The organism is Streptomyces sp. WM6386 (genome assembly GCF_000972385.1).
Classification (GTDB): domain Bacteria; phylum Actinomycetota; class Actinomycetes; order Streptomycetales; family Streptomycetaceae; genus Streptomyces.
Map to the genome: position 1 here is coordinate 55,252 of NZ_JXTE01000004.1, position 55,177 is coordinate 110,428.

54 protein-coding genes and 5 pseudogenes (2 of these 59 running past the window's edge) are annotated in these 55,177 nt (G+C 71.0%); 31 read left to right on the forward strand and 28 right to left on the reverse strand.

From position 1 onward, the window contains the following. A protein-coding gene (locus TN53_RS03575; protein ID WP_199924506.1) for a winged helix-turn-helix transcriptional regulator crosses the window boundary here: on the forward strand, positions 1-241 show its 3' portion. 161 nt of this gene lie to the left of the window's left edge; only the last 241 of its 402 coding nucleotides appear in the window; its start codon lies off the left edge, out of view; its stop codon occupies positions 239-241. Positions 242-474: 233 nt separating this feature from the next. Here the strand turns inward: TN53_RS03575 and TN53_RS49455 are convergent. After that, positions 475-591 (reverse strand): annotated as a pseudogene (locus tag TN53_RS49455) (zinc-binding dehydrogenase); the annotation flags it as partial. A 33-nt stretch (positions 592-624) separates the two neighbouring features. Further along, positions 625-966, reverse strand: a complete 342-nt coding sequence (locus tag TN53_RS03580) for an aldehyde dehydrogenase family protein (protein WP_046256835.1) — start codon at positions 964-966, stop codon at positions 625-627. Between the two features lie 121 nt (positions 967-1,087). Here TN53_RS03580 and TN53_RS03585 point away from each other — a divergent pair, with 121 nt between their 5' ends. The 3 genes from TN53_RS03585 to TN53_RS03595 all read left to right on the forward strand — a co-directional run bounded on the left by TN53_RS03585 (position 1,088) and on the right by TN53_RS03595 (position 4,253). Next, positions 1,088-1,660, forward strand: a complete 573-nt coding sequence (locus TN53_RS03585; protein ID WP_159038094.1) for a TetR/AcrR family transcriptional regulator — start codon at positions 1,088-1,090, stop codon at positions 1,658-1,660. A 23-nt stretch (positions 1,661-1,683) separates the two neighbouring features. Then, positions 1,684-2,514: a siderophore-interacting protein gene (locus tag TN53_RS03590; protein WP_046256837.1), complete on the forward strand. Its 831-nt coding sequence runs from the start codon at positions 1,684-1,686 to the stop codon at positions 2,512-2,514. Positions 2,515-2,720: 206 nt separating this feature from the next. Then, entirely contained in the window at positions 2,721-4,253 is a 1,533-nt protein-coding gene (locus tag TN53_RS03595; protein ID WP_095046272.1) for an MFS transporter, read from the forward strand. Positions 4,254-4,259: 6 nt separating this feature from the next. Here TN53_RS03595 and TN53_RS03600 read toward each other — a convergent pair whose 3' ends face one another. From TN53_RS03600 to TN53_RS03615, 4 genes are all read right to left on the reverse strand, one after another. Continuing rightward, positions 4,260-5,156 carry a PEP/pyruvate-binding domain-containing protein gene (locus tag TN53_RS03600; RefSeq protein WP_046256838.1) on the reverse strand — a complete coding sequence of 299 codons (897 nt, stop codon included), beginning with the start codon at positions 5,154-5,156 and terminating at the stop codon, positions 4,260-4,262. 5 nt (positions 5,157-5,161) lie between these two features. After that, positions 5,162-5,860, reverse strand: a complete 699-nt coding sequence (locus tag TN53_RS03605; RefSeq protein WP_046256839.1) for a DedA family protein — start codon at positions 5,858-5,860, stop codon at positions 5,162-5,164. A gap of 5 nt (positions 5,861-5,865) precedes the next feature. Then, positions 5,866-6,600, reverse strand: coding sequence for a hypothetical protein (locus TN53_RS03610; RefSeq protein WP_046256840.1), 735 nt, complete (start codon positions 6,598-6,600; stop codon positions 5,866-5,868). Between the two features lie 418 nt (positions 6,601-7,018). Beyond that, a complete protein-coding gene (locus TN53_RS03615; RefSeq protein WP_046256841.1) occupies positions 7,019-7,714 on the reverse strand; it encodes a TetR/AcrR family transcriptional regulator in 696 nt (231 codons plus the stop codon). A gap of 217 nt (positions 7,715-7,931) precedes the next feature. On the opposite strand from TN53_RS03615, the gene TN53_RS03620 reads away from it, so the two are divergent. Continuing rightward, positions 7,932-8,300: a DUF805 domain-containing protein gene (locus TN53_RS03620; protein WP_046256980.1), complete on the forward strand. Its 369-nt coding sequence runs from the start codon at positions 7,932-7,934 to the stop codon at positions 8,298-8,300. Between the two features lie 196 nt (positions 8,301-8,496). Further along, positions 8,497-8,862, forward strand: coding sequence for a cupin domain-containing protein (locus TN53_RS03625; protein ID WP_046256842.1), 366 nt, complete (start codon positions 8,497-8,499; stop codon positions 8,860-8,862). Between the two features lie 114 nt (positions 8,863-8,976). Here the strand turns inward: TN53_RS03625 and TN53_RS03630 are convergent, their stop codons facing one another. The 4 genes from TN53_RS03630 to TN53_RS03645 form a co-directional block, all read right to left on the reverse strand. Next, entirely contained in the window at positions 8,977-10,329 is a 1,353-nt protein-coding gene (locus tag TN53_RS03630) for a vWA domain-containing protein (protein ID WP_046256843.1), read from the reverse strand. Beyond that, positions 10,326-11,183: an AAA family ATPase gene (locus TN53_RS03635; RefSeq protein WP_046256844.1), complete on the reverse strand. Its 858-nt coding sequence runs from the start codon at positions 11,181-11,183 to the stop codon at positions 10,326-10,328. The genes TN53_RS03630 and TN53_RS03635 overlap by 4 nt, the downstream gene beginning before the upstream one ends. A gap of 130 nt (positions 11,184-11,313) precedes the next feature. After that, complete coding sequence (locus TN53_RS03640) at positions 11,314-12,627, reverse strand: FtsX-like permease family protein (protein WP_046256845.1); 1,314 nt, start codon at positions 12,625-12,627, stop codon at positions 11,314-11,316. A 3-nt stretch (positions 12,628-12,630) separates the two neighbouring features. Then, positions 12,631-13,416, reverse strand: a complete 786-nt coding sequence (locus tag TN53_RS03645) for an ABC transporter ATP-binding protein (protein ID WP_046256981.1) — start codon at positions 13,414-13,416, stop codon at positions 12,631-12,633. Between the two features lie 167 nt (positions 13,417-13,583). On the opposite strand from TN53_RS03645, the pseudogene TN53_RS03650 reads away from it, so the two are divergent. The 3 genes and pseudogenes from TN53_RS03650 (at position 13,584) to TN53_RS03660 (ending at position 16,194) form a co-directional block, all read left to right on the forward strand. Then, positions 13,584-14,284 (forward strand): annotated as a pseudogene (locus tag TN53_RS03650) (ABC transporter permease). Beyond that, positions 14,281-15,183, forward strand: a complete 903-nt coding sequence (locus TN53_RS03655) for an ABC transporter substrate-binding protein (protein ID WP_046256846.1) — start codon at positions 14,281-14,283, stop codon at positions 15,181-15,183. Before TN53_RS03650 ends, TN53_RS03655 begins: the two are co-directional and overlap by 4 nt. A gap of 123 nt (positions 15,184-15,306) precedes the next feature. Beyond that, positions 15,307-16,194: a hypothetical protein gene (locus TN53_RS03660; RefSeq protein ID WP_234441505.1), complete on the forward strand. Its 888-nt coding sequence runs from the start codon at positions 15,307-15,309 to the stop codon at positions 16,192-16,194. 1 nt (position 16,195) lies between these two features. Here the strand turns inward: TN53_RS03660 and TN53_RS03665 are convergent, their stop codons facing one another. The 8 genes and pseudogenes from TN53_RS03665 to rhaI form a co-directional block, all read right to left on the reverse strand. After that, on the reverse strand, positions 16,196-16,603 hold the full coding sequence (locus TN53_RS03665) for a DUF3224 domain-containing protein (RefSeq protein ID WP_046256848.1): 408 nt from the start codon (positions 16,601-16,603) through the stop codon (positions 16,196-16,198). 149 nt (positions 16,604-16,752) lie between these two features. Continuing rightward, positions 16,753-17,903, reverse strand: a pseudogene (locus TN53_RS44650) (ATP-binding cassette domain-containing protein). Between the two features lie 414 nt (positions 17,904-18,317). Next, positions 18,318-18,986: a LutC/YkgG family protein gene (locus tag TN53_RS03675; protein WP_046256849.1), complete on the reverse strand. Its 669-nt coding sequence runs from the start codon at positions 18,984-18,986 to the stop codon at positions 18,318-18,320. Beyond that, positions 18,983-20,461, reverse strand: coding sequence for a LutB/LldF family L-lactate oxidation iron-sulfur protein (locus tag TN53_RS03680; protein ID WP_046256850.1), 1,479 nt, complete (start codon positions 20,459-20,461; stop codon positions 18,983-18,985). The genes TN53_RS03675 and TN53_RS03680 overlap by 4 nt, the downstream gene beginning before the upstream one ends. Then, complete coding sequence (locus TN53_RS03685; RefSeq protein WP_046256851.1) at positions 20,458-21,213, reverse strand: (Fe-S)-binding protein; 756 nt, start codon at positions 21,211-21,213, stop codon at positions 20,458-20,460. The genes TN53_RS03680 and TN53_RS03685 overlap by 4 nt, the downstream gene beginning before the upstream one ends. A 71-nt stretch (positions 21,214-21,284) precedes the next feature. After that, on the reverse strand, positions 21,285-22,721 hold the full coding sequence (locus TN53_RS03690; RefSeq protein ID WP_046256852.1) for a rhamnulokinase: 1,437 nt from the start codon (positions 22,719-22,721) through the stop codon (positions 21,285-21,287). Positions 22,722-22,726: 5 nt separating this feature from the next. Then, entirely contained in the window at positions 22,727-24,766 is a 2,040-nt protein-coding gene (locus TN53_RS03695) for a bifunctional rhamnulose-1-phosphate aldolase/short-chain dehydrogenase (RefSeq protein WP_046256853.1), read from the reverse strand. Between the two features lie 112 nt (positions 24,767-24,878). Then, the gene (gene rhaI, locus TN53_RS03700) at positions 24,879-26,039 is read right to left on the reverse strand and encodes an L-rhamnose isomerase (RefSeq protein ID WP_046256854.1); all 1,161 of its coding nucleotides are present in this window, start codon (positions 26,037-26,039) and stop codon (positions 24,879-24,881) included. A 294-nt stretch (positions 26,040-26,333) separates the two neighbouring features. Between rhaI and TN53_RS03705 the strand changes: the two genes are divergently transcribed. The 9 genes from TN53_RS03705 to TN53_RS03745 all read left to right on the forward strand — a co-directional run bounded on the left by TN53_RS03705 (position 26,334) and on the right by TN53_RS03745 (position 36,068). Continuing rightward, positions 26,334-27,851: a sugar ABC transporter ATP-binding protein gene (locus tag TN53_RS03705; protein ID WP_046256855.1), complete on the forward strand. Its 1,518-nt coding sequence runs from the start codon at positions 26,334-26,336 to the stop codon at positions 27,849-27,851. Then, entirely contained in the window at positions 27,848-28,888 is a 1,041-nt protein-coding gene (locus tag TN53_RS03710; RefSeq protein WP_046256856.1) for an ABC transporter permease, read from the forward strand. Before TN53_RS03705 ends, TN53_RS03710 begins: the two co-directional genes overlap by 4 nt. Continuing rightward, positions 28,881-29,870, forward strand: coding sequence for an ABC transporter permease (locus tag TN53_RS03715; RefSeq protein WP_046256857.1), 990 nt, complete (start codon positions 28,881-28,883; stop codon positions 29,868-29,870). Before TN53_RS03710 ends, TN53_RS03715 begins: the two co-directional genes overlap by 8 nt. Before the next feature lie 30 nt (positions 29,871-29,900). Further along, the gene (rhaS, locus tag TN53_RS03720; protein ID WP_046256858.1) at positions 29,901-30,980 is read left to right on the forward strand and encodes a rhamnose ABC transporter substrate-binding protein; all 1,080 of its coding nucleotides are present in this window, start codon (positions 29,901-29,903) and stop codon (positions 30,978-30,980) included. Positions 30,981-30,997: 17 nt separating this feature from the next. Next, complete coding sequence (locus TN53_RS03725; protein ID WP_046256859.1) at positions 30,998-31,318, forward strand: L-rhamnose mutarotase; 321 nt, start codon at positions 30,998-31,000, stop codon at positions 31,316-31,318. Positions 31,319-31,361: 43 nt separating this feature from the next. Beyond that, positions 31,362-32,786, forward strand: coding sequence for a BNR repeat-containing protein (locus tag TN53_RS03730; RefSeq protein ID WP_046256860.1), 1,425 nt, complete (start codon positions 31,362-31,364; stop codon positions 32,784-32,786). Between the two features lie 79 nt (positions 32,787-32,865). Next, positions 32,866-33,891: a LacI family DNA-binding transcriptional regulator gene (locus tag TN53_RS03735; RefSeq protein WP_046256861.1), complete on the forward strand. Its 1,026-nt coding sequence runs from the start codon at positions 32,866-32,868 to the stop codon at positions 33,889-33,891. 103 nt (positions 33,892-33,994) lie between these two features. Continuing rightward, complete coding sequence (locus TN53_RS03740; RefSeq protein WP_046256862.1) at positions 33,995-35,296, forward strand: alpha/beta fold hydrolase; 1,302 nt, start codon at positions 33,995-33,997, stop codon at positions 35,294-35,296. Between the two features lie 28 nt (positions 35,297-35,324). Then, positions 35,325-36,068 carry a PIG-L deacetylase family protein gene (locus TN53_RS03745; protein ID WP_046256863.1) on the forward strand — a complete coding sequence of 248 codons (744 nt, stop codon included), beginning with the start codon at positions 35,325-35,327 and terminating at the stop codon, positions 36,066-36,068. Positions 36,069-36,077: 9 nt separating this feature from the next. On the opposite strand, the gene TN53_RS03750 is transcribed toward TN53_RS03745, so the two are convergent. Then, positions 36,078-36,278 carry a DUF5999 family protein gene (locus TN53_RS03750; RefSeq protein ID WP_046256864.1) on the reverse strand — a complete coding sequence of 67 codons (201 nt, stop codon included), beginning with the start codon at positions 36,276-36,278 and terminating at the stop codon, positions 36,078-36,080. Between the two features lie 147 nt (positions 36,279-36,425). Between TN53_RS03750 and TN53_RS03755 the strand changes: the two genes are divergently transcribed. Continuing rightward, the gene (locus TN53_RS03755) at positions 36,426-37,253 is read left to right on the forward strand and encodes a pentapeptide repeat-containing protein (protein ID WP_046256865.1); all 828 of its coding nucleotides are present in this window, start codon (positions 36,426-36,428) and stop codon (positions 37,251-37,253) included. A gap of 138 nt (positions 37,254-37,391) precedes the next feature. On the opposite strand, the gene TN53_RS03760 is transcribed toward TN53_RS03755, so the two are convergent. Next, a complete protein-coding gene (locus TN53_RS03760; protein WP_046256866.1) occupies positions 37,392-38,912 on the reverse strand; it encodes a cytochrome P450 in 1,521 nt (506 codons plus the stop codon). A gap of 108 nt (positions 38,913-39,020) precedes the next feature. Between TN53_RS03760 and TN53_RS03765 the strand changes: the two genes are divergently transcribed. Continuing rightward, positions 39,021-39,629: a TetR/AcrR family transcriptional regulator gene (locus TN53_RS03765; protein ID WP_046256867.1), complete on the forward strand. Its 609-nt coding sequence runs from the start codon at positions 39,021-39,023 to the stop codon at positions 39,627-39,629. Between the two features lie 118 nt (positions 39,630-39,747). Further along, positions 39,748-40,470, forward strand: a complete 723-nt coding sequence (locus TN53_RS03770) for a DUF2470 domain-containing protein (protein WP_046256868.1) — start codon at positions 39,748-39,750, stop codon at positions 40,468-40,470. Here the strand turns inward: TN53_RS03770 and TN53_RS03775 are convergent. The 3 genes from TN53_RS03775 to TN53_RS03785 all read right to left on the reverse strand — a co-directional run bounded on the left by TN53_RS03775 (position 40,438) and on the right by TN53_RS03785 (position 44,005). Further along, positions 40,438-41,655: a lactonase family protein gene (locus TN53_RS03775; RefSeq protein ID WP_046256869.1), complete on the reverse strand. Its 1,218-nt coding sequence runs from the start codon at positions 41,653-41,655 to the stop codon at positions 40,438-40,440. The two genes, TN53_RS03770 and TN53_RS03775, sit on opposite strands and share 33 nt — an antisense overlap. A 74-nt stretch (positions 41,656-41,729) precedes the next feature. Then, complete coding sequence (locus tag TN53_RS03780) at positions 41,730-42,734, reverse strand: hypothetical protein (RefSeq protein ID WP_046256870.1); 1,005 nt, start codon at positions 42,732-42,734, stop codon at positions 41,730-41,732. Positions 42,735-42,769: 35 nt separating this feature from the next. Further along, positions 42,770-44,005, reverse strand: a complete 1,236-nt coding sequence (locus TN53_RS03785) for an aromatic acid exporter family protein (protein ID WP_046256871.1) — start codon at positions 44,003-44,005, stop codon at positions 42,770-42,772. A gap of 116 nt (positions 44,006-44,121) precedes the next feature. Between TN53_RS03785 and TN53_RS03790 the strand changes: the two genes are divergently transcribed. Continuing rightward, the gene (locus tag TN53_RS03790; protein ID WP_046256872.1) at positions 44,122-44,724 is read left to right on the forward strand and encodes a TIGR03086 family metal-binding protein; all 603 of its coding nucleotides are present in this window, start codon (positions 44,122-44,124) and stop codon (positions 44,722-44,724) included. A gap of 61 nt (positions 44,725-44,785) precedes the next feature. Here the strand turns inward: TN53_RS03790 and TN53_RS03795 are convergent, their stop codons facing one another. Continuing rightward, the gene (locus TN53_RS03795; protein ID WP_046256873.1) at positions 44,786-45,361 is read right to left on the reverse strand and encodes a CGNR zinc finger domain-containing protein; all 576 of its coding nucleotides are present in this window, start codon (positions 45,359-45,361) and stop codon (positions 44,786-44,788) included. A 104-nt stretch (positions 45,362-45,465) separates the two neighbouring features. Between TN53_RS03795 and TN53_RS03800 the strand changes: the two genes are divergently transcribed. Next, complete coding sequence (locus TN53_RS03800) at positions 45,466-46,458, forward strand: quinone oxidoreductase family protein (protein WP_046256874.1); 993 nt, start codon at positions 45,466-45,468, stop codon at positions 46,456-46,458. A 1-nt stretch (position 46,459) separates the two neighbouring features. Here TN53_RS03800 and TN53_RS03805 read toward each other — a convergent pair whose 3' ends face one another. Continuing rightward, positions 46,460-46,954, reverse strand: a complete 495-nt coding sequence (locus TN53_RS03805) for an FBP domain-containing protein (RefSeq protein WP_046256875.1) — start codon at positions 46,952-46,954, stop codon at positions 46,460-46,462. 104 nt (positions 46,955-47,058) lie between these two features. On the opposite strand from TN53_RS03805, the gene TN53_RS03810 reads away from it, so the two are divergent. Continuing rightward, entirely contained in the window at positions 47,059-47,964 is a 906-nt protein-coding gene (locus tag TN53_RS03810; protein ID WP_234441506.1) for a DUF3626 domain-containing protein, read from the forward strand. On the opposite strand, the pseudogene TN53_RS48115 reads toward TN53_RS03810, so the two are convergent. Then, positions 47,913-48,052: pseudogene (locus TN53_RS48115) on the reverse strand (diguanylate cyclase); the annotation flags it as partial. The gene TN53_RS03810 and the pseudogene TN53_RS48115 sit on opposite strands and share 52 nt — an antisense overlap. Here TN53_RS48115 and TN53_RS48120 point away from each other — a divergent pair. From TN53_RS48120 to TN53_RS03825, 4 genes and pseudogenes are all read left to right on the forward strand, one after another. Further along, positions 48,051-48,267, forward strand: a pseudogene (locus tag TN53_RS48120) (hypothetical protein); the annotation flags it as partial. The pseudogenes TN53_RS48115 and TN53_RS48120 sit on opposite strands and share 2 nt — an antisense overlap. 37 nt (positions 48,268-48,304) lie before the next feature. Beyond that, on the forward strand, positions 48,305-49,267 hold the full coding sequence (locus TN53_RS03815; RefSeq protein ID WP_046256877.1) for a phosphotransferase family protein: 963 nt from the start codon (positions 48,305-48,307) through the stop codon (positions 49,265-49,267). Between the two features lie 83 nt (positions 49,268-49,350). After that, positions 49,351-50,640, forward strand: coding sequence for an ROK family transcriptional regulator (locus tag TN53_RS03820; RefSeq protein WP_046256878.1), 1,290 nt, complete (start codon positions 49,351-49,353; stop codon positions 50,638-50,640). Positions 50,641-50,702: 62 nt separating this feature from the next. Further along, entirely contained in the window at positions 50,703-50,936 is a 234-nt protein-coding gene (locus tag TN53_RS03825) for a hypothetical protein (RefSeq protein WP_046256879.1), read from the forward strand. Positions 50,937-51,012: 76 nt separating this feature from the next. On the opposite strand, the gene TN53_RS03830 is transcribed toward TN53_RS03825, so the two are convergent. Beyond that, positions 51,013-52,029 carry an SDR family oxidoreductase gene (locus tag TN53_RS03830; protein ID WP_046256880.1) on the reverse strand — a complete coding sequence of 339 codons (1,017 nt, stop codon included), beginning with the start codon at positions 52,027-52,029 and terminating at the stop codon, positions 51,013-51,015. 105 nt (positions 52,030-52,134) lie between these two features. Between TN53_RS03830 and TN53_RS03835 the strand changes: the two genes are divergently transcribed. Genes TN53_RS03835 through TN53_RS03845 form a run of 3 tightly spaced genes read left to right on the forward strand, consistent with a single transcriptional unit; the run spans position 52,135 to position 54,466 of the window. Further along, positions 52,135-52,440, forward strand: coding sequence for a helix-turn-helix domain-containing protein (locus TN53_RS03835; RefSeq protein WP_046256881.1), 306 nt, complete (start codon positions 52,135-52,137; stop codon positions 52,438-52,440). Next, a complete protein-coding gene (locus TN53_RS03840) occupies positions 52,437-54,029 on the forward strand; it encodes a helix-turn-helix domain-containing protein (protein WP_046256882.1) in 1,593 nt (530 codons plus the stop codon). The genes TN53_RS03835 and TN53_RS03840 overlap by 4 nt, the downstream gene beginning before the upstream one ends. 2 nt (positions 54,030-54,031) lie before the next feature. After that, positions 54,032-54,466 (forward strand): hypothetical protein, encoded by a 435-nt coding sequence (locus TN53_RS03845; protein WP_046256883.1) that lies wholly within the window; start codon positions 54,032-54,034, stop codon positions 54,464-54,466. 8 nt (positions 54,467-54,474) lie between these two features. On the opposite strand, the gene TN53_RS03850 is transcribed toward TN53_RS03845, so the two are convergent. Continuing rightward, positions 54,475-55,177 carry the 3' portion of an SDR family NAD(P)-dependent oxidoreductase gene (locus TN53_RS03850; RefSeq protein ID WP_046256884.1) on the reverse strand. 263 nt of this gene lie beyond the right edge of the window, so only the last 703 of its 966 coding nucleotides appear in the window; its start codon lies off the right edge, out of view; the stop codon is at positions 54,475-54,477.

The window sequence follows — 55,177 nt, forward strand, 5'->3', positions numbered from 1 at the left end:
CGAGCTGCAGCGCGAAGTCCCCGGCATCTCCCAGCGGATGCTCACCGTCACCGTGCGCCAACTCCAGCAGGACGGCCTGGTGACCCGAACCGCCTACGCGGAGGTGCCGCCGCGCGTGGAGTACGCCCTCACCCCCCTGGGCCGCAGCCTGCACCATGTCGTCACGTCCCTGATCACCTGGGTCGCGGACCACCAGGGCCAGATCCGCGAACACCGGGCTCACAACGCCACCGCACCCTGATGGCTGAGACGGCGCATTTTGCCGTCATGGCGAGCGGGGTTTCTCGTGGCATGACTTGCCGGGACGGATGACTGCCCGGGGGCGTCGGCACAGCGGTCCACGTACTCCGCCACCGGCGGGCGACCACTGACCATCGCGCGGCCTCAGGCGTGCAACTCCGCGACGTCCCTCGCCTCGGCACGACGAGTCCGTGGACGCCGCGGAGTCCCTCCGGGCCGGTGGTACTGCGTCCCTCACCGCACTTTCAGGACGGTCTTGCCCAGGGCGTGGCCGCCTTCGACCGCGGCGAGAGCCGTCGCTGCCTCGACGAAGGGCACGACCTTGCTGACATGGGGGGAGGGACTCCCCGTTCTGCGCCACTTGGTCCACGCGACGCTAGAGCGTCACGACCGGCTCGCGGTCGAGGAAGATCGCGTGCTTGTTGTAGAACGCGTCGAGACCCTCGGGGCCGAGTTCACGCCCGTACCCGACTGCTTGACGCCGCCGAACGGCACCCCGAGATCGATGGTGATGCCGTTGTTGATCGAGACCGTGCCGCTGCGGATCTTGCGTGCGACCTCTCGCGCCGCGCACGACTGCTCGGGCAGTCCGGTGGTGCCGTCCACTGACCGTTGTACGCCTTTGTCGGCGGCCAGTAGAAGACGCACTGGCCGCCGACACACCTTCGAGATGACCCGGACCAGGCCGTCCGCCCAGGTCGACGGATCGACCTCGAGCCGTCCCACTGGCGGGGCTGTACGGCGTGGAAGACGCCGGCTCCACCATGGCCAAGATGTTCTCGTCGGGCATTCCGCAAGTCAAAAATAAGGGTTGCCTTACATCGCTAGTACGCTACAGTTTCGTACTGTGCAATCCCAAGCGAAGATCAGAGAACGCGAACGCCACATCCTCACCGTCGCCGTGGAGCTGCTCAGCGAGGTCGGCTTCGACCGGCTGACGTTCGACACCATGGCGACCAGGGCGGGCGTGTCCAAGACGACCCTCTACCGACGCTGGCCGACCAAGCAGGAACTGGTCATCGACGCCGTACGCCGCCGCGTGGACTTCTCCTTCACCGTGCCGGACCAGGGCAGTTTCCGCGCCGACGTCCTGGAAGCGCTGCGGCGGGTCAGCAACTGGCTCAAGCGGGACGGCGCCATGCTGCGCAACCTCGTGGACGCCATCCGTCGTGACGCGGACCTGCGCGAGGCGACCGAACGTCAGCTCGCCCAGCCCCTCGACGGCATGTGGGAAGAGGTCATCGACCGGGCCCAGGGCCGTGGGGAGCTGCGCTCGGATGCGGACCTGTCCTGGCTCGGCGAGCTGGCGCAGGGCGTGCTGATGAATCGGACTCTCGTGGCGGACGTCCCCGTCACCGACGCGTTCCTGGAACGTCTGACGGACGAAATCCTCCTCCCCGCCTTCACACACCCCACCTGACCCACCCCACCGGGAGAGCCGGCATGCCCCGACACAAGTCACCGACCCGGCGCAGGATGCTCCGCGCCGAGGTCACCCGCACCGTACGCACCAGCCCGAGCTTCGTCACCCTCACCGTCCAGGGCCCCGACCTGGCCGACTTCGACCCCATGGGTGTCGACCAGTCATGCCGGTTCTTCTTCCGCCGCGACGGCCAGCGGGAACTCGCCATGCCGACCGCCTCGCACAACGGCTGGCTGGCCCAGTTCATGCTCATGCGGCCGGCCGTCCGCCCCTGGGTCCGCCTCTACACCGTGCGCGCCTTCCGCCCCGAAGCATGCGAGATGGACATCGAGTTCGTCCTGCACGGCGACCACGAAGATCACGGTGACGCGGGCCCCGCCTCCGCGTTCGCCCTGCACGCCCGCCCCGGCGACCCGGTCGGGCTGTTCCCCGAAGGAATCGGCTACCTCCCCACCCCGGCCGCCCCGCCCCAGCTGCTCGTCGGCGACGAGAGCGCCGTACCGGCTCTGCTGTCCATCCTGGAACAGTCACCGCCCGATCTCACCGCAGACGCCTACCTCGAAGTGCCCACCGGCCGGGACATCCGACCCGTCGCGGCACCCACCGGAGTCACCGTCCACTGGCTGCCCCGCGACGACCACGACCACACTGCTGTCCCGGGACAACTGGCCCTGAAGACGGTCACGTCCTCCTGGAAGCTCCTCCCGGGGCAGCGCGTCTACTGCTGGGTGGCGGGCGAGAGCGGCCTTCCCACAGGTCTGCGGCGCCATCTGGTCAAGGACCAGGGCGTCCCGAAGTCCGACATCTCCTTCCTCGGCTACTGGAAGCACGGCAAGAGCAGCCCCGGCTGAGAGGCATCACCTCCCTCCGAATGGCGCCTCCCGCCTGCCACCGCAAGCGACTCTTCCGCCCCGCACGGCACTCGACGACGTGCCGCCCGCCCTGTGTGCCCATTCCATCCGGGCCGGAAGCGGTTTCGGCATCCGACGTCACCGCTTCTCCCTGTCCGGATGACTTTCCCTTCCCGAGCCCTTCGCCCGCCCTTTGGAGTTCTCCCATGTCTGCCGACAGCACCACCATGCCCCCCGGCCGGCCAGGCACCGACGCGTCCGGGGCTTCCCCGGGCGGCCGGAACCTAGGCCTGGCACTCTTCGTGATCGCCACGGCCCAGCTGATGGTGATCCTCGACGCCACGATCACCAACATCGCCCTGCCCGCCATCCAGACCGACCTGGGTGTCAGCAACGGGAACCTGGCGTGGATCGTCAACTCCTACGCCCTCGCCTTCGGCGGGTTGATGCTCCTCGGCGGCAAGGCGGGCGACCTCTTCGGCCGGCGGCGCATGTTCCAGGCAGGCATCGCTGTCTTCACCATCGCCTCGCTGCTGGGCGGACTCGCCCCGGACGAGAGCCTGTTGATCGGCGCCCGCATCCTCCAGGGCATCGGCGCCGCCCTCGCCGCGCCCAACTCGCTGGCCCTGATCACCACGAGCTTCCCGGCCGGCAAGTCACGCAACACGGCCATGGGCGTGTACGCGGCCATGGCAGGCGTCGGCGCCACCGTCGGCCTGCTGCTGGGCGGTGTACTGACCGACGCGCTCGACTGGCGCTGGGTGTTCTTCATCAACATCCCCATCGGCCTGGCCGTCCTCGCCGGGACGAAGGCCCTCGTCGAGGCCGAGCGGCACCCCGGCCGCCTGGACGTCCCCGGCGCCATCACCGGCACCGGCGGTCTGATAGCCCTCGTCTACGGCATCACGCGCGGCGGCGAACACGGCTGGACGACCGGCCTGACGCTGGCGTCCTTCGCGACGGCCGCCGTACTCCTGGTGGCGTTCCTGGTCATCCAGGCACGCGCCGCGGACCCGATGATGCCGCTGCGGCTGTTCAAGGACCGCAACCGCTCCGGCAGCTTCGGCACGATGCTGTTCATCGGTGCGGGCCTGTTCGCCATGTTCTACTTCCTGACGCTCTACATGCAGCTGATCCTCGGCTACAGCGCCATCAGGACCGGCTTCGCCTTCCTGCCCTTCACGATAGGCATGGGGACCGCCGCCGGTATGAGCTCCAAGCTGGTCACCCGACTGTCTCCCCGGCTGATCGCCGGACCGGGCCTGCTGGTCGGCGCGGGCGGCATGCTCTGGTTCGCCGGCCTGGAGCCCGGCTCCTCCTACGCCGGACATCTGCTGCCGGCGATGTTCGTCACCGCGGTCGGGCTCGGCATGAGCTTCGTCCCGATGACGCTGGGCGCGGTGAGCGGCGTCGACCACCAGGACACCGGTATGGCCTCGGCGCTCCTGAACACCGCCCAGCAGATCGGAGGGGCACTCGGGCTCGCGGTCCTGTCGACCATCTCCACCTCGGCCGCGAACGACAAGCTGCCCGATGCCGCCTCGTCCCTCTTCAGGGGCCAGGCCACCCAGGACCTCCCCTTGGTCGCGAAGGCGGGTGAGGCGCTGACCCACGGCTACACCATGGCCTTCATCGCCTCGGGCGCCATGTTCCTGGGCGGACTGGCGGTCACCGTCCTGGCCATCAACGCGGGCAAGCAGGACCACACCGAGGGCGCGCCGCCCGTCCACATGGGCTGACCGCCCTCAGCGCACCGAGTCCGTGCACCGGTGGTGAGGGCGAGGACGGACTCGGGTGGGCTGCGGGAGTTCGGACGCGTCCGCCTCCCTCGCCACCACGGCGCTGATCCCCGCATCGGCCCCGAGGCGACCGTGCCGCTGGGCATGGGCATCCCCGTCGCCGGCATGGTCCGGCCGACCACCCTCGGCCGCCACAGCAGCTGCCCGACGGACCTCATGCTCCCGCTGGCAGATGTTCAGTTCCGGTGTTGTGTCTGTCCTTCGCCCAGGACGACGGTGACCGCGCGCTTCGGCCGGGTCGGTGCGCACCAGGCGGGCGAGGCGGGTCAGCTGGTAGCGGACATCCTGGGTGCTGCCGTCGACGAGTTGATGCGGTCCGCCGGCCACCGCGCTGACGAGGATCCGGTCGGTGCGGCCCTCGACCGGGTCGGCGCCGAACATCACGCCGCCGACGGTCGATTCGAGCATGGGCTGCACCAGCACCGCCATTCCGTCCCCGTCCGGGATCTCCTGCGGCGGGCGCAGCGGTCGTACCCGCCCGGCGGAGTCGAGGACGATCTGCACCGCTTTGGTGAACTCCTCCCAGCCCCGTACATCGAGCACCGACTCGAACCGCCCGGCCATCGAGGACTCCTCGGTGTCCTCGTGCGCGGAGGAGGAACGCACGACCAACGCCCGCTCCTGAGGGCCGGCCAGCGCCCGCCACGCGGAGCGCACCGCGTCCTCACCGACGGGCGCCCAGGGCGCGCGGCCGGCGGGCATCAGCACGAAGCCCGGCAGCACGGGCAGCCCGGCGACGGCGGCACGGGCCGGATTGGCGGCTTTCGCACCGGTGGCCGCCGTGTTCTTCGCATGTTCGGCGTCCAGCGGCACGACCGCCAGCGCCGCACCATCGAATCCCATGGGCCTTACTCCTTCGAAGAGTTGATGAGGTGGATCGGCTCCTGTTCAGGGCGCCGAAAGGCCGCGCCGGAGGCCACCACGGCAGACGGCGACGGCGCCCGCACGCTGCCGCGGCGACGCCTGAGGAGCCACCCGAGACCGAACAGCGCCACCGCCACGGCGGCGAGCACGGCCGCGCCGATCGGTCCGGCCGAGTGCAGGAAGTCGATGGCGGCGGCGCCGGCGAAGTAGCCCAGGAGCACGTTTCCGATCCCCCAGATCAGCGAGGCGACAGTGCTGAAGAGGAAGAAGCGGCGGTACGGCATGCCGGACGCCCCGGCGGCGAACGGCAGGAAGGTCCGTACGAATCCGATGAACCGGCCCGCGACGAGAGCGGCCCCGCCATGACGCGTCAGGAAGTCATGGGCCTGGCCGGTCCTGCTGCCGGCTCGTGCCCAGCGGGTCAGCCGGGCGTTCGGGCGTCGCCTGTACCAGCGGCCCAGTGCGTAGCCGAGACCGTCGCCGGTCATGCCGCCGGTCACGACGAGGGTGGCGAGGAGCACGGGGTTGAGATCGCCCCGGCCCGCGATCGCGGACGCGAGGAGGATGACGGTCTCGCCGGGCAGCAGCACACCGATGAAGGCGCTGGTCTCGCCCGCCGTCAGGGCGAACACGACGATGTACGACCACCATCCGGCCGTCTCGACCAGAGCACCGACGTCCATGGCCGTCAGCCCGCCTGTCGCAGCGGGGCGGGTTCCGGGGTGTCCGTCGGCTCAGGCGCCCGGGTGCGGGGCCGGAACGGCAACACCCGTCCCCGCGAATCCCTGGCGTGCCAGGCGTTCGTGCCCCCGCGTGCAGGCTTCTCCTTCTCGTTCGGGAGGTGTCCTGCGGCGTACCACGCCAGAAGGGGTACGACCACGGACGGCAGCGCTGCGAGCCACAGGTCGCCCCCGGTCGACGCCCCCGTCACGGCCGCGAGCAGCGCGATCAGCAGTACGGCCGCCCGCGGCCGGGTCTTCGAGGTGGTGGCGAACACCGCCGGCACCATGAGCACGTACCAGCCCGCATGTACGCCGGGCAGCGCCAGGTAGTCACCGAGCAGGGACGCCTCGCCCACCTGCCCTCCCCGCAGCACGGCGAAGACACCGAGCCCGGCCGTTCCGGAGAACAACAACGCGATGCCAAGGCGCATGTAGACCTGCTGATCCCGCCGGGCCAGCCAGAGCAGGCTCAGCACCGCCAGGGGCAACGAGGCGAGGGCAAGGATCCAGGTCAGTGCCTGTGCCGCATCGTGGGCGAACGCCGCTCCTCGCTCCGCCGCGACGGTCCCGTAGGGGCGGAGACGTTCGACGGCGGACGACGTCCAGCCGGCCTCGACCAAGGTCTCCTTACGGACGGACACGGCGAGGAGACCGGAATACGCGGCCAGTGTCAGCGCACCGCCTGCCAGGGCAGGTCGCATGTACGTACCCCGTGGCGCGGTCCGGCTCGGAATCGGCGTGTGCCGGGAACCGCGGGTGCGAAGGCCGCAGGCGGCCATGCAGCTCACCGGGTGCCTGCGGCATCGTGCGCCAAGCTGCTCAGACGCTGCGTCGCGCCATTCCGACGTGGTACGGACTGGGTCACGGGAGCCTCCTGGTCGGTCAGCGGCGCGTCATTCGGGGCGGGCCGGCTGTCCCTTCTCACTGATCGAGATAAGTGGGCCGGGCGGTCCATTTATTTCTTGTAGTGGATGTGACGTGCATCACTACCGCGGCTGCGGTGGCAGGTTCAACTGTGTGCCGGCAGTCCCGCGGCTTCCCGCGTCAGGTGCCGACGCCCCTGTGTGAGGCCGGAGTGGGTGGCGACCCATGGGTTCCCACGACCGCGACGTCCCGAGGTCAGTTGCTCTTGCCCGGTGTCGGCATCGAGGTGGCCTGGCCGGCGCGGAGCATGGCCTTGTAGAGGGGTTCGTGCCCGGGTGAGGCGGGCAGGGGGCCGCGCGTCGGGGTCTCGAGGGACTGGATGAGGAGGGCGACGACGCGTCGCCACGCGTCGGGGGCGGCGTCGCCGGTGGCGTTGACGACGCCGGCGTTGGCCATGTGGATCAGTACCAGGTCCGAGGGGTCGAAGTCCTCGCGCAGACGGCCGGTGGCCTTGGCGCGGTCGATGAGGCGCAGCATGGCCTCGTACGCCTGGTTGCGGCGTTGCTCCAGGACCTTGGCGGTGGGGAAGGTCATGGTCAGGACGTCGGCGAAGCCGTTGTCGGCGGCCTGCATGGCGCAGGCGGCCTCGATGTAACCGACGAAGCCGTTCCAGGGGTCGGGGTCCTCCAGGGCGACGGTGACCGCGTCGGCGTAGGCCTCCATGCGGTCGGAGAAGACGGCGTCGACCAGTTCCTCCTTCGTGGGGAAGCGGCGGAACATGGTGGCGATGCCCACCCCCGCCACGCGGGCCACGGAGGCCATGGAGGCGTTCAGGCCGTCCCGCGCGAACACCGTGCGCGCAGCGGCGATGATCCGCTCCCGGTTGCGCTCGGCGTCACTGCGCAGAGGCTGAGTGACGGGAACGTCGGGGTGCTGGGCGCCAGGTGTCATGCCGGGCAGTCTAGCAATCGGATTGCCCTATCCATTTATGCCACCGAACTGTGGTCCGGTGATCGGAACGGCCTATCCACTTTCAGTGCTACGCTGGCCATCGGTGAAACGGAGTGGCCTATCCGTATCACAAAATGGATAGCTCTATCCAATTTCTGCCCCTGCTGCGACCCCGTGCCCCTCTGACGCTTCTGCGAAAGGATCCGCTGTGACCAGCATGTCGTTCACCGACGCGGTACACACGTGCCTCACTGCCAAGTACGCCACGTTCACCGGTCGCGCCCGCCGCGCGGAGTACTGGTGGTATTCGGTGCTGTACGTGATCGCCACCCTTGTGATCGTCGGGACCAGCCTCGCGATCGAGGTCCCGCTGCTGAACCTCCTCCTGCTCCCGTTCATCGTGCCCATGCTGACCGTCTCGGTCCGCCGGCTGCACGACACCGGCAAGTCCGGCCGACGGATGCTCATCGCCCTGATCCCGGTCGCCGGCCCGGTCATCTACCTCGTCGCCATGACAGTGGACGGCACCCCGGGCGCCAACCAGTACGGCCCCTCTCCCAAAGCCGTCGCGCATCCCGTCGGCTGAGCGGGTCCCGTCGGACGTCGGTCGGCAGCACCAGGGCTCGTCCCCCGACGTTTCCTTGGAGGCCACCCGAATGGCGGCTCCCGCTTGACGGGCGGACGATGGAGTGGTGGGGCTCGGCCCCCGCCGGTGCCGCGTGTGGTGGCCGGGAGACGGAGACCGGCCCGGCCCGAGCGAGCGGTCTGAAGGGAGCGTCGACATGCTGGAGATGAAGATCCTCGACAAGCCGGACGAGCGGCGGGACTTCCCCCGGGGGCATCTGGAAGCCGTCCATCTGACGGGCCTCGACTTCGCTGTGGGGACGTTCGAACCGGGTTGGCGCTGGTCCGAGTCCGTGGCGCCCATCGCGGGGACCAGCAGCTGCGAGGTCCACCACAACGGCTATGTGGTCCAGGGCAGGATGCACATCCGCATGGACGACGGCAAGGAGGGCGAGGTGGGCCCGGGCGATGTCTTCGTGGTCTCGGCGGGGCACGACGCCTGGGTGGTGGGCGACGAACAGTGCATCGTCTACGACTTCGCGGGCGGCATGGCCAAGGACTACGCCAAGAAGGGTGACGGCTGACTTCCGGGGTCGGCCTGCCGTACGGAAACCGATCGCTTTACCTGGGTGACACCGGCCCGCCAGCCAGCGCCGGGCGTCCTGTCCGGCCTTATGTCCATCCGGACCGTACGGCGCTCAGATCGGCAGGAGCCGTCCCACCAGCGTGCCCAGCTGCTTCGCGTTGCGGCACTCGTGCATCTCGACGAGCTCGGCGTACTCCGGCGCGGCGGAGTCGCCGGTACCCCACTGCGCGTGCTGCTCGGGGTTCAACCAGTAGACGCGCCGGACCCGTTCGGAGATCTGCCGGACGGCCGCGAGGTTGGGGTCGCTCATGTTCGTCCGGGCGTCCCCGAGGACGAACACGGTCGTGCGCGGGCCGACCGCGTCGCCGTAGCGCTCCGCGAACTCGCCCAGCGCCATGCCGTAGTCGCTGCCGCCGTGATAGCCCGTGAGTGCCGCCTCCGACCGGATCCGGGCGCCGAGTCCCGCCGCGTCGGCCGCGCCGTGCTCCAGCAGTCCCGTCACCTCGTCGATCCGGTTGACGAAGGCGAACACCCGCACCTTGCTGAACTGGTCGTGCAGGGCCTGCACCAGCAGCATCGTGAAGTCCGAGAAGCCGGAGACCGAGCCCGACACATCGCACAGCAGCACCAGTTCGGGCCGCGCAGGGCGGCGCCTGCGCAGTACGGGCTTCATCGGCACCCCGCCGGTCGACAACGAACCGCGCAGGGTCCGCCGCAGATCGATCGTGCCCCGGGCCGCCCGGCGCCGACGGGCCGCCAGCCGGGTGGCCAGCTTCCGCGCCAGCGGCTGAACCGTCCTGCGCAGCTCGGCCAGTTGGGCCTTCCCGGCGAACAGGAAGTCGACCCGGTCGGCCGTGGGCCGCACCGCACGCCGGGCGATCTCGTCCCGATCGCGCCGCTCCGCCACCCGACGCCGTGCCTCCGTCGCCACCGAAGCGCGGAAGGATTCGATGCGCCGCCGGATCTCGTCGTCGAGCAGTCGGTCGGCGAACCCCGAACTCCCGCCCTGCGCCCGGACGTCGGCGCGGACCCGGGCGAGCAGCGTCTGCGGGCGGAGCCGTTCGAGTGTCTGGTACGACGACCAGCCGTCCGAGGCGGGGGAGGAGCCGTATCCGCCGAAGCCGTCGACGGCCTCGACCGCCAACCGGGCCATCATGGCTTCGTCGTTGGCGGCGAGGGCGGCCGCCAGCCGGTCGCGCAGGTCGTCGCGGTCCGTGGTGCCGGCCTCCGGCGCGCCGACGCCCCGCGGGAAGTAGAGGTCGAAGACCGGGTCGAACACCGGCCGTTGGGCCGTGCCGTGCAGCAGCGTCGCCGCCAGCCCCTCGCGCAGCAGCTCCCGGTCCGCGAGGCCGAGCGCCGTCATCGCCTGGGCGGCGTCCACCGTCTCGCCGGTGCCGACGCGGATGCCGTGGGCGCGCAGGGCGGCGACGAGCGACGTGAGCCGCTCGGCGACCGGTGTGCTCACAGCGCGTCCAGATCGAGCTTCGCCGCCGCCTTGAGGACGTCGTCCTGATGCTTGAGGAGGACGCCCAGGGTGTCGCGTACGACACTCTCGTCGAGCGTGTCGGCGCCGAGCGCGAGGAGGGTGTGCGCCCAGTCGATGGTCTCCGCGACCGATGGCAGCTTGCGCAGGTCCATCGCCCGCAGCGCCCCCACCACCCGGACCACCGACTCGGCGAGCGCCGCGTCGAGCCCCGGCACCTTCAGCCGTACGATCCGGCGCTCCAGCTCCTGATCGGGGAAGCCGATGTGGAGGAACAGACAGCGGCGGCGCAGCGCCTCGGACAGCTCGCGGCTCGCGTTGGAGGTGAGGACGACGAAGGGGCGGCGGGTGGCGGTGATCGTGCCCAGTTCCGGCACCGTGACCTGGAAGTCGCTCAGCACCTCCAGGAGCAGGCCCTCGACCTCGACGTCCGCCTTGTCGGTCTCGTCGATCAGCAGGACCTTCGGGTCGTCGCCGCGGATCGCCGTCAGCAGCGGGCGGGTGAGGAGGAACTCCTCGCTGAAGATGTCCGTGCGGGTCTCGTCCCACGTCTCGTCGCGGCCGGCGCTGATCCGCAGCAGCTGCTTGGCGTGGTTCCACTCGTACAGCGCCCGTGACTCGTCGACGCCCTCGTAGCACTGCAGCCGTATCAGCTCCGCCCCGGCCACTTGGGCCACTGCCTTGGCGAGCTCCGTCTTGCCGACCCCGGCGGGGCCCTCCACCAGGAGCGGCTTGCCGAGCCGGTCGGCCAGGAAGACGGTCGTGGCGACCGAGGGCGAGGCGAGATAACCGGTCTCGGCGAGGCGCGCGGAGACGTCGTCGACGGAAGTGAACAACGGGGGCCTCCAGGTCGGCGGCGTGAACAGTCCAGGGCAGTGCACCTATCTAAGCGCTTGTTCAGCGCTCGTGTCACCACAAATGAGGGACGGCTGCCGAAGCAGCCGCCCCTGGTCGCGTACGTCCCTCTCACGCGGCCAGTCCCACCGCTTCCGTCGCCGGTGTGCGCAGTACCTTGCGGGCCGTCGCCAGACTCGTCCCCAGCGTCACCACCACGGCGACCGACACCACCGCGAGCCAGATGCCGAAGGCCTGACCCGGCAGCACCGAGTCGGTGCGCACCACGGTGAAGGGGACGATCCCCGCCAGCGCGGCGACCGTGCCGAAGAAGACTCCGGCGACCGTCAGGACCAGCGTCTCGGCCCCGACCACACCGAGCACCTGGTTCGGCGTCGCCCCCGCCAGCCGCTGCTGGCCGAATTCCCGGCCGCGGTAAGTGGTCGCCGCGTACAGCGAGTTGACCAGCATCACGCAGACGAAGACCACGATGATCCCGACGACCGTGAAGTTCAGCGTCTCCAGGTTCTTCGCGTCCACTGTCTTCACGAGCCCCGAGGCGTCGATGGCGTCGCTCTCCACCGACTGCATGGTGAGCGTGGCCGTGGCCATCGCCGTGAACAGGATCAGCGACATCAGGATCCCGGCGAGGTGCCCGGCCCGCTCCCGCAGATTGCGCACGGCCAGCCAGCCCGCCGCACCCGACAGGTGCAGCCGGTCCAGGACGCCTTCGAGGAGCCGCGGTGCCGGCATCGCGAGCCCCACCGACAGCAGGATCGCCCCGTACGCCGGCGGTGCCATCAGCGCCTCGTCCGTGCCGGAGAAGGCGAAGGTGGAGGCGGCCGACAGGGCGCCGGCCACGAGAGCGGCGTAGGTGAAGAACTTCCGCGCCCGACCGTGCTGTCGGCGCTGTCCGCCTGTCCCCCGCCGTACCGCGAGGAACGCGGCGCCCGCGGCGGCGAGCAGCGTGATGGTGACTCCCGACATCAACGCGATCGGACCGAAGGCGTGGTCGACCGAGGCCGCCACCTGACCGTTGTCCTGGAACACGTCCAGCAGCGCCCGGCCGCCGAGCATCGCCGGGCCGATCGCCAGCGCGGCGCCCACCAGGGCGACGGCCACCGCCTCACCGACCACCATCCGCTTGGTCTGCGCCGGCGTCGCTCCCGAGCAGCGCAGCAGCTCCAACTCGGCCGCCCGCTGGCGCACGTTGACCGTGAGTGTGGAGGCCACCGCGAAGAACACCAGCAGAGAGCCGTACCCCCCGACCACGCTCGCCGCGGTCGTCAGTGTCTCCGCGCTCACCGAGTCGACGCCGCTCCGCGCCGCCGTGTCGTGCATCGAGTTGAACGTCATGATGATCGCCGCGCCGAGGAAGGCGGACAGCAGCGTCGCGAGGAACCGTCCGGGGCGTCGCCGGATCGACCGCATGGCCAGTACGAACATGGCTCACACCCCCGCCGTCACGTCGTCGCCCAGGTGCGCGAGGCGCTCGGCCACCGCGTCCGCGGTCGGCGCGGTCAGCCCGCCGGCCAGCCGGCCGTCGGCGAGGAACAGCACCGAGTCGGCGTACGAGGCGGCGACCGGGTCGTGCGTCACCATCACCACGGTCCGCCCGTGCACCCGCACCGCCTCCTGGAGCAGCCGCAGCACATCCCGGGCGCTGCGCGTGTCCAGGGCACCCGTCGGCTCGTCCGCGAAGATCACCCGGGGCTCGGCGACCAGCGCCCGGGCGATCGCGACCCGCTGCCGCTGACCGCCGGACAACTGGTCGGGACGGTGCCCGAGCCGGTCGCCGAGACCGACCTGCGTCAGGATCTCCCGGGCCCGCTTCCGGTCGACGCGCTGCCCGGCCAGCTTGAGCGGCAGCACCGTGTTCTGCGCGACGGTCAGCGTCTCCAGCAGGTTGTACTGCTGGAAGACGAACCCGATCCGGCCCCGCCGGAACTTCGTCAGCTCTGCCTCGCCGCCGCCCGTCAGCTCGGTGCCGTCCACGACGACGATGCCGCTGTCGGGCCGGTCCAGCCCCGCCGCGCACTGCAACAGTGTCGACTTGCCGGAACCCGACGGACCCATCACCGCGGTGAAGGTGCCCCGGCCCAGGCTGAGCGTGATGCCGTCCAGAGCGGTGACGGCGCTGTCGTCGCTGCCGTAGGTCCTGGTGACCTTGACCAGCCGCAGCGCCTCGGCGGCGGGTCCCGTGTCGTGCGTACGTCGCGAGCCTGTGCGAAACATCGTCTTCACCTCTCGGTCCGGCACTCCGTGTGCCCTGACAGAGAAATTACGGAGATGTCGCGGGGACCACATTGGGCCCAGAACCCGTATCGGGGGGTGTACCCAGCGACACCCCGTACGGGTCACCCCAGCGAGCCGACGCCCTGGCCCGCCGGTGCAATGGAGTCGTGACCGCGCCCCCGGACGACTGCCTCGCGCGCAACAAGGGGGTCCCCCCGGTTCGAGCGAAGCCGAGAACTGGGGGAGGATCTGCGGCGAGTATCTGAGCACCCGCCGACAGATCGTCCTCGACGCGGTCGTCCAGCATCTGGAGCTCACCGCGGTCTCGGTGCTCATCGGCCTCGTCATCGCCCTGCCGCTCGCCGTGCTGGCGCGCCGCCGGGGCTGGGCGTCCGGTCCCGCCCTCGCCGTCACGACGATCCTCTACACGATCCCGTCCCTGGCGATGTTCTCCCTGCTCCTGCCCGTGTACGGACTCTCGGCCGGCCTGGTCGTGGCCGGCCTCGTCCTCTACCCGCTCACCCTGCTCGTACGGGACATCCTCGCCGGGCTGCGGGCCGTCCCCGAGGAGACCCGACAGGCCGCCCGCGGCATGGGCTACGGCCCGATCCGCCTCCTCCTCACCGTCGAACTGCCGCTCGCCCTGCCCGCCGCGATGGCCGGCCTGCGCATCGCCATGGTCTCCGCGGTGTCGCTGGTGACGGTGGGCGCGATCGTGGGCTTCGGCGGGCTCGGCAACCTCATCTACGCGGGCGTGAACACCTACTTCAAGGCACAGGTCCTCACCGCCTCCGTGCTGTGCGTCGTGGAGGGCGTCTTCGAGGTCGCCGAACGGCTGGCGCCCCGCTGGGCGAGGGGGACGCGATGAGGCGATGCGCGGGGACGGCCCTCGTCCTCCTGCTGACCGGCTGCTCCACGGGCCCCGCCCTGGAGAACCAGGGCGCGGTCACCGCCGCTCCCGGCGACAGCCACCAACTGACCATCGGATCCGCCGGGTTCACCGAGAGCGACCTGCTCGCCCAGATGTACGCCCTGCTGCTGAACCAGGCCGGCTACAACACATCGCTGCTCACCGTCGCCAACCGCGAACTGTACGAACCGGCCCTGGAATCCGGCCAGATCGACGTCGTGCCCGAGTACGCGGCCACCTTCGCCGACTGGCTCAACGCCAAGACGAACGGCGCCGACGCGGCCCCGGCCGGCTCACCCGACCTCGACGCCACGATGACGGCCCTGCTCCGACTGGCCGCACCGCACGGACTCACGGTCCTGGATGCGAGCAGGGCCGTCGACCGGAACGCCTTCGCCGTGAGTGCCTCCTACGCCCGGCAGCACGACCTGAAGACCCTGAGCGAACTCGGCGCCTCGGGTCTGGAGGTGCGGCTCGCCGCCGGTGACGAGTGCGTCCAACGGCCGTACTGCGAACCGGGGTTGAAGAAGACCTACGGCATCGACATCACCGGCGTCGACCCCAAGGGCGTCGGCACCACCCAGGCCAAGCGGGCCGTGCAGAGCGGCCAGGACCAGATGGTGCTGACCACCACGACCGACGCCACCCTCACGGACTTCGGCCTGGTCCTCCTCACCGACGACAAACACCTCCGCTCCCGCGCCGGCAGCGAGGGGGTCACCAAGGCGCTCGGCACGCTGAACGACGTCCTGACGACGGCCGACCTGGCCTCCATGAACCAACAGGTGGACAGCTGGCGGCGGTTGGCGAAGGACGTGGCACGGACGTATCTGGCAGACAAGGGGCTGCTGACGTGACGCCTCCGTGACGACGGTGACCGTACTGGTGCGGTGGGGAGGCTTCCCGGGGCCCGGCCGCGCGGGTACACCCGGTTCATGGGGGACAACAACGGGGGAGACCGCCACTCGTGGTGGCGGGGAATGCGTGAAACGGTCGACGGGGCGGACACCGAACTGCGGCCCGAGGGACTCATCGACGTGGTGCCGGCCGGCTTCGACAGTGCCTATCTTCAGTTCGGCGATCTGTACCCCGAGCAGCAGCTCCAGCTGCAACTGCTCTACGGGGCCTCGCAGCGCGCCTTCGAGCACCGGACGAGGGTGTCGGCGCGGGTGACCGTGGTGCGGGTGCTCGGCAACGCGCTGACGGACCCGCGGCTCGGCGACCAGAAGCCGAACGAACATCTGGCGGAGTACCTCGACCAGGAGATCGCCGATCTGCGGGGCCGGCTGGCGCAGGACAGCGCGACGGCTGTCAGCCGGGGCCTCAATATCGGACTCGGTCTGGGCTCCGCCCTCAGCCTGCTGCTGCTCGCGGCACCGCTGCTGTGGGGCGTGGGTCTGCTCGGGGCGATGGGCGTGACACTCAACTGCACCAACCGCTGGAGCCTGCTGGGCGCCTTCGTGTGCGGAGGCGTCGGCGCGTTCGGCGCGGTGCTCAGCGTCCTCGTACGGCTGCGGGGCAGCGCCGACCAGCTCGCGCGTCGGCAGACCAACGGGCGCGAGGGCGTGGTCGTACCCGGTCAGATGGCCCGCAGCATGCGCCACGAGGGCCTCTACCGGGTCTTCGTCGGCTGGGTCCTCGCGCTGGCCGTCTACTTCCTGTTCAGCGGTGGCATCGTGCCGGTCTTCCAGACGCCCGCCACAGCGGCCGAGATCTGCCCGGCCCCGGGCAGCCCCGGCTCCGCCGTCAAGGGCACCGACTTCTGGGGCTTCTGGTGCGCCATCGGCTTCGTGGCGGGCTTCAACGAGCGCTGGGCCTTCGGCATCCTGGGCCGCGACTCGACCCGCCGGCCGGGCAAGGGCTCGTGAGCTACGCGTCCAGCTCGTAGTCGAACCACACCCGGTGTGTGCCGTCCTCGTCGACCGCCATGCCGCCGGACCCGGTGATCCCGGTCAGTGCGCCCGTGCCGCTGCCCGGGACCACGACGAAGAACTCGTTCTGCCTGCCTGTGCCCAGGGTCGTCGCGGAGTGTGCGAAGTTGAACGCGCCCGCCTGCCCCTGCAGCGAGCCCTCGAAGGACTCCATCGCCACATACGTGCCGACCCCGGAGGCCTGGTCGTACGCGGCGGTGAACAGGGTCGCCGAGCGCCCGGCGACCTCCCCCTCGTACTCCTTCTCCATGGTGGCGACACCGACGGGCACGGCCGTCCCGATCGCCGGGGCCGGTACGGGGGCGGGCGTGAAGTCCGCGACTTTGAAGGTTCCCGAAGCTCTCATGCCGAGAGCGTAGGGCGCCCCACTGACAGAAGAGGCCCGCAGGGCCCTTCAGGGGGGCGGGGAACTGCGCGACCAGCCACAACGCACCCGCAGTCGACAAACGGCCGACACACCCCACGCACCCCGTCACGGCGCACCCGGCGGAGCGCTCACGCATCGGCCACTGACTCGAACCGCACCTGATCCCTCGGCCCCCGCGGGCGTCCGCGTCCACCGACCTCCGCAGCGCCTCATGCAGCTTCGCCGGAGTCAGCACACCCAGGAAACGTGCCCCGTCCAATACCGCGACCCACCCGGCGTCGTGTTGCGGCATCACGCCGAACGCCTGCTTCAGCGGCGCGCGCACCGGCACCCAGGCGTTCATCCGGTGCGCGCGGTCGCCCACCGTGCCGCCCGCCCCGAGGTCGTCGACGCCGACCCAGCCGTGCAGTTCGCCCTGGTCGTCCAGGACGACGGCCCAGCGCGCCCCCTCCGCACCCAACCGGGCGGCCGCCGTCCCCGCCGGCTCGTCCGGGCGGGCCGGCGGCGGCTGTTCCAGGTCGTCGGCCTCGATGTCGGTGACCGAGAGCCGCTTCAGCCCACGGTCGGCGCCCACGAACCCGGCCACGTACGGCGTCGCCGACGCCCCGAGAAGCGTCCCGGGCGTGTCGAACTGCTCGATCCGGCCCTGCCCGTACACGGCGATCCGGTCGCCGAGGCGTACCGCCTCCTCGATGTCGTGCGTGACCAGCACCATCGTCTTGCGCACCGCGGCCTGCATCCGCAGGAACTCGTCCTGCAACTGCTCACGCACCGGGTCGACCGCGCCGAACGGTTCGTCCATCAGCAGCACCGGCGGATCGGCGGCCAGCGCCCGTGCCACGCCGACGCGCTGCCGCTGTCCGCCGGACAACTGGTCGGGATGGCGCGGCCCGTACAGCTTCGGGTCCAGACCCACCAGGTCGAGCAGTTCGGCGGCGCGCGCCCGCGCCTTGGCCCGCTTCCAGCCGACCAGCGCCGGCACGGTGGCCGTGTTGTCGAGGATCGTGCGGTGCGGGAAGAGCCCGACCTGCTGGATGACGTACCCGATCCGGCGCCGCAGCCGTACCGGGTCGACGGCGGCGATGCCGTCGCCGTTCACGAGGATCCGTCTCGAGGTCGGCTCGATCAGCCGGTTGACCATCATCATGGTGGTCGTCTTGCCGCAGCCGGACGGGCCCACGAGCGTGACGAGTTCACCCTCGGACACCTCGAAACTCAGGCCGTCCACGGCCGTCGTGCCGTCCGGATACCGCTTGCTGACCTGCTCGAACCGGATCATGCACTCACGCTGACGGCGCGCGTCGCGCACCGCCTTCCCGTTAGGTCCCACCGGCTGGCGGTGAGTGGGCCATGACCGACGGAGTCGACAGCACGAACGGCAGGACAGTACGCCGCAGAACGGTTCTCACCACGGCGCCGGGTGCCGTACCGGTGGCCAGGGCGGGCGGTATCGGCGGTGCGGGAGCCGCCTCCGCGACCCGCGGCCGCCGCCGGACGGCGTGCCGCATCCTGGTCGCCTCCTCGCCCGACCGCCCGACCGCCCGACCGACCGCCCGACCGCCCGCCCGACCGACCGACCGACCGCCCGACCGCCCGACCGGGGCCAGGGGGACGTGTGGGACAGCGGACGTGTCACCTCGGCGCGGTCGGTGGCGGTCCGCCACGACGGCGACGACCTTCGCCCCTCGACCCGCTACGAGTTGAGCTCCACGCTCGACCGATCGCCCACCAGCACCACCTCCAGGGTGCGCGGACCGTGCACCCCCTCGACCCGGTCCAGCTCGATGTCACTGGTCGCCGAAGGACCGGAGATCCATGTCAACGGGCGGGTCGGGTCGAGGCGTTCGAGAGCCTGGGGCACGGAGGAGACGACCTGCTCCGGGACCCGTACGACACAGATGTGGTGGTCGGGGACGAGGGTGATGCGGCGGCGGCCTTGGTCGGGGGAACCGTCCAGCACGATCGTGCCGGTCTCCGCGATGGCCAGTGCGCAGCCGGTGACCACGCTTTCGACCTTGTCCAGCTCATGCGGCGTGCTCACCGCACGGTCGTGGACGCGAGTGGGGTCGGCGGCCGACATCCACTCCGGAGGGAGCCCCGGGGGCACGAGAACGTACTGTGGGCCACGTTCGGCGAGCAGCCTCATGATCACGTACGGCAGCTCTTCCGGCGTTGTCCGGTGCACGATCGCCCGGTAGTCCGCGAGGTTCTCGGCCAGCAGATCCACGGTCTGCGTGACACTCCGGTCGCCGTGCTCGCGCAGATAGTCCCGCGCGACCGCCTGGTCGTACGGAGTGTCGTCCTGCTGGACATCCGCCAGCGCGCGCCGCACCCGGCCCAGGATCCGTTCCCTGCTGCTCACTTCGCACCGCCCTTTCCACCGTTCGTCCGCTGCCACCAGTCCCGGAACGGCTCGGCCGGCAGCGGCGGCAGGTCCCGGGTGCCGCTCCACGCCTTGCCGGGACCCGGCAGCTTGCGCGGGTGGAGACGGCGGGTGCGGGAGGCGAGGCGCTGCCCGGTGCGCAGGGCGCCGGGGTGGGCGAAGGCCCAGCGGGCCGCCCGCATGGCCGCCCGCTCGGCGGCATGCCCCTTGGCCGGCTTGAGCACGACCTTGTTGCCCTCGCGGACCACCGGGCCGCCCTCCACGATCCGTTCCCGCAGATGCACCAGCACCTCGGGGATGTCGATGGCGACCGGGCACACCTCGTAGCAGGCCCCGCACAGCGAGGACGCGTACGGCAGCGAGGCGTCGACCTCGCTTTGCGTGCCCCTCAGTTGAGGGCTGAGGATGGCGCCGATCGGGCCCGGGTAGACCGAGCCGTAGGCGTGGCCGCCGGCCCGCTCGTAGACCGGGCAGACGTTCAGGCACGCCGAGCAGCGGATGCAGCGCAGAGCCTGGCGGCCGACCTCGTCGGCGAGGGTGTCGGTGCGGCCGTTGTCGATCAGGACCAGGTGGAAGGCGCGCGGACCGTCCTCGTCCGAAGTGCCGGTCCACATCGAGGTGTACGGGTTCATGCGCTCGGCCGTCGACGAGCGGGGGAGTGTCTGCAGGAAGACCTCCAGGTCCTGCCAGGTCGGCAGGATCTTCTCGATGCCGACGACCGAGATCAGCGTCTCGGGCAGGGTCAGACACATCCGTCCGTTGCCCTCGGACTCCACGACCACCAGCGTGCCGGTCTCGGCGATCATGAAGTTGGCCCCGGAGACACCGACCTTGGCACGCAGGAACTTCTCGCGGAGGTGGAGGCGGGCGGCTTCGGCGAGTTCGGCGGGCGTGTCGGTGAGCCCGTCGGGGGCCGGACGCCCCCACTCGCCCATCTCGCGCTCGAAGATGTCGCGGATCTCGCCCCGGTTGCGATGGATCGCCGGAACAAGAATGTGCGAGGGCCGGTCCTTGCCCAACTGCACGATGAGCTCGGCGAGATCGGTCTCGTAGGCGCGGATTCCCTCCTCCTCCAGCGCCTCGTTGAGCCCGATCTCCTGCGTGGCCATCGACTTGACCTTGACGACCTCCGACTCCCCGGTCTCCTTGACCAGTTGGGTCACGATCCGGTTGGCCTCGTCGGCGTCGGCGGCCCAGTGGACGATGCCGCCCGCCGCCGTCACCGACTCCTCCAACTGCACGAGATAGCGGTCGAGATGACGGAGCGTGTGGTCCTTGATCCGCTTGCCCGCCTCGCGCAGCTCCGCCCAGTCCGAGACCTCGGCGACGGCCTTCTCGCGCTTGCCGCGGATCGTGTGCGTGGCGTGCCGCAGATTGCCGCGCAGCGTCTGGTTGCCGACCGCCTCGTGCGCGGCCTTCGGAAAGGCCGGCATCCCTACGAACGTCCCGCTCATACCGTCGACTCCTCCTCCGTGCCCGCCAGGATCTCCGCGATGTGCACCGGCCGCATGTCCGTGCTGAGCCGGGTCATCGTGCCGCCGATGTGCATCAGACAGGAGTTGTCGGCTGCGCACAGCACGTCGGCGCCGGTCGACTCGGCGTTGCGCACCTTGTCCGCGCCCATCGCCGCCGAGACATCGGCGTTCTTCAGCGCGAAGGTGCCACCGAACCCGCAGCACTCCTCCGCACCCGGCAGCTCCACCAGCTCCAGCCCCTTCACGGCCTGGAGCAGCCGCCGGGGCCGGTCGCCCAGCCCCAGGCTGCGCAGTCCGTGGCAGGTCGGGTGGTAGGTCACCTTGTGCGGGTAGTAGGCGCCGACATCCGTGACCCCGAGGACGTCGACCAGGAACTCCGTGAGCTCGTACGTCTTCGGGATCACGGGCGCCAGTGTGGTCGCGAGGCCGTCCCCGCGCCCCTCGGCCCGGGCCCGCTCACCCATCCGCGGATACAGCTCCCGCACCATCGCCCCGCACGATCCGGACGGCGTGACGATTGCCTCGTACTCCCCGAAGACATCGGAGAAATGCCGGGCCATCGGCTCCGCCTCATGGCGGTAGCCGGTGTTGTAGTGCGCCTGGCCGCAGCAGGTCTGGGCCATCGGGAAGTCGACCTCGACGCCCAGTCTGGTCAGCAGTTTCACCACGGCGCGCCCGGTGTCCGGATAGAGCGTGTCGTTGACACAGGTCAGGAACAGGGCGACACGCATCGCGGCTCCTTGTGATCGATCATCGGATGAGTGCAGAGTAATGCGGCTGCGAGGAGTGGGGGAGACCCCGCTCACCGATCGGTGAGCCGAGCCTCCGCCTCGCGCCACGGTGCCGTGTCCCCCTGGGGTTCGTACCGTGTCAGCGGCTGGGTACGGGTGAGCAGCCTGCGGGCGTCCGCCAGATCGCCGACGAGCCCATGGGCCCGGGCCTGGACCAGGACGTTTCCGAGGGCCGCCGCCTCCGTCGGGCCCGCCACCACCGGCAGCCCGCAGGCGTCGGCGGTCAGCTGGCACAGCAGCGCGTTGCGGGTACCGCCGCCCACGACGTGCACGACGTCGACCGGGTGCCCGGCGAGCCGCTGTGCGTCGACGATCGCCCTGCGGTGGGCGAGGGCAAGCGAGTCGAGAATGCAGCGCGTGATCTCGGCGGGGGAGGCGGGCACCGGCTGCCCCGAGACACGGCATGCCTCGGCGATCCGCTCCGGCATCCGCCCCGGCGCGAGGAACGCCGCGTCCCCCGCGTCCACGACCGACCGCAGCGCCGGCACCTTGGCCGCGTCGAGAAGCAGCGCCCCCAACTCCGGCTCGCCCCAGGCCCGTACGCACTCCTGGAGCAGCCACAGCCCCATGATGTTCCGCAGATACCGAACCGTGCCGTCCAGCCCCAGCTCGTTGGTGAAGTTGGCGGCCCGGCTCTCCTCGGTCAGCACGGGCGCATCCAGTTCGAGACCCGCCAGCGACCAGGTTCCGGTGCAGATGTAGGCGAACCGCTCGCCCCCGGCCGGTATGGCGGCCACCGCGGACGCGGTGTCGTGCGAACCGACGGCCGTCACCGGCACGGGTCCGGCGAGCCCGGTCTCCTCCAGCACCTCGGGCCGCAGCACACCGGCCGGATCGCCGGGCTGCCGCAGCGGCGCGAAGAGGTTCAGGTCGATGCCGAGCCGTGCGGCGATGTCGTAGGACCACTCGCGCGTCCGGGGATCGATCAGCTGGGTCGTCGAGGCGTTGGTGAGCTCGGTGCCCTGCTCGCCGGTCAGCCAGTACGTGAGGAGGTCCGGGATGAGCAACAGCCGCTCGGCTTGCGACAGTTGAGCCGACGACCGGGCCGCCGTGAGCTGGTACAGCGTGTTGAAGGGCGCGTACTGCAACCCGGTCGCCGCGTACAACTCCTCGGCCGGCACGGTCGCCCAGACCTTCTCGGCGATGCCGTCGGTCCGGGAGTCCCGGTAGTGCACGGGGTTGCCGAGCAGCGCCCCGTCCGTGTCGAGGAGCCCGTAGTCCACGGCCCAGCTGTCGATGCCGACGGAGTCGACCCGCCCCGCCGCCCGCAGTCCGTCCAGGACACCGCCGTACAGCGAGAGAACGTCCCAGCGCAGCCCTTCGGGAGTCCGCACGGGCCGGTTGAAGAAGCGGTGCGCCTCGGCCAGCTCCAGGCTGTCCGGCCCGACGCGGCCGACCATGACACGTCCGCTGGACGCGCCGAGGTCGACCGCGGCGTACGACTTCACGCCCGTCACCGCAGGAAGGCGGCCGCGACGCCGGCGTCGACCGGGATGTGCAGACCGGTGGTGTGGGTCAGCTCCCCGCCGGTGAGGGCGAAGACGGCGTTGGCGACATGCTCGGGCAGCACCTCGCGCTTGAGGATGGTCCGCTGCGCGTAGAACTCGCCCAGCTTCTCCTCCTCCACTCCGTACACGGCGGCGCGCTGGGCGCCCCAGCCGGCGGCGAAGATCCCGGAACCGCGCACCACGCCGTCCGGGTTGATCCCGTTGACCCGGATGCCGTGCTCGCCCAGCTCGGCGGCGAGGAGTCGCACCTGGTGGGCCTGGTCGGCCTTGGTTGCGGAGTAGGCGATGTTGTTGGGGCCGGCGAAGACGGCGTTCTTGGAGGCGATGTAGACGATGTCGCCGCCCAGCTCCTGCGCGATCATCACCCGGGCGGCCTCGCGCGAGACGAGGAACGAACCCCGGGCCATGATGTCGTGCTGGAGGTCCCAGTCCTTGGCCGACGTCTCCAGGAGCGGCTTGGAGATGGAGATCCCGGCGTTGTTGACGACGAGATCCACCCCGCCGAAGGCGAGCGCGGCGGCCTTGAAGGCCTCGGCGATCTGCTCCTCGGAGGTCACGTCCACGGTCACGGCGACGGCCTTGTCGGCGCCGCCCAGCTCCTGTGCGACCGCGGCGGCGTTCTCGGCGTTGAGGTCGGCGACGACGACACAGGCGCCCTCGGCGACCAGCCGCTGCGCGATCGCCTTGCCGATTCCGCTGCCCGCACCCGTCACCAGGGCGACCCGCGTCGCGAGCGGCTTCGGCTCGGGCATCCGCTGAAGCTTGGCCTCCTCGAGAGCCCAGTACTCGATACGGAACTTCTCGGACTCCTCGATGGGCGCGTACGTGGAAACGGCCTCCGCGCCGCGCATCACGTTGATGGCGTTGACGTAGAACTCGCCGGCCACCCGCGCGGTCTGCTTGTCCTTGCCGAAGGAGAACATGCCCACGCCCGGGATCAGCACGATCGCCGGGTCCGCTCCGCGCATCGCGGGGGAGTCGGGCAGGGCGTTGCGCCGGTAGTAGGCGGCGTACTCCTCGCGGTAGGAGGCGTGCAGCTCCTTCAGCCGGGCGACGGCCTCCTCCAGCGGCGCGGCCGGCGGCAGGTCGAGAACGAGCGGCGCCACCTTGGTCCGCAGGAAGTGGTCCGGGCAGGAGGTCCCGAGCGCGGCGAGCCGGGGGTGCTCGGCAGCGGCCAGGAAGTCGAGCACCACGTCGGAGTCGGTGAAGTGCCCGACCTGCGGCTTGTCCTGGGAAGCGAGGGCACGCACATACGGCGCCAGAGCGGCGGCCCGCTCGCGCCGCGCCGAGGCCTCCAGCGCACCGTAGCCCTCGATCACCGGCCCGAAGGGCTCGGCCTTGCCACGCTCCTCCAGGAACGCCTCAGCGGTCCGGATGATGTGCAGCGAGTTCCGCTCGCACTCCTCGGAGGTGTCCCCCCAGGCGGTGATCCCGTGCCCACCGAGGATGCACCCGATGGCCTGCGGATTGGCCTCCTTGACCGCGGCGATGTCCAGTCCGAGCTGGAACCCGGGCCGCCGCCACGGCACCCACACCACGGTGTCCCCGAAACACTCGGCGGTCAGCTTCTCCCCGTCGGCGGCACAGGCGAGCGCGATCCCGGAGTCGGGATGCAGATGATCGACATGCGCGGCTTCCACGAGCCCGTGCATGGCGGTGTCGATGGACGGAGCCGCCCCACCCTTGCCGTGCAGGCAGTAGTCGAAGGCGGCGACCATCTCGTCCTCGCGCTCGACGCCGGGATACACGTCGACCAGCGCCCGCATCCGGTCCAGCCGCAACACGGCCAGCCCACCCTCGGTCAGCGTCCCGAGGTCCCCACCGGACCCCTTGACCCACATCAGCTCCACATCACCCCCGGTGACGGGATCGGTGTCGGTGCCCTTCGCGGACGCGTTGCCACCGGCGTAGTTGGTGTTGCGCGGATCAGCACCGAGCCGATGGGACCGGGCCAGCAGCGCGGCAGCTTCGGGATGGGTTGCCATGACGTTCAGTCCTTCTCAAGAAAGGGGAAGTGGAGAAACTCAGGGGCGCGGGGAACTGCGCGACCAGCCACATACGGCCCGCAGTCCGAAGACAACAGAACCCGGCAGACGCCTACGCACCCCATCCGGCCTGCTCGCCACCGACACGCTCAGCAACGATCTTCTCGGCCCACCCGGACCGGGCGTACGCGGCGATGGGATCGGCGTCCAACCCCATCTCCTCGCGCACCTCACGCAGCAGCGGACGCACGTCCGTGTTGTACGCGTCCATGATCACGGCGTTCGCCGCGAGGACGTCCCCCGCCGCCTGCGCGGCGGCCAGCGCCTCCCCATCGACGAGCAGCGCCTTGGCCGTCGCTTCCTGCACATTCATCACCGAACGGATGATCGCGGGAATCTTCGCCTCGATGTTGTGGCACTGATCGAGCATGAACGCCACGTCCGGCGTGAACCCGCCGCCACGGATCACCTCGTACATGATCCGGAACAGCTGGAACGGATCAGCCGCACCCACCATGAGGTCGTCATCCGCGTAGAACCGGGAATTGAAGTCGAACGCGCCGAGCTTCCCCTCCCTGAGCAGCGTCGCGACGATGAACTCGATGTTGGTCCCGGGAGCGTGATGCCCGGTGTCGACCACGACCTGCGCCTGGGGTCCCAACTTGAGGCAGTGGGCGTACGCCGTCCCCCAGTCCGGCACGTCGGTGGTGTAGAAGGCCGGCTCGAAGAACTTGTACTCCAGCAGCATCCGCTGCCCGTCCCCGAGCCGCTCGTACACCTCGGCGAGGCCCTCGGCCAGCCGGTCCTGCCGGGCCCGGATGTCGTCCTGCCCGGGATAGTTCGTACCGTCGGCGAACCACAGCTTCAGATCGGCGGAGCCGGTGGCGTCCATGATGTCGACGCACTCCAGCAGGTGATCCACCGCCTTGCGCCGCACCGCGGCCTCGGGGTGGCAGATGCTGCCGAGCTTGTAGTCGTCGTCCTGGAAGGTGTTGGAGTTGATCGCGCCGAGCTTCACCCCGCGGTCCTGTGCGTGCTTCGCCAGCGCCGCGTAGTCCTCGACCTTGTCCCACGGAATGTGCAGTGCGACGGTCGGCGCGACGCCCGTCAGAGCGTGCACCTGGGAGGCGTCGTCCAGCTTCTCCTGCGGGGTACGCGGAACGCCCTGTTGCGCGAACACCTTGAAGCGGGTTCCCGAGTTCCCGTACGCCCACGACGGCGTCTCGACTGCCTGTGTCTTGAGCGCGGCCTTCACCGCGGCGAGCTCGGTCACTTCGGGGCTCCTGTGACGTCGGGTCGGAGGGTTCTTGAAAGGTTCCAAGAAACGTTCCGAGAGAGCTTCTGTATGAAACGATTCAAGAGGGGAAGTTATGAGCCGCCCGCAGAGGTGTCAACCCCTGCGACCAAGCCTGTTGCTCGTGACCCGGCTGTGACCTATATGCATCGAAAGTTTTTCGACACGAACCCATTGACGTGACATGCACTGCATGCCTAACGTCCCGGCAACCAAGTTGAAACCTTTCACGACGCCGTGAGGCAGGGCCCGGGCGTCGTCGAGGAGCCCCTCATGACCCACCCGTCCGACGCGGGTCCCGCCCCGGTGCTGGCGCTCAAGGACATCTCGAAGTCCTTCGGCGCCGTACGCGCCCTGCGGGACGTGTCCCTGGAGCTGTTCCCCGGCGAAGTGCACGCACTCGCCGGCGAGAACGGCGCGGGCAAGTCGACCCTCATCAAGACCCTCGCGGGGGTGCACCGGCCGGACGCCGGCCAGGTGCTGCTCGACGGCGCGCCCGTCGTCTTCCACGGCCCCGGCGACGCCCGCGACGCCGGCATCGCCGTGATCTACCAGGAGCCCACCCTCTTCCCCGACCTCTCGATCGCCGAGAACATCTTCATGGGCCGCCAGCCCCGGCGCGCTCTCGGCCGCATCGACCACAAGGCCACCCACGCGGCGACAGCCGCCCTGATGCAGCGGCTCGGCGTCGAACTCGACCCCGACCGCCCCGCACGCGGCCTGTCCATCGCGGACCAGCAGATCGTGGAGATCGCGAAGGCGCTCTCCTTCGACGCCCGCGTCCTGATCATGGACGAGCCGACGGCGGCCCTGACCGGCAGCGAGGTCGCCCGGCTCTTCGGAGTCGTACGCACCCTGCGCGAACAGGGCGCCGCGGTGCTGTTCATCTCCCACCGGCTGGAGGAGATCTTCCAGATCTGCCGGCGGGTGACCACGCTGCGCGACGGCGCCTGGATCGCCAGCGAGCCGATCGAGGGCATGACCGAGGACGACCTGGTGCGCCGGATGGTCGGCCGCGACCTCGACGAGCTCTACCCCAAGCAGGACGTCGAGGCGGGCGAGGTGGCGCTCAGCGTGCGCCGGCTGACCCGGGAGGGCGTCTTCACCGACGTCTCCTTCGACGTACGGCGCGGTGAGATCGTCGGCCTCGCCGGACTGGTCGGCGCCGGCCGCACCGAGGTCGCCCGGGCCGTCTTCGGCATCGACCGCTGGGACGCGGGGGAGGTCGACATCGACGGCAAGGCCCTGACGAACGGAGCCCCCTCCACCGCCATGGCCTCCGGGCTCGCCCTCGTCCCCGAGGACCGGCGCGCCCAGGGCCTGGTGATGGACATGTCCATCGAGCGCAACATCGGCCTCACCGGACTGCGTACGACCGTGAAGGCCGGCCTGATGGACCGCGGCGCCGAGCGCAGCCGCTCCCTCGACTGGGCGGTCAAGCTCCAGGTGAAATACGCCCGCATCGCCGACACGGTCAACACCCTGTCCGGGGGCAACCAGCAGAAGGTCGTCCTCGCCAAGTGGCTGGCCACCGGCCCCAAGGTGCTGATCGTCGACGAGCCCACCCGTGGCATCGACGTCGGCACCAAGGCCGAGGTACACCGGCTGCTCAGCGAACTCGCCGCCGACGGAGTGGCCGTCCTGATGATCTCCTCCGACCTGCCCGAGATCCTCGGCATGGCCGACCGCGTGCTGGTGATGCACGAGGGCCGACTCACCGCCGAGATCCCGCGCTCCGAAGCCACCGAGGAAACCGTGATGGCCGCAGCCACGGGGAGGGCCGCCGCATGACGGTGACCACCACCGACAAGACCCCCGTCGCCGAGGTGCCCAAGTCCAGCGGCACCCGCCTGGTCGACCGTGTCTTCAAGATGCGCGAACTCGCCATCCTGGTCGTCTTCCTGGTGATGATCGGCATCACCCAGGCCGGCAACAGCGAGTTCCTGTCCGAGCAGGGCATCAAGGACCTCCTGCTCAACGCGACCATCCTGGTGCTGGTCGCCACCGGCCAGTCGCTCGTCGTCATCACCCGCAACGTCGACCTGTCGGTCGGCTCCACCCTCGGCATCAGCGCCTTCGCCGCCGGTACGTATCTCCAGGGCGGCGGCAACTCCGTCGTGGCGATCGCGCTCGCGGTCCTGCTCGGCATCGGCTGCGGACTGGTCAACGGACTGCTCGTCAGCCTCGGTCAGGTGCCCGCGCTCGTCGTCACCCTCGGCACGCTCTACATCATCCGCGGCATCGACTCCATCTGGGTCGGCTCACGTCAGATCACGGCGGCCAATCTCCCCGACGGATTCATCGACTTCGGCTCCGGAGGCATCTCGGCGGTACCGTACCTGGCGCTCATCGCGCTGGTGGTGCTGGTGGCCACCGCGTACTACCTCAAGCACTTCGGCAGCGGCCGTGAGCTGTACGCCCTCGGCTCCAACCCCGAGGCCGCCCGCCTCGCCGGCATCCCGGTCCGCAAGCGGATCCTCGCCGCGTACACCTTCTGCGGGGCCCTCGCCGGACTCGCCGGCGCGATGTACCTGGCCCGGTTCGGCAACGTCGACTCCGGCACCGGCAACGGCTACGAACTCACCGTCGTCAGCGCGGTCGTGGTCGGCGGCGTCGTCTTCACCGGCGGCTCCGGCAGCGTCTACGGCGCCGCCCTCGGCGCCCTGCTGCTGACCTCCATCAACAGCGTGCTGCCCGCCCTCGGCGTCAGCTCCGTGTGGGTGCTCGCCATCAACGGCATCCTGCTCATCCTCGCCATCGCGGTCGACCGGGTCGTCGCGCTGCGCGTGGCCTCGGCTCTGAAGAAGAGGAACGCCCGCCATGCCTGAGTCCCTCAGCCGCGCGATCCGGTGGGACACGATCGTCGGCGCCGTCCTGATCGTCGTGCTCCTGCTGTCCTTCGGAACGGTCGACGGTTTCGGAAACGCCTTCAACCTGTCGTTCCTGATCGGCAGCACCCTTCCGATCGCCCTGATCGCCCTGCCGATGACCCTCCTGGTCGTCTCGGGCGAGATCGATCTCTCGGTCGCCTCCACCGCCGGTCTCTCCGGCGCCGTGATGGGCGCCCTGTGGAACCAGGGCATGACGATCGAGACGATCATCCCGATCTGCCTGCTGCTCGGCGTGGTCTGCGGCCTCGTCAACGGCCTGCTCGTCACCCGGCTCGGGCTGCCCTCCCTCGCCGTCACCATCGGCACCCTCGCCGCCTACCGGGGCATCGCACAGATCGTGCTCGGCTCCGACGCGGTGACCGACTTCCCCACCCAGTACCTGGACTTCGCGTCCGGACGCATCGGGGACACCTTCATCCCGTACGCCTTCCTGCCCTTCCTGGTGCTGTTCGCGATCGCCCTGGTCGTCCTGCACGCCACCCCGTTCGGACGGTCCACGTTCGCGATCGGCGCGAGCGAGGAGGCCGCGCGGTTCGCCGGCATCCGGGTCAGGCGGCAGAAGCTGATCCTGTTCACGATGACCGGCCTGATGGCTTCCCTCACCGGCATCTTCTGGGCGTTCCACTACGCGAGCGCCCGCTATGACAACGCGACCGGGCTCGAACTGTCCGTCATCGCGGCGGTGCTGCTCGGCGGCATCGACTTCGACGGCGGCAAGGGCACGCTGGGCGGCGCCATCGCCGGGGTGTTCCTGCTCGGGGCGCTGCAGAACGTGATGAGTCTCCAGGACGTCTCCGCACAGTCGCAGATCGTCGTCACCGGCATCCTTCTCGTCCTCTCCGTGCTCGGCCCCCGGGTAGCACGCCAGATCGCGGTGGCGAGGGCGGGCCGCAGAGCCGCCTCGACTCCGACCTCGTAAATCCGCTCACCCTCGTAAAGGACCACCATCATGCGCAAGTCATCCCTCCGCCGTAGCTGTGCGGCCCTCGCCGCCGGAACCTCCCTCGCTCTGGCCCTGACCGCCTGTGGCGGTACCACCAAGAAGGACGTGGCGGACGAGGGCGCCTCGGCCGCCTCCACCGCCAAGGCGGACCCGAACGCGGCCACCAAGAAGGGCCTGACCGTCGGCTTCCTGCCCAAGCAGGTCAACAACCCCTACTTCACCTCCGCCGACAAGGGCGGCGAGGCGGCCCTGAAGGAGCTGGGCTCCAGCTACAAGGAGGTCGGTCCGTCCAACGCCACCGACACCGCCGGGCAGGTGAGCTACGTCAACACGCTCACCCAGCAGCAGGTCGACGCGATGGCCATCTCCGCGCAGGACCCGGGTGCCCTGTGCACCGCGACCAAGCAGGCCATGAAGAACGACATCAAGGTCGTCACCTACGACTCCGACACCAAGGCCGACTGCCGCAACGCCTTCGTCTCGCAGGCCTCCGCCGAGGACCTCGGCCGCACCGAGGTGCAGCTGCTCGCCGAACAGATCGACTACAAGGGCGAGATCGCGATCCTGTCCGCCGCGCAGACGGCGACGAACCAGAACACCTGGATCGACTTCATGAAGGACGAGCTGAAGGACCCCAAGTACAAGGACATCAAGCTCGTCAAGACCGCGTACGGCAACGACGACGCCCAGCAGTCCTTCCAGCAGACCCAGGGCCTGCTCCAGGAGTACCCGAACCTGAAGGGGATCATCTCCCCGACCACCGTCGGCATCAAGGCGGCGGCCCAGTACCTGTCGGGCTCCAAGTACAAGGGCAAGGTCAAGCTGACCGGCCTCGGCACCCCCAACGACATGCGCAAGTACGTCAAGAACGGCACCGTCGAGGCGTTCGAGCTGTGGGACCCCTCGAAGCTCGGCGCGCTGGCCGCGCAGACGGCGGTGGCGCTGGTCTCGGGTCAGATCACCGGTAAGGAAGGCGAGACCTTCAAGGCCGGCGGCACCACCTACACCATCGGCAAGGACGGCGTGATCAACCTCGGCAAGCCGACCGTGTTCAACGCCAAGAACATCGACCAGTTCAACTTCTGAGTCTGGAGCGGTACTTCATGCAGCGCGTCTGTTTTCTGCTCAAGGTCCGTCAGGACAAGCTCGCCGAGTACCGCGAACGACATGCCGCCGTGTGGCCCGAGATGCTCGAAGCACTCTCGGCCACCGGCTGGCACAACTACTCGCTCTTCCTCAGAGAAGACGGCCTGCTGGTCGGCTACCTGGAGACCGAGGACTTCCAGGCCGCTCTCGACGGCATGGAGGCCGCCGAGGTCAACGCCCGCTGGCAGGCCGAGATGGCCCCGTTCTTCGAATCCCTCGACGGAACCCGCCCCGACGAGGCGATGAAACCGCTCACCGAAGTGTTCCACCTCGCCTGATCCCACCCGCGCTTCCCGCTCGCCGACAATGGAGTCCCCCGAGATGAAGAGACGTACGCTGCTGGGCGCCGCCCTCGCCGGTGCCGTGATGACCCCCGCCCTCGGCGCCGGCACCGCCCGCGCCGCCGACCCCGGCCCCTCGGTCACCCGGACCGGCACCACCACGCTCGACAGTCAGGCCGTCTTCTTCGTCTCCTACGACGGCCTGGTCAACAACAACTCGTTCCAGAAGAACGGCCTGTTGACCTACAAGGGCTACCAGTACGCCGTCTGGTACACCGCCGACAAGAACGCCGTCGTCGGACGCCGCGTCCTCGGCGGCAGCACCTGGTCGACGGTCCAGGTCGGTCACACCCTCAAGGCCAGCGACTCCCACAACGTCATCTCCATGGGCGTCTCCAAGGTCGACGGCCGCCTCCACCTCAACATGGACTCGCACAGCGACGGCTTCACCTACGTCAAGTCGGTGGCCGGGCTCATGGACAACCCGTCCGGACTGAGCTGGACCGCGAGCCGGTTCGGCGCGCCGCAGTCCACCCTCGACGGCCTCGCCCTCACCTCGCAGTTCACCTACCCGCAGTTCGTCTCCACCCCCGACGGCAAGCTCCAGCTCAGCTACCGCGTCGCCATATCCGGCAACGGCCGCAACGCCCTCGCGGAGTACGACGGTTCGACCTGGACGAACCTCGGCGAGTGGTCCAGCTCCACCGGCACCTACACCAGCGAGCACGGCTCCTCGACGGCCCGCAACATGTACCTGCACGGCATCGACTACGACGTCAACGGCCGACTGCACTCCTTCTTCACCTGGCGCGAGCAGAACGGCGCCGTGATGTGCTCCAGCGGCGGCATCACCAACCACGACACCGGTTACGTCTACTCCGACGACCGCGGCCGCACCTGGCGCAACAACGCCGGCACCGTCGTCGGCACCACCGGCGGCTCCGACAAGGTCGCCGTCACCGACTCCGGTCTCGTCATCGACGCGCTCAACCCGGACCACTCCCTGATGAACCAGGAGAGCCAGGCCACCGACTCCGCCGGCCGGCCGCACGCGATCATCAGTTACGTGCCCGGGCGCTTCGGCCAGTGCACCACCGACTACGTGTCCGACCGGACCGCCAACGGCCGGGCGTTCCACGTCCGCAAGAACGCGTCGGGCACCTGGCAGAAGACCGAGATACCGGTGGTGCTGGGCTCCAGCCAGCGCACCAGACTCGTCCTGGACAAGTACGACAACGCCTACGCGGTCTTCCCGTTCGGCCGGATCGCCGGAGCCTCCGCGGCCTCCGGATACACCGACTGGAAGATCCTCTTCGACGGCAGCGGTCTCAACGCCTTCGGCGAGGTCGTGATCGACGAGATGCGGATCAAGGCCGACAACGTCCTGTCCGTCATGTACCAGGAGAAGTCCAGCGGAACCACGCCCTCGGCACTGCACGTCGTCGACTTCGCGCTTCCCGCCTGACCGAAGTCGTCCTGGAGCGGCGTGCCGGTAATGTGAAGGCCTGCCCGCCGCTCCTTGTTCACCTGGAGGTCCCTGCCCGATGGCCCAGTCGGTGGGTATCAAGGACGTCGCCCGTGCCGCCGGAGTCTCGGTGGGCACGGTGTCGAACGTGATCAACCGTCCGGACTCCGTCGCCACCGAGACCCGGGCCCGCGTCCTGTCCGCGATCGACCGGCTCGGTTACGTCCGCAGCGAGTCCGCGCGCCAACTGCGCGCGGGCCGTAGCCGGATCATGGGGCTGCTCGTCCTCGACATGGGCAACCCGTTCTTCGTGGACGTCGCACGCGGCGCCGAGCGGGCCGCCCGGGACGCCGGACTCGGCGTGATGGTCTGCAACAGCGCGCAGAGCCCCGGCGAGGAGGCCGAGTACCTCTCGCTCTTCGCCGAACAGCGGGTCCGGGGCGTCCTGCTCACCCCCGCCGACGCGACCGGCCGCAACATCGACGGCTTCCGGCGCCACGGCATTCCCTTCGTCCTGGTCGACCGCGTCGCCGAGGGGACCACGGAGTGCTCCGTCTCCGTCGACGACGTCGCGGGCGGCGCCCTCGCCGTACGCCATCTCATCGACGCCGGGCACCGCTCCATCGCGTACGTCAGCGGCCCGCCCGGCTTCAACCAGGTCCGTGACCGTCGCACCGGCGCCCTCAACGCGCTCGCCGAGGCCGGCCTCGCCCCCGAGGTACTGCGCGAACTGCCCACCGAACGCCTCGACGTCGCCGCGGGGCGGGATGCCGGGGCCCGTCTTCTGGGCCTCGCCGCCCGCCCCACCGCCGTCTTCTGCGCCAACGACCTCCTGGCCCTCGGTGTGCTCCAGGCGATGTACGCGGCCGGCATAAACGTCCCCGACGACCTCGCCATCGTCGGCTACGACGACATCGAGTTCGCCGCCGCCGCGGCCGTCCCCCTCACCTCGGTGCGCCAGCCCGCCGTCACCATGGGCGCCCTGGCCGCGGAGCTGCTGCTGGAGGAGACGGAGGCGGAGACCGTGACGCGCCGGCACGAACACCGGCGGGTGGTGCTCCAGCCGGAACTGGTCGTACGGCGCTCGAGTCTCTCCGCCCGCTGATCCACCGGTCAGTACGATTTCATGATCCCGGGGATCGGATATCGGACGGACATGTGCTGAACTGGGACGCGCCTGAAGTAGTCCGTCCGTCCCGGGAGCCCTGTTGACCGCGACCTACCGCCAGCCCGGCGTCGTCCTCACCGACCGCCGCTTCACCGTGCCGCTCGACCACGACGACCCCACGGGGGAGACGATCGAGCTCTACGCCCGTGAGGTGGCCACCGCAGACAAGGCGCAGCAGAACCTGCCGTGGCTGATCTACCTCCAGGGCGGACCCGGCTTCGGCGCGAACCGCTTCGTCGGCAGGCCCGCCTGGCTGGGCCGTGCCCTCAAGGAGTTCCGTGTCCTGCTCCTGGACCAGCGCGGCACCGGCCACTCCACGCCCGCCAACCGCCAGACGCTCCCGCTGCGCGGCGGCCCCGCCCAGCAGGCCGACTACCTCACGCACTTCCGCGCCGACTCGATCGTCCGTGACTGCGAGGCGATCCGCCCCCGGCTCACCGGCGGCGCCCCCTGGACCGTCCTCGGCCAGAGCTTCGGCGGCTTCTGCGCGGTGAACTACCTCTCCAGCGCCCCCGAGGGCCTCAGCGCCGCCGTGATCACCGGCGGTCTGCCCTCCCTCGACGCCCACGCCGACGACGTCTACCGCGCCGCCTACCCGCGCATCGAGCGCAAGGTCGCCACGCACTACGCCCGCTACCCGCAGGACGTCGAGCGCGCCCGCCGTATCGCCGACCACCTCCTCCACCACGAGGTGACCCTGCCGAACGGCTGCCGCCTCACCGCCGAGGCCTTCCAGTCCCTCGGCATCCTCCTCGGCGGCGGCGAGGGCAGCCACCGTCTGCACTTCCTCCTGGAAGAAGCCTTCGTCCGCACCCCGAACGGACCGGCGCTCTCCGACGCCTTCCAGGAAGAGGTCCAGGGCCTCCTCTCGTACGCGGGCCACCCGCTCTACGCCCTCGTCCACGAGGCGATCTACGGCCAGGACGCCCGGCCCACGGACTGGTCGGCCGAGCGTGTCCGCACCGAGTTCCCGCAGTTCGACGCCGCCAAGACGCTCGCGGGCGACGGACCGCTGCTGTTCACCGGCGAGTCCGTCCACCCCTGGATGTTCGAGACCGACCCGGCGCTGCGCCCGCTGCGCGAGACCGCCGAACTCCTCGCCGCACGCACCGACTGGACGCCGCTGTACGACAGCGCCCGGCTCGCCGCCAACGAGGTCCCGGTCGCCGCGGCCGTCTACCACGACGACATGTACGTCGACACCGCCCACTCCCTGGACACCGCCCGCTCGATCCGCGGCCTGCGCACCTGGGTCACCGACGAGTTCGAGCACGACGGCGTCCGGGCCGGCGGCCCCCGCGTCCTGGACCGGCTGCTGGCGCTCGCACGCGACGAGGCGTGATGTCGGTGGCGCGGATTAGTCTCGGAGCATGACAGAGCCGACGCCCACTCAGCTTCTGCCCATGCCCGAGGACTGGCGGCGCGCCCTCGCGGTCGTGGCCCACCCGGACGACCTGGAGTACGGCTGCTCGGCCGCGATCGCCACCTGGACCGACGGTGGCCGAGAGGTCGCCTACGTCCTGGCGACCCGCGGCGAGGCAGGCATCGACACGCTGGAGCCCGACAAGTGCGGTCCGCTGCGTGAGCAGGAGCAGCGGGCAAGCGCGGCGGTCGTCGGGGTGTCGACGGTGGAGTTCCTCGACCACAGGGACGGCGTGCTCGAGTACGGCCTCGCCCTGCGCCGCGACATCGCCGCCGCGATCCGCCGCCACCGTCCGGAGCTGGTGATCACCCTCAACCACCGCGACACCTGGGGCGGCGTCGCCTGGAACACTCCCGACCATGTCGCGGTGGGCCGCGCGACCCTGGACGCGGCCGCCGACGCCGGCAACCGCTGGATCTTCCCGGAGCTGCTGGAACAGGGCCTGGAGCCGTGGAACGGCGTCCGCTGGGTGGCCGTCGCGGGCTCGTCGACCCCCACCCACGCGGCGGACGCCTCGGGCGGGCTGGAGCGCGCGGTGCGCTCACTGCTCGAACACCGCACGTACATCGAGGCGTTGACCGACGAGGACCCGGAGACGTACGCCCGCGGCTTCCTGACCGGGAACGCCACGGCGACAGGGGAGCGGTTCGGCGGGAAGCCTGCCGTGGCCTTCGAACTGTTCAGTCGGTAAGAGGCGAACTCACGCGGCCACGACCAGTGTCCCGACCGCCCGCCGCGGGCTCACCACCCGTCCGTCCGGCAGGAGTTCACCGGTGTCGTCGAAGACGATCGTGCCGTTGCACAGCAGGTGCCAGCCCTGTTCGGGGTGGGACGACACGATGATCGCGGCGTGGTGGTCCGTGCTGTCGGCGGTGGGGCACGCGGGCTGGTGGCTGCACATGACGTCTCTCCACGGTCTTCGGCGGGGTGGTTCTCCTGGTTCCGTCGGCCTGCGTCTCAGTGGTAGCCGACTTTGTTTTCTCTTGTATGTAGAGACCCCCACAGTGCGAGAAATTCATCGGTGAGGTTCGTTCCGTATGCTGGAAACATGCAAGATCACATAGCCGGCCCTGCCGACCTGCGCGGCGACTGCGCGAGCTGTTTCGGGCTGTGCTGCGTCGCCCTGCCCTTCACGGCGTCGAAGGACTTCGCCGTGGACAAGCCGGCCGGCAAGCCCTGCTCGAACCTCCAGGACGACCACCGCTGCGGCATCCACACCCGGCTGCGGCAGAAGGGCTTCACCGGCTGCACGGTCTACGACTGCTTCGGCGCCGGACAGAAGGTCTCGCAGGTCACCTTCGGCGGCCGGGACTGGCGCACGGACCCGCGCGAGGACGCCCGCCGCATGTTCGACGTGTTCCCGGTCGTCCGCCAGCTGCACGAGCTGCTCTGGTACCTCACCGAGGCCCTCACCCTGCCTGCCGCCCGCCCGGTCCACGCCGACCTGCGCCGCATGCTGGAGCGGACGGAGCAGCTCACCCGTCAAACCCCCGAGGAACTGGGTGTGTTGGACGTGCCTGCGCACCGCCGGGACGTCAATGTGCTCCTGCTGAGGACCAGCGAGCTGGTCCGCGCGGGCACCCGCGGCAAGAAGAAGGACCACCGGGGCGCCGACCTGATGGGCGCCCGCCTCAAGGGCGCCGACCTGCGCGGTGCCAGCCTCCGCGGCGCCTACCTCATCGCCGCCGACCTCACCGGCGCCGATCTGCGCGGCGCGGACCTGATCGGTGCCGACCTGCGCGACACCGACCTCACGGACGCCGACCTGACCGACGCGTTCTTCCTGACCCAGCCGCAGCTGAACGCGGCGAAGGGGAACGCGGGCACGGGCCTGCCAGGGACACTCACCCGCCCTGGGCACTGGGCGAAGGCCTGAGGGGAGCCCAGGCGACGGGTCGTCGGTGACCGTCACACGCCCCGGGCGCCGGGCGCGGGTCTGGCCGACCCGCCCGGCGGGCTGTCGTCGCCCAGCGCCCCGACCCCCCGGCTCGCGCGGAGCCGGTAGGCCCTCGCGTCAGTCGCCCGCCCCGTGAACCGGGCACCGCAGCTCCGGAGCGGTCGTCTTCCCCGCGTCGGCCGCCCGTGCCACCGGCGCCGGCGCGCTCCGCCGTTCGAGGTTCAGCCGCAGCCCCTCCGGCATCAACGTCAGCCGCTCCGTCACGCGCAGCCGGTAGTCCGGGTCGGCCCCCAGCTCGTACCGGCGCAGCAGCAGACCCAGCACCAGCGTGGCCTCGTGCAGCGCGAACTGCCGGCCGATGCACGCCCGGGCCCCCGTGCCCCACGGCTTGAAGGCGTGCGGCGCCCGGGTCCGTACGGCCTTCGGGTCGAACCGGTCCGGGTCGAACCGCTCGGCGTCCGCACCCCACACCTGCGGATCGCGGTGCAGCATCGGCGTGAGAACCAGCGTCCACGCACCCCGCCGCATCGGATGCTCCCCGGCCAGCACCGTGTCCTCGATCGCCTCCCGGGCGAAGGCGGGCGCCGTCGGCCACAGCCGCAGCGACTCGTCCAGCACCCGGCGGACATAGCGCAGCTTGGCCACCTGGTCGTAGCCGGGCACGGCCGTGTCGCCCCACACCCGGTCCACCTCGGCACGCGCGCGTGCCGCGACGTCGGGGTGCCGGGAGAGGTAGTGCAGGGCGAAGGAGAGGGCACCCGAGGTGGTCTCGTGGCCGGCCACCAGGAAGGTGATCACCTGGCGCCGGACGTTCTGCGCGGACAGCCGCTCCCCGGTCTCCGGGTGGGCCGTCTCCAGCATCCGGTCCAGCAGGTCCCCGTCCCCGCCGCCGCTCGCCGTACGACGCTCCTGGACCAGTTCGTCGACCGTCCGGTTCAGGTGGGCGATGTCGGCCTCGTTGCGCCGCGCCGCCTCCCGCAACAACCCCGGCCAGGGCACCGAGTTGAGTCGCTGCGCGTACGTCAGCGTGCCCACCATCGCCGTGATGAACGGATGCGGCCGGTCCCGCTCGAAGGAACCGAAGTCGTGCCCGAACCCGGTCCGGGCGATCGTCTCCAGCGTCAGCTTGGTCATGTCCCCGGGAACGTCCACCGAGCGGTCCGCCGCGGTCTCCCGGTCCCAGTGGTCGGTCAGCCGCTCGGCCACGGCCAGCATCATCGGGTGGTAGGCCGCCATCGCCTCACGGCTGAAGCCCGGTGCCAGCACATCGTGTGCCAGCTGCCAGTTCGGCTCGTGGTTGTACGCCGTGAACAGCCCGTCCCCGGCCACCGGCCGCAGATTGGCGACGCCGAGCCCCACATGCTTGGCGAAGCGGGTCTCGTCGGCGAGGTCGGCCGCGAGTTCGGCGCCCCACACGAACACGAACTCCCGGTTGAAGGCCTTGCGCCGGTAGATCGGCCCCAGCATGCGGGCGTACCTGAGGGAGTCCTGCAGCGGTGTGCGCCGGTTGGCGCCGAGTACATCGCCGAGGAGGGGGAGCCGGCGCGGCGGGTGCGGGATGCGGCGCAGCTCGGGCCAGCCGTGCTCCGCGCTGCGGAACCCCTTGGGCAGAGCGGTCCCGGTCGTCGTCTTCGCCATGACGCCATCTCCCTTGCTTCACCGGCGGATCGAGCGTGTTGTACGTGGGTTCAATAGCGTGATTCAGTCTGATCCCGTTGTTGAACCGACGTCAAGTAAAGTGCTGCCATGGCCGCCGAGCAGGGCGCACGCACACGCCGTCGACTCAGTACCGAGGAGCGCCGTGAGCAGCTCCTCGCCGTCGGCGCGCGACTGTTCTCGGAGAGTCCGTACGACGACGTGTGGATCGAGCGCGTCGCCGAGATCGCCGAGGTCTCGCGCGGGCTGCTGTACCACTACTTCCCGACCAAGCGGGACTTCTTCGCGGCGGTCGTCGAGCGCGAGAGCACGCGGATGCTGCGGATGACCGCGGCCGTGCCCGGGATGCCGGTGCGCGAGCAGCTGTCGGCCGGACTGGACACGTTCCTGGAGTACGTCGAGGCCCACGCGCACGGTTACCGTGCCTTCCATCGGGCCGACGCGGCGGGGGACCAGTCCGTGCGCAAGGTCTACCAGCGGGCGCTCGCCGCGCAGGAGCGGCAGATCCTGGCCGCGCTGGCCGCGGACCCGGAGTTCGGTGCGGTCCTGGAGGTGCGGCCCGACACCAGGCTCGCCGTGCGCGGCTGGCTGGCCTTCACCACCGCCGTCTGTCTGGAGTGGCTGAGGGGTTCGGACCTCTCGCGCGAGCAGGTGCGCGACCTGTGTGCCCGTGCCCTTCTGGGTGTCGTCGCCCCCTGAGCGTGCCCGCGTGTGCCGAAAAGGACCAGCAAAGGATCAGGTCGCCGGTTGGCGTACACCCCGATCTCGGATAGGTTAGGCAAGGCTTACCTAAGGAGGTTCTGGGATGGGTTCTGGGATGGGTGAACAAATCTGGGCGGCCGCGCCCGCCGCGGCGGAGCGGGCGCGCTCGGTGCTCGCCACCGCGTGGTCCTGCGCGGTGACCGCGGACGGCGGCCGTGAGGAGTTCGTCGGCGCGCACACCGTGACCGAGGACGGCCGGGTGCGGCTTCAGGTGCCGCAGGACAGTGCCCTCCTCGCGGCCGCGATCTGCGCGCCTCGCGGAGAGCCGTCCGCCGTGCTGGAGTTCGCCGACGTCTCGCCCGTCCCCGTGCGCAACCGTATCCGGGCCCGCCTCTGGCTCGCCGGCTGGTTCGTCCCCGAGGGCGGCGACCTGGCGTTCCGGGCGACGCGGGTGGTGCTGCGCGAGCCGTCCGGTGCCGTGGTCGTCGACCTCGACGAGTTCGCCGCCGCCGCACCCGACCCGCTGGCCACGGCCGAGGCCCGGCTCCTGACCCACCTCGCCGACTGCCACTCCGACGCGGTCGAGCGGCTCACCCGGCTCGTGGAGCCCGACAGCCTGCACGGCGCGGTGAAGGTCCAGCCGCTCGCCGTCGACCGGCACGGACTGACGCTGCGCATCGAACGCACCCGTGCCCAGGGCGACGTACGCCTGCCGTTCCACCGTCCCGCCGACGACGTCGCCCAGCTCACCGAGCGGATGCACGTCCTGCTCACCCAGGCCGCCGCCGCCTCCTGCCCGCGCGCCCTACAGCGGCAGCGCACAGACGGCGACGGGTGACGCGAACGGCTTTCCCGCGAGCCGCAGTTCACCGCTGTCCGCGTCCACCCGGAACACGCTCACCGTGCTGGAGCGCTGGTTCGCCGCGAACAGCAGCGCTCCGTCCGGCGAGAAGGCGATCTGCCGCGGGAAGTCCCCGGACACCGGCACGGTGTCCAGCAGCCTGAGCCGGGCACCGTCCGCCTCGACCGCGTAGCGCGTGAGGCTGTTGTGGCCCCGGTTGGCGAGATAGGCGTACGAGCCGTTCGGCGTCACCAGGATCTGTGCCGGGTAACTGGTGCCCGGCCCCGTCCCGGTGGACTGTGCCTCGCCGATGGTGAGGCGGCCGGTCTTCGTGTCGTAGGCGCAGACGGCGACCGTGTTGTCGACCTCGTTGGCCAGGTAGGAGTACCGGCCCTCGGGGTGAAAGGTCAGATGGCGCGGCCCGGCGCCCGGCCGGGTGTGCGCCTGCGCGACCTCGGTGAGCTTCCCGGTCCGCTCGTCGAGCCGATAGCTGTAGACGGTGTCCGTGCCCAGGTCGACGGCGAGGACATGGCCGCCGTCGGGACTCGTGACGATCTGATGGGCATGCGGGCCCTCCTGGCCGGGCCCGGGCTCCGGTGCGGAGTGGGTGACGAGGTCGGCGCGCTCACCGATCGCCCCCGCGTCGTCGATCGGATGCACCGCCACGCTGCCCGAGCCGTAGTTGGCGCTCAGCAGCCAGCGCCCGTCCGGATGCACCGACACGTGACAGGGCGCGCCGCCGCCCGTGCTCCGGCTGCCCAGAATCCTGCGGTCGGACAGCCGTACGGCGGTCACGGCCCCCTGCTCCCGCTCGTTCACCGCGTAGAGCGTGCGGCCGTCGGGATGCGGGGCGAGATACGACGGGTCGCCGACACCGGTGAGAGGCCGGCCGACGGTCACCTCACCCGTCGCCGGGTCGTAGGTGGCGAAGCCGATGCCGGTGCCGCCGCCCTCGACGGAGGTGTAGGTGCCGAGGTGGAGAGGACGGGGGCCGGTGGGCGTCGGTGAGGCGCTGGGGGCGGCTGCCTCAGGGGCCCCGGCCGTCGGAGGCGTCGAGGTCGTGGCGGGCGTCGTAGGCGCCGACGCCGCAGAGCCCGGCGACCCGCCGCAGCCCGCCGCCGCGGCCGCCGTCCCCGCGAGGGCGGCGACGAATCGCCGCCTGCTCCAGTCGCCCCTGCCCATGCACGCACCTCGGATGGTCGGTTGCCTCAGCCGTCACCACCTTGACGTGGACCACCCCTCACGTGCAAACGGCTCTACCAGTCGCCGTCCTCCACCGGCCGGCCCGGCGCGTCCTTGAGCGGCAGCACCTGAGCCGGGTGCGGCTCCTGCCAGGGTTCGTGATCGTCGCCGAGCCAGTCGCCGACCGGCTTCACACCCTCCAGGGCGTCCGTGGGGGCGAGATCCTGCGCGTCCTGGTCGTAGTAGTCGTACCAAGGCAGGCCCGCCTGTGTGTACGCCGAGCGGTCCACGGGCGACGGCGGGGGTTCCTCGCCGGTGATACGACGCCACTGCGGAGGCGTCACCAGGTGCACGAAGACCCGGCCGCCGGACTGCTCGGCCCAGTCGGACAGGGGACGGTCGTCCTCGTAGACCTCCTGGCGCATCGAACCGCCCACGCCGAGGCCCATACCGGCCGGGGCGGCGGGGGCCGGGGCGGCCATCATCTGCGGGGCGGCCCCGAACGCGGGTGCGTGCATCGGCGCCCTGGTGCGGCGCTCCCGCTCCCGCGACTCGCGCCACCGTGCGAGCGGCTCCTCCTTGAGCGGGAACGACTGCAGCTGTACGCCGCCCCACACCTCCTCGCCCGTGACCTGCCCCTCGACGGTCGCACCCAGGCCGAGCGGCACCGCCACGAACTGCTTGACCGTGCCCGTCCCGGAGTTGATGCCGTCCAGCCACGGCTGCCGGGGCAGTACGACGTAGTTCTGCGGCTTGCGCGAGAGCCGGTCGCTCCACGGCTTGCCCGAGACCGCGCACACCTTGCCCACCCCGACCCGGAGCGCGGCCGGCTCGGTGGTGCCGCCGAAGCTCAGCCACATCGCCTCGCGCAGATACACGGGCAGCATCACCCCGCCGCGCGCCCGCCATGTCTCGGGCACCCGGTCCGCGTGGTCCGCGACCCGGCGCAGCGGGAACTCCCCGAGCCCCGGTGGCAGCGGATGCGTGCCCGTCTCCGGCAGGCGCAGGGTGCGGATGAACCGCACCGCCACCCCGCCGGGCAGCCTCAGCGTGTTCCCGTCGATGCGTACGCCGGTCATCCTGCTCGCCCCCTTGGTCAGCCCTGGTGACTACGTCACCTGGAACGACGGGCGAGGGCGGGACGGTTCCTGCGCAGCCGCTCCTGCAGACGGGTGAGCCGCGGCATCCGCTCGCGCTGCTCCCGCGAGGTGCGGTCCAGCTCCTCCAGGAGCCGGTGCGAGCGGTGCTCGGTGTCCAGCTCGTCGAGGATGCGGTTCACCTCGGTGAGGACGGCGCCGTGCAGCTGCCACTGCCGGGCGTCGCGCTGGACCTCCTCCAGGAGCAGCTGGGCGAGCTTGTCGCGGGTGGCCGCGGCGTGCCGGAGCTGGGAGGCGAGCCGCTCCTCCGCGGACTCGGCGCTACGGCTGACGTCGGTGGTGACCAGCACCGCGAAGCTCACCACGGCGTCGGCGATCTCCGACAGCAACTGCTCCACGGCGGCGCCCGCCTGCCGTGCGAACAGCCGCTCGGACTCGCGTTCCTTGGCGAGGTCGGTCAGGGTGCGCGCGAGCACCCGCAGGACGACCGTGCAGATCTCCAACGTGTCGAGACCGGTGCGCAGCACCACCCGGTGCAGCAGGCCCTCGCGGACGCGCGGATTGAGCCGCAGACTGTCCTCGGCCTGCTTGAGGGCCGCGTCCACCTCGACGATGTCGTGGTCCAGGCGCCGCGCCTCGTGCAGCCGCTCGGTGGCGTGCTCGACCGGTGTACGGCCCGCGGCCTCCTCGCCCATGCTCAGCATCAACTGCCGTACCCGACGCGCGAGTCCCTCGATCGACTCGCCTGCCTCGTCCACCCACACCGGCGGCGCGAGCAGCAGGTTGAAGCCGAGCCCGACGACCGCGCCGATCAGCGTCTCCAGCACCCGCGCCCACGCGGTGTCCCCGACGGTCGTGACGCCAAGGACCAGCATCGCACTGATCGCCACCTCCGGCACGTACTCGTCGACCTTGACCAGATGCCCCACCCCGAGCGAGGCCAGGATCAGCAGGGCCAGGCTCCACCAGGTGAGCCCCACCAGCAGGCTGAAGGCGATGGCGACGAGGACGCCGGCCACCACGGCGTTCACCCGGCGGATGCCATTGGTGAGCGTCGCGTAAAGGGTGACCTGGACGACCAGCAGCGCGGTCAGGGGCGCGGTGAGCGGGGCCGCCTCGGGACTCAGGCGCAGCGCGATGACGTAGGCGATCGTCGCCGCGGCCGCCGACCGCAGCGTCTGTACGACCACCGGGTCCCTGCGTCGCTTCACGAAGCGCACCAGGGACGCCGTCCACTCACGTACATCTAGCATCCTCAGGCGTTCCTCTTCCACATCGCACGCGTTCCATGCGTTGCGGACCGTAACTGTCCGCAACGACGCTTAGGTTGTCCGTACAAACCCGTCGACGGCAAGAGGGGGGAACAGTGATGGCGGACACCCGAGGCCTTGAGGTTCTCACGGGAGCGCACGACTACCTGCGTGACGTGGTCGCGGCGGTGCCGGAAACGGCGTGGGGAGCGCCGACGCCGTGCACCGAGTGGACGGCCCGGCAGGTTCTCCACCACGCTCGTATCGACCAGCAGGGCTACGGCCTCGCGATCACCGGTGGCCGTCCGGACTCCGACCCCTTCGCCCCGGTCGACGCACTCGCCGCGGAACCGTCGGCGGAGCTGGAGGAGGTGCTGCGGCTGGTGGCGGACGCGTACGCCGCTCTGCCCGCCGCCGCGGACGAGGTGCCGACCCCGCTCGGACCGCTGCCGTTGCCACTGGCCGCCGCGGCGGCCGCGATGGACGCGGCCGTGCACGCCTGGGACATCGCGGTCGCGACGGGCCAGGACGCGCCGTTGACGGAGGAACTGGCCGAGGGGATCTGGCCGCTCGCGGAACGGCTCGTGGATCATCTCCGGGACTCCTACCGGGTGTTCGCACCCGCCCGGAAGGTGCCGGACGGCTCCGGCAGGGCCGACGCGCTGCTCGCCTTCCTCGGCCGCGATCCGCAGTGGCGACCGGGTGTTCTCCGCACTCCGTGACGCAGGACGGCCGGATGGCCCCGCTCGCCCGCAGTGACGACGTCCTGGTCCTGGCCCACCTTCACCGGGTGGTGGCGGCCCGGCTGCGGGACCGGTAACCGGAGACCTTCGCGAGGTTGCCGCAGCGGTCCATCGAGCACCAACGGCGGCGCCGGGCCTGGGAGTCGTCGAGGAACAGCAGGGAGCAGTCCGGGTTCCCGCACTCCTTGACCCGCTCGATCAGGGGCCCGCCCGCCAGCAGTACGGCGTCCCGGGCCACCGTCGCCAGGGCGGCCCGTGCCGGATGCCGGGCCGTCCAGCGTGCCGCGCCCAGCTGGGGTGCCAGATCGGGCTTGGCCGCCGCGTCGTTGACCAGTTCGACATCGGCCGCCGCCGGCTCCCGCCCGGCCATCGCGGTGCGTACGAGACGGTTGACGGCCTCACGCAGCACGCGCGCGTCGGCGAGATCCCGCGCGGTGACATGTGCCGGCTCCTCGCCCACCACCAACTCCGCCTCCGTCAGCCAGCGGGTCAGCGCGGCGGGCTCCGGCAGTCGCTCCTTGGGTGTGGCGTGCCGCTTGCCGAGCGTGGCCACGAAGTCCAGACAGGGTCGGCCGCCGACGAACGGAAAGGCGAGCTCGGGGTCGGTGCTGGTCATGGGGGCGAGCTTACCTGCCGTCCGAGTCTCTTGACACCGCTTGAACAGGTGTCGCAGAGTGACACCAGTTCAAGTGGTGTCAGTCACGACGAGAGCGGTGGGCCATGCGTGCGGTGCGGATCGAGGAGTTCGGCGGACCCGAGGTGCTGGTGGAGACCGAGGTGCCGGATCCGGTGGCGGGCCCGGGGGAGGTGCTCGTCCGGGTCGCCGCCGCCGGCGTGAACCGGGTGGACGCGCTGCGGCGGGCCGGCGTCTACCACAACGTCGGTCGGCCGCCGCTGATCCCGGGCGCCGAGGCGGCCGGTGTCGTTGCCGCGGTGGGGGAGGGGGTGACCGACTTCGCGGTCGGGCAGCGGGTCATCGCGCTGGACGGGGTGAAGTCACCGGGCTTCTATGCCGAGTTGGCGGCCGTGCCCGTCACCCAGGTGGTCGCCCTGCCGGACGGGGTGGAGCTGACCGAGGCGGCGACGCTGCCCATCGCCTGGCTCTCCGCCTGGTACTGCGTACGGCATCTCGCCAAGGTCACCAAGGAGGACACCGTGGTGGTGAAGGCCGCCGCGAGCGGCGTGGGCACCGCGGCCGTGCAGATCGCCGCCGAGTCCGGGGCCCGCGTCATCGCGCTCGCCGGGTCGGCGCAGAAGGCGGCCTGGGCGGGGGAGTTCGGCGCCCACACCACCCTCGACACCTCCGCGTACCCCGACGAGGCCGAGGTCGAGGAGGTGCTGCGGCTGACCGACGGGCGGGGTGCCGACGTCGTCCTCGACATCGTCGGAGGCGCCGCCTTCGTGCGGAGCCTGCGCCAGGTCGGACACGGGGGCCGGGTCGTGGCGCTCGCCAACGTCGCTTTGGCGCCCAGCACCATCGACACCCGCGACTTCTACCCGAAGAACGCCGCGATCCTCGGCTTCCAGCTCACCAACCGACAGCGCCACGGCTGGGACCCCCGCGCCGACCTGCGAGAACTGGCCGAGCGGGTCGCCGCGGGCGCCTATCGCGTACCGGTCGAGACCGTACTGCCCCTCGCGCAGGCGCGCGCCGCCCACGAGCAGCTGGAGCGGCGCGGGAACCGGGGCAAGATCGTGCTCGCCGTGGACTGAGTCAGGAGTGGACCCTGTCGATGAAGGCGGACAGATTGCCCGTCGTGCGGGCGATCTGCTCCTCCAGCGTCAGACTCTCCTCGATCCGCAGGGTGCTCGGCGGGACCTTCCTGCCGCGGACGTAGAGGGAACAGGCCAGGTCGGTGCACATGTACAGACCGACGGAATTGCCCTCCCGCCCGGCCGTACCCGCCTTGCGCGCGGTCATGAGCGAGACGCCGCCGCCCGGATGGGTCGTCAGACACAGCGAACACATGCTGCGGTGCAGGAAGCCTCGGTGGCCGGTGGTCAGGCGCAGCGTCAGGCCGACGAGCCGGCCGCCCCGCTCGGTGACCAGGTAGCTGCGGTCCGGCGCCCCGGGATCTCGCCAGCCGAGGAAGTCGAGATCGTCCCAGGGGCGTTCGTCGAGATCACGCGGCACGGCCACGCGCTTGGCCTCCCCCTTCGAACAGTTCACAAAAGAGTCGCGAATGTCGTGCTCGGTCAGTGATCTCATGGGGGAGCCTCCTGGGGATGTCACCTTGTTGCCGAAACCTGAGGGTAAAAAAACTAGTGCCCCTAGGTTCAGTCAGGATAGACAGCCCCGGCGAGGAGGAACCAGTGAATTACGAGAACGTCCGCTCAACAGGGGCGAGGGCGGCGCTGCGGCACGTGGCGCAGCGGTCGGCGGGGCCGCCCGTCGCCCCGGACGTACGCATCACGCTCAACTTCCACCCTGACCGGCTGAGTGGCGGGGTGGGCATCCTGGAGGCGCTGGCGCGGGACGGCGCCTACCGGTCGCAGTTCGTGACCGGCACCAGCAACGGCGGCCTCACCGCCCACCCCGGCGGCGACCGCTGGCGCTGGGAGAGCCGGATCTTCGGCGGCGCCTACGACGAGGCGGCCGCGGCCGACCGGCCCGTGTACGGCGCGCTGGACTTCCGGCGCCAGGTGGTCGGCGCCGCCCCGCGCTTCGGTTCCTCGCACTTCCGGCTGACCGGTGCGGCGCTGTCCCGGGCCACCTTCTGCTACCCCGACAGCGCCGCCGAGCCGGCCCACTTCGGCGTCGCCGCCGGCATGTCGCTGGTCGCACTGGCGGAGGCGGACGAGCAGGACGCCCTCAACGACTACATCGAGGCACAGGTGCACGGGGGCGTCTCCCTCACCACGGACGTGGCCGCGCTCGTCCTGGACGCGTGCTACCGCGGCACACCCGTCGAGGCGGCGGCGCGGCTGCTGCCCTGCCCCGTCGACTGGCATCCCGGGTACCGGATCACCGTGGAGCGACTGCGCCGGCACGCGGACTACCGCGGTGAGGAGTACGCCGAGCTGGGTGCGCGGATCGCCGAGGACGGATGGATCGACCCGCGGATCATCGGGGACGCCGCCCGGACCGGTCGCTACGAACTCCAGGACCTGAAGAAGGTCTGGCACACCCTCGCCCGCTTCGGAGCCCCGCAGGGCGCGGGCACGGCCTACGCGGGCGTCGGCGGCCACACCCCGGGCGTCAGCACCCCCAGCGCATAGGCGCGGGCGACCAGTTCCGTACGGTTGCCCGCGCCCGGCCGCGCGGACAGCCGCCGCAGGAGACGGGTGAGCCGTCCGAGGTGAGCTTCGTGCGGCACCGCATCGCCGCCGAGGCCGGGGAGGTGTGGGGTCTGCTCGCCGTGGGAGTGCGGGTGTACGTCTGCGGCGGCGGTTCGCGGACGGCGCAGGGTGTCCGGGAGGCGTTCCGTACGCTGTACCGGAAAGCACGCGGCGGCCGCCGGGGAATGGCTCGACGGGCTGATCGCGGACGGGCGCTACGTCGAGGACGTGTACGCGGCGGGCCGGCCGAAGCGTTGCGAAGGGGAGAGGCGGGCGCACGGTGGTGGACTCCTGGGCACGGGCTCGGCGCATCCTGGAGGAGGCGGGCCTGCCACCCGGACACCTCGCCCGCCTGCGCCCGCTGACCGGCGGCACCTACAACACGGTCGAGGAACTCGTCCTCGCCGACGGCAGCCGCTATGTGCTGAAGGTGCCGCCCGCCGAGACCGTCCCCGGACTGAGCCACGAGCGCCGACTCCTCGTGGCGGAGGCCGCGTTCTACCGCGGGGCCGCCGAGGTGGACGTGCCGGCGCCCCGGGTCGTGATCCTCGGGCGGGAGGATCTGCTGATGACGGCCGTCCCCGGCGATCCCTGGGACGGACAGCTCACCGGCGCCGAACAGAAAGGCCTGCGCGCGGAGTTGGGCCGCCAGGTGGCCCGCCTCCACCGGGTGACCGGCCCCGCCTTCGGCTACCCGTCGGGCGCCCTCGGCCCGCTCGCCCCCGACTGGCGGACCGCGTTCACGGGGATGCTCGACGCGGTCCTCGACGACGCCCGCCGCTACGGTGCCGAACTGCCCCGCCCCGTCGACGAGGTGGCGGACGCGCTGCGTCCCGCGTACGGCGCGCTCGACGAGGTGACAGTCCCGAGTCTCGTCCACTTCGACCTGTGGACCGGCAACATCCTGGTGGAGCGCGTGGACGGGGGCGCCCGGATCGGCGGGCTCATCGACGGCGAGCGCATGTTCTGGGGCGACCCCCTGGCCGACTTCGTCTCCCTCGCACTGCTGGGCGACATCAGGACCGACGAGGCGTTCCTGACGGGCTACCGGGAGGAAGGCGGCCGCGCCGGGTTCGACGTGGCGGCCCGCCTCCGGTACGCCCTCTACCGTGCCTATCTCTACCTGATCATGCTCACCGAGACGGTCCCGAGGGAGATGGGCGAGGGCGATCGGCGCTGGCGACAGGAAGCGGTTGCACCGGAACTGCTCGCCGCATTGACCGAGATCGCGGAGCTCTCATAGTTCACATCGTGAATTAAGGGGTCGTGGAAAGTGCTCCCGCAGCGGTATGTTGCAGGTCGGACAGGGTTCGAAGGGGGCCACACATGGCGGGGCGGAACGGGCGCACGGTACGCGATCTGAGGCGGGCCAACCGCACGGCCGTGCTGCAAAGGCTCTACTTCGACGGGCCTCTCAGCCGCTTCGAGCTCGGCCCGGCCACGGGCCTGAGCTCCGGTTCGGTGAGCAACGTCGTCGCCGACCTGGTCGCCGACGGCCTGCTGGAGGAGGCCGGCAGCGTCGACTCCGACGGCGGCCGCCCCCGCACCCTGCTGAGGGTGGCGCCCGGCAGCGGCCACATGATCGGTGTCGACGTCGGCGAAACCCGGGTGCGCATCGAGCTGTTCGACCTGACCCTCACCGAACTCGCCCGCGCCGAACGCCCGTTGACGCGGCAGGGCTACGACGTCGAGGTCATCGTCGACCACATCCGCGACGGCGTCGCCGAGGTGCTCGACACCGCCGGCATCGCCCCCGACCACCTGCTCGGCGTCGGCATCGGCGTCCCCGGCATCGTCGAACACTCCCCGGACCGGGGCGCCGTCGTCCACGGACAGACGATCGGCTGGGACGCGGTCCCGCTGGAGGAACTGCTCCGCTCCACCTCCCGACTGCCCGACACCGTCCGGTACTTCATCGACAACGGCGCCAAGACGCTGGGCCAGGCCGAGATGTGGTTCGGCGGTGGGCGCGGTGCGCACAACGCGGTCGTCGTCCTCTTCGGCTCCGGCGTCGGCGCGTGCCTCGTCACGCCCGAGGTGGAGAACGGGCGGGCGGTCGAATGGGGCCATCTGACGGTACGGGTCAAGGGACGCCGCTGCCGGTGCGGTGCGCTGGGCTGCCTGGAGGCCTACGCGGGCGCCGAGTCGCTGCTGGAGCGCTGGCGCGAGGAGGGCGGGCGGCCGCCCGAGGGCGCCGACGAGGAGACCGCGGTGACCGCGATGCTGGCCGCCGCGTACCCGGCCGAGGGCGGTGCGAGCGACCCGGTGGCACTGGCCGTGCTGGAGGAGACCGCCGAGTACCTGGGAGCCGGCCTCTCCGACCTCATCAACCTCTTCCAGCCCGAGCGCATCCTCATCGGCGGCTGGGCCGGCCTCCAGCTGGGCACCCGCTTCCTGCCCGCCGTACGCCGCCACGCCTCCTCCTACGCCCTGCGCCACCCGGCCGAGAAGGTCACCATCGAGCTCGGCCGGCTCGGCCCCGACGCGGTCACCGTCGGCGCCGCGATCCTGCCGCTGGCCGACTTCTTCGCCCGCGGCGGCCGCCGCCCCGAGCCCGCGCCCGAGGGACCCCATCCGGCCTGGCGCACCGCGTTGGAGGAGCGGGCTCCGCACTGAGGTTTCGCCGGTGAGGGCGGAGGTACTCGCGAGTCGCCCGGACCACGCGAAGGGAGGGCGCCATGGCCGACCACCACGGCAAAGGCCCCGGCGACGAACCCGTGCCGCGGGACATGCCGGACCAGCAGGCAGGCGACGGTGAGGACCCCTGGGACGCCGATCCCGAGGCGGCAGACACGGAAGAACCCGACTCCGAGGTCCCCGACACCGACGAGGCGGGCACCGGCCGCCAGGGCGCACCGCGCCAGGCCGGCGTCCACTCCGAGCACCCGGTACCGCAGGAGCCCACCGGCTGACCCCGGCCGTGCGCCGCCTCCTCCGACCGCCCGCACACACGCCTGTGCCGTCCCCGGGACGGCACAGGCGTCGGCGTCAGCCCACCTTCCGCCCCCGCAGCGGTTCCGTGCTGGCTCCCGCGCCCTGCTGGAGGCCCTTGAGGAACTCCTCCAGCACCTCGTTCGCCGTGTGCTCGGGGTTCCAGCGCAGTTCCGTACGGGCGCGGGTGCAGTCCATCAGCGGGAGGCGCAGGACCGCGTCGAAGAGGTGCGGGGAGGCCGGGAGGAGATGGAGTCCCCAGGCGGCGGCGAGCGCCGAGCGGGCCGCGGTGCGGGGCAGCCGGACCCGCCGGTCGACGCCGAGCATCTCGCCGAGCAGCTCCGCGTCGACCGGCGGCTCGGCCGCCAGGTTGAAGGCGCCGCGCAGATCGGAGTGGACCGCGAGGCGGTATGCCTTGGCCGCGTCGTCCGTGTGCAGGGCCTGGACCCGCAGCCCGGGGATGTCGGGCAGGAAGGGCAGCAGCTCCGGACGGGCCAGCGGGCCCGGCAGGAAGCGGCCGCCGAAGATACGGCGCTGCTCGCTCGCCGACTCCCGCTTGAACAGGAACGCCGGCCGCATCCGCACCACCCGCACCTCGGCGTGATCACGCTCGAAGGTGTCCAGGGCCCGCTCCAGATACGCCTTCTCCCGGCAGTACGCGGCATCCGGCCAGCCGTGCGTGGGCCACGACTCGGCCACGGCCTCGTCCTTGGGCCCCGGCGAGTACGCGCCGACCGACGACGCGTGCACCAGCGCCGGCACCCCGGCGGCGGCCACCGCCTCGAAGACCCGGATGGAGCCCAGCACGTTCGTCCGCCAGGTCGCCGCCGGATCGTGCGTCGGCTGGAACGCCCAGGCCAGATGCACCACCGCGTCCGCACCCGCGAACTCCTTCTCCAGATCAGCCTGTTGCGACGACAGGTCCACCGCCGACCAGTCCGTCTTCGGCGGCGACCAGTCAGGGATCCGGCGCGCCAGCCCCAGCACGGAGTCGACCTCCGGATCCTGCGACAGCAGACGCACCACACTCGTGCCGACGTTTCCGGTGGCGCCCGTGACAACGATCCTGCTCACGTTCGACTCCTCTCGGGCGTGCCCCACGATGGGGCGGACCGAGTACCCGGGCGGCGAGGATGCAACTCAGTTTTGCGCTCTCGGAATGGTTCATACGGATGGCGCATGAGGCCGGGTAGGGTTGGCGGGGTGGGACTGTCCTTGGGAGAACGTGTGAGGTCTTCGGTCGCCGCGCTGATGCATGCGACGGGTGAGTCGCAGGCGGAGGTCGCCGTCGCGCTCGGGGTGAGCCAGGCGCAGGTGAGCCGCCGTCAGTCCGGCAGCGCCGCCTGGAGCCTGGCCGACTGCGACGTGCTCGCCGCGCACTTCGGCATCGATGTGCTCGATCTGCTCGCCGGACCGACCCGGGCCTGCGAGACGCTGCCCGTGCGGCGGCGCCGGACCGCGGGACCGACGGCGGTGACCCGATGACGGACTTCGAGGCGATCGACGCCCTCCTGGCGGGCGCCCGCCAGGAGGTGCCGCTGCCACCGGCCGATGTGCGGCGCGAGCTGCGGGAGAGCCTCAACCTCTCCCGTTCCCAGGTGGCCCAGGCGCTCGGCGTCAGTCCCTCCACCGTCGGTGGCTGGGAAGCGGGGCGGGACCCGAGCGGGGCCGTGCGCGAGAAGTACGCGTACTTCCTGGAGGGGGCGCAGGCCAAACTGGCGGCGCGGACGGAGGAGGCGGCCGGGACACCGGGCGCCGAGTACGTCGTAGAGCCGGAGACCGATGCCGACGACGCCGACCAGACCCCGGACGGGACGGGCGAGACGGGTGAGTCGGACGAGGTCGAGGCCTTGTCGGCTCCCCGGCCCTGCGTCCTGTGCGGGATGCCCGCCCGGCACCAGGTCGCGGGCTTCCCCCAGCATCTGGACCCCGCCGACTGCGGTACGCCGGCGCCCGCGGAGCCGGATCCCGTGGCGTCCCCGGTCGCTCCATCCGGGCGCGAGGAGCCTGCCTCGGCCAAGAGTCGCAAGCCGCCCTCCGCACAGCGCGACCGCGCCGCCGAGCCGGTCCGTGTCGTCCCCGTCGGACGCCGTATGCAGACCGCCTCGCAGGACCCCGACCTGATCGGTGCCGCGGTGGCAGCCGCCCTGGAGAAGCACAGCGGCGATCTGGAGGCGGCGACCGCGGCCCTGGTGAAGCGGGCCATCCCGGACGCCATGGCGCTGCTGGACGAGACCCGCAAGGGCGGTCGTTACGACGTCGTGGCGCACCCCTGGATCCCGGAGGTCCTGCGCAAGCAGTCCGCCCGCGGCGCGGACCGGATCTGGGAGGCCCGCCCCAAGTGGGCGCGGACCGAACTCCCCTCCGGTGCCCACGAGGTGACCGCCCTCGACATCAACGGCGCCTACCTGTCGGCGCTCAAGACCCATCTGCCGATCGGCCAGTTGGAACACTCCACCGGCTTCGACCACGACCGTCGGCGGGCCGGTGTCCATCTGATCACCCCCTCCGAGTGGGACCACGACGCCCAGCTGCCCAACCCGATCGGCAACCGCGACGAGCCAGGACCGCTCTGGGTCACCGAACCGACCCTGCGCCTGCTGCTGCGCCTGTCGGGCCCGAAGTACGGGCTGTGCGACCCGCCGGAGATCCACGAGTCGTTCACCTCGGGCGCGACCGAGAGCCTCCTGGAGAAGTTCCGCGTCGCGCTGAAGGACGCCCGGGACCGGGCGATCGCCGAGGACGACGAGGTGACGCTGGAGTACGTGAAGGCGATGTACTCCAAGTTCGTCTCCACCATGGGCGAGTCGAACTACAACCGGGAGCTCTACCGCCCCGACTGGATGCACCTCATCCGCTCCCAGGCCTTCGCCAACCTCTGGATGAAGGCCTACAAGGCCCATGAGGAGGGCCTCATGGTCGTCCGCGCCATGGGCACCGACGAGTTGCACGTCATCGGCGACTGGCGACGGGTCTTCCCGGAGGGCCGCGGGGTCTCCGAGGTGAAGGTCAAGGAGATGTACACCGTCGGCGAGGACGTCGACCCCGCGGACGCGGGGGAGGGGGACGACTGACGGTGAGCACCGTGATCGACTTCTTCGTCGCGCCGGACGACACGTCGGCCGCCACGGCGCTGAGGGCCCGGCCGGGGCCCGCCCGCGCGTCGCTCTCCCTCGGCAACTTCGACGTCGAGGAGGCCGTGGTCGAGTGGGAATGCCTCCTCGTCGGCGGCACGTTCACGGACCTCGTGGAGGCCGGGGAGCCCCGTACGGTCGCCGACCGGGACGAGGACGAGTGCCTCGTGTTCGCGCTCTCGCCCCGGCTGTGCGCCGCACTCGCCGCGGCCGGGCAGCCCCGCCTCCGTGACGTCGCCGTCTCGTGGGTGGACCTGCGTGCGCGGGACGGCGAGGTCTTCGACCCGGAGACCGCCCACGGGATCGTGGCCGGTCTGGCGGCTCTCGCCGGTAGCGCCGGCCGTCGCGAGCAGGGCGTCTACTGCCGGGTCGGGTAGCGCTCGGGTCAGGCGCGGAACGCGTTCACGCCGGTCAGCTCCGCCGACAGTTCCCACAGCCGGGCGGCCTGCTCCGGGTCGACCGCCCAGTCCTTGACGCCGCTGCGCTCGCCGTCGGCCGGGGCGGGCTCGGCGATGTCGCAGTCCTCCAGGTACACACCACCGAGGCCGTCCAGTTGGGGCGAGGTCGCGGCCCACACCTGGGTGGCCGCACCCTCCTGCGGGGTCTTGAAGCCGACCTGCGGGATCGGGTTGCCGTCCTCGTCGATCCAGCCGCTCGCGATCATCTCCTCCTTGGGCAGATGCCGCTGAAGGGGCGTCATGATGCCGCCGGGGTGCAGCGAGAAGGCCCGGACGCCGTGCTCCTGGCCCAGCCGGTCCAGTTGGACGGCGAACAGGACGTTCGCGGTCTTGGCCTGGCCGTACGCCAACCACTTGTCGTAGTCGCCGCGCTGCCAGTGGACGTCGTCCCAGCGCATACCGGAGAAGTGATGGCCGCGCGAGGACACTGACACCACCCGGGCGCCGCCGCTCTCGATCGCCGGCCACAGCCGGTTGACCAGCGCGAAGTGACCGAGGTGGTTGGTGGCGAACTGCGCCTCCCAGCCGGGGCCGACCCGGGTCTCGGGGCAGGCCATGATCCCGGCGTTGTCGATCATGAAGTCGATGCGGCGGTCCGAGGCGAGGAACCGCTCGGCGAGGGCGCGCACG

What these genes read in the sequence shown, in the direction of transcription:
- TN53_RS03590 (WP_046256837.1), top strand. Translation starts at nt 1,684, where the DNA reads ATGCCCCGACACAAGTCACCGACCCGGCGCAGGATGCTCCGCGCCGAG.
- TN53_RS03595 (WP_095046272.1), top strand. Translation starts at nt 2,721, where the DNA reads ATGTCTGCCGACAGCACCACCATGCCCCCCGGCCGGCCAGGCACCGAC.
- TN53_RS03600 (WP_046256838.1), bottom strand. Translation starts at nt 5,156, where the DNA reads ATGGGATTCGATGGTGCGGCGCTGGCGGTCGTGCCGCTGGACGCCGAA.
- TN53_RS03605 (WP_046256839.1), bottom strand. Translation starts at nt 5,860, where the DNA reads ATGGACGTCGGTGCTCTGGTCGAGACGGCCGGATGGTGGTCGTACATC.
- TN53_RS03610 (WP_046256840.1), bottom strand. Translation starts at nt 6,600, where the DNA reads ATGCGACCTGCCCTGGCAGGCGGTGCGCTGACACTGGCCGCGTATTCC.
- TN53_RS03615 (WP_046256841.1), bottom strand. Translation starts at nt 7,714, where the DNA reads ATGACACCTGGCGCCCAGCACCCCGACGTTCCCGTCACTCAGCCTCTG.
- TN53_RS03620 (WP_046256980.1), top strand. Translation starts at nt 7,932, where the DNA reads ATGTCGTTCACCGACGCGGTACACACGTGCCTCACTGCCAAGTACGCC.
- TN53_RS03625 (WP_046256842.1), top strand. Translation starts at nt 8,497, where the DNA reads ATGCTGGAGATGAAGATCCTCGACAAGCCGGACGAGCGGCGGGACTTC.
- TN53_RS03640 (WP_046256845.1), bottom strand. Translation starts at nt 12,627, where the DNA reads ATGTTCGTACTGGCCATGCGGTCGATCCGGCGACGCCCCGGACGGTTC.
- TN53_RS03645 (WP_046256981.1), bottom strand. Translation starts at nt 13,416, where the DNA reads ATGTTTCGCACAGGCTCGCGACGTACGCACGACACGGGACCCGCCGCC.
- TN53_RS03655 (WP_046256846.1), top strand. Translation starts at nt 14,281, where the DNA reads ATGAGGCGATGCGCGGGGACGGCCCTCGTCCTCCTGCTGACCGGCTGC.
- TN53_RS03660 (WP_234441505.1), top strand. Translation starts at nt 15,307, where the DNA reads ATGCGTGAAACGGTCGACGGGGCGGACACCGAACTGCGGCCCGAGGGA.
- TN53_RS03665 (WP_046256848.1), bottom strand. Translation starts at nt 16,603, where the DNA reads ATGAGAGCTTCGGGAACCTTCAAAGTCGCGGACTTCACGCCCGCCCCC.
- TN53_RS03680 (WP_046256850.1), bottom strand. Translation starts at nt 20,461, where the DNA reads ATGAGCGGGACGTTCGTAGGGATGCCGGCCTTTCCGAAGGCCGCGCAC.
- TN53_RS03685 (WP_046256851.1), bottom strand. Translation starts at nt 21,213, where the DNA reads ATGCGTGTCGCCCTGTTCCTGACCTGTGTCAACGACACGCTCTATCCG.
- TN53_RS03695 (WP_046256853.1), bottom strand. Translation starts at nt 24,766, where the DNA reads ATGGCAACCCATCCCGAAGCTGCCGCGCTGCTGGCCCGGTCCCATCGG.
- TN53_RS03705 (WP_046256855.1), top strand. Translation starts at nt 26,334, where the DNA reads ATGACCCACCCGTCCGACGCGGGTCCCGCCCCGGTGCTGGCGCTCAAG.
- TN53_RS03710 (WP_046256856.1), top strand. Translation starts at nt 27,848, where the DNA reads ATGACGGTGACCACCACCGACAAGACCCCCGTCGCCGAGGTGCCCAAG.
- TN53_RS03715 (WP_046256857.1), top strand. Translation starts at nt 28,881, where the DNA reads ATGCCTGAGTCCCTCAGCCGCGCGATCCGGTGGGACACGATCGTCGGC.
- rhaS (WP_046256858.1), top strand. Translation starts at nt 29,901, where the DNA reads ATGCGCAAGTCATCCCTCCGCCGTAGCTGTGCGGCCCTCGCCGCCGGA.
- TN53_RS03725 (WP_046256859.1), top strand. Translation starts at nt 30,998, where the DNA reads ATGCAGCGCGTCTGTTTTCTGCTCAAGGTCCGTCAGGACAAGCTCGCC.
- TN53_RS03730 (WP_046256860.1), top strand. Translation starts at nt 31,362, where the DNA reads ATGAAGAGACGTACGCTGCTGGGCGCCGCCCTCGCCGGTGCCGTGATG.
- TN53_RS03735 (WP_046256861.1), top strand. Translation starts at nt 32,866, where the DNA reads ATGGCCCAGTCGGTGGGTATCAAGGACGTCGCCCGTGCCGCCGGAGTC.
- TN53_RS03745 (WP_046256863.1), top strand. Translation starts at nt 35,325, where the DNA reads ATGACAGAGCCGACGCCCACTCAGCTTCTGCCCATGCCCGAGGACTGG.
- TN53_RS03750 (WP_046256864.1), bottom strand. Translation starts at nt 36,278, where the DNA reads ATGTGCAGCCACCAGCCCGCGTGCCCCACCGCCGACAGCACGGACCAC.
- TN53_RS03755 (WP_046256865.1), top strand. Translation starts at nt 36,426, where the DNA reads ATGCAAGATCACATAGCCGGCCCTGCCGACCTGCGCGGCGACTGCGCG.
- TN53_RS03760 (WP_046256866.1), bottom strand. Translation starts at nt 38,912, where the DNA reads ATGGCGAAGACGACGACCGGGACCGCTCTGCCCAAGGGGTTCCGCAGC.
- TN53_RS03765 (WP_046256867.1), top strand. Translation starts at nt 39,021, where the DNA reads ATGGCCGCCGAGCAGGGCGCACGCACACGCCGTCGACTCAGTACCGAG.
- TN53_RS03770 (WP_046256868.1), top strand. Translation starts at nt 39,748, where the DNA reads ATGGGTGAACAAATCTGGGCGGCCGCGCCCGCCGCGGCGGAGCGGGCG.
- TN53_RS03775 (WP_046256869.1), bottom strand. Translation starts at nt 41,655, where the DNA reads ATGGGCAGGGGCGACTGGAGCAGGCGGCGATTCGTCGCCGCCCTCGCG.
- TN53_RS03780 (WP_046256870.1), bottom strand. Translation starts at nt 42,734, where the DNA reads ATGACCGGCGTACGCATCGACGGGAACACGCTGAGGCTGCCCGGCGGG.
- TN53_RS03785 (WP_046256871.1), bottom strand. Translation starts at nt 44,005, where the DNA reads ATGCTAGATGTACGTGAGTGGACGGCGTCCCTGGTGCGCTTCGTGAAG.
- TN53_RS03790 (WP_046256872.1), top strand. Translation starts at nt 44,122, where the DNA reads ATGGCGGACACCCGAGGCCTTGAGGTTCTCACGGGAGCGCACGACTAC.
- TN53_RS03795 (WP_046256873.1), bottom strand. Translation starts at nt 45,361, where the DNA reads ATGACCAGCACCGACCCCGAGCTCGCCTTTCCGTTCGTCGGCGGCCGA.
- TN53_RS03800 (WP_046256874.1), top strand. Translation starts at nt 45,466, where the DNA reads ATGCGTGCGGTGCGGATCGAGGAGTTCGGCGGACCCGAGGTGCTGGTG.
- TN53_RS03805 (WP_046256875.1), bottom strand. Translation starts at nt 46,954, where the DNA reads ATGAGATCACTGACCGAGCACGACATTCGCGACTCTTTTGTGAACTGT.
- TN53_RS03820 (WP_046256878.1), top strand. Translation starts at nt 49,351, where the DNA reads ATGGCGGGGCGGAACGGGCGCACGGTACGCGATCTGAGGCGGGCCAAC.
- TN53_RS03825 (WP_046256879.1), top strand. Translation starts at nt 50,703, where the DNA reads ATGGCCGACCACCACGGCAAAGGCCCCGGCGACGAACCCGTGCCGCGG.
- TN53_RS03835 (WP_046256881.1), top strand. Translation starts at nt 52,135, where the DNA reads ATGAGGCCGGGTAGGGTTGGCGGGGTGGGACTGTCCTTGGGAGAACGT.
- TN53_RS03840 (WP_046256882.1), top strand. Translation starts at nt 52,437, where the DNA reads ATGACGGACTTCGAGGCGATCGACGCCCTCCTGGCGGGCGCCCGCCAG.